The following is a 57,515-nucleotide window of genomic DNA, read 5'->3' as shown; positions in this document are numbered from 1 at the left end:
GGATGGTCGAGAGCGAGGTGCACTTCCTGCGCTTCCTCGCCGACACGGAACTGCGCTCCGGGCACTGCGGCCGGGCCCTGGACCTGGCCCGCGAGAGCCTGAGGCTGGCCCGGGACTCCGGGATCGGCGAAGGGGCCTCGGCCATGCTCGCCTCCCTCGCGGAGGCCTCCGCCGGGGACGTCGACCGGGCCCTGGCCCTCGCCCGGGAGGCGGCGGACCACGCCGAGGTCGACGGCGACCAGATGTACCTGTCCCGGGCCCTCGCGGCGCTGGGCTACGCCCAGTTGGTGGCCGGTGACCCGGCCGCCACCGTCCGCTCGCTGCGCCGGGTGCGGGAGCTGGAGCAGGGCCTCGGCATCAACGACCCCGGGCGCGGCCGCTGGCACGGCGACCTCGCCGAGGCACTGGTCCGCATCGGCGAACCGGGCGAGGCACAGGACGTCATCGACACGACCCGGGCGCACGCGCTGCGGCTCGGCCGGCAGAGCGTGCTGGCCGTTCTGGACCGGGCCGAGGCGCTGGTGCGGGCGGCACGCGGCGAACACGAGGCCGCCGTCGTCCGGTTGACGTCCGTGCAGGACCGGCTCGGCCGCCTCGGGTACGGCCTGGAGGAGGCGCGGGCCGCCTTCGCGCTGGCCCGCCTGCGCGCCCAGGCCGCCGCCTCCCCCCGCACCGGCGCGCGGCCCCTGCCGGGACCGGCGTCGTACGACGAGGCCGCCCGGCTGTTCCGGCGCTGCCGCGCGCTGCCCTGGCTGCGGCAGGTCGACGCCGCCGCAACGGCTGGTCCCACCGCGGCGGAACCGCCCGCTGCCGCGCCCGCTGTCGCCCTGGACGCGCTGGACGGCCTGGCCGCGATGGAGCGTCAGGTCGCCTCGCTGGTGATGGAGGGCGCGACCAACCGGGAGATCGCGGCCCGTCTGTTCATCAGCGTCAAGACCGTCGAGGCGACCCTCACCCGGGTCTACCGCAAGCTCGGGATCCGCTCCCGGGTGGACATCGTCCGGCTGGCCGCGGGCCGCCGGACAACCTGACCCCACCTGGGTTTACGGGGCCGGACCGAGGGTTATCCCTGCCCAACTCCCTTAGGGGGTTCCCTCATTGGGAGCCCCCTCGTCCGGGCTCTAGCTTTGGGGCGTGCCGCTCGCCGGGCACACGGAGATCCGAACAAAGGCGTCAGGGTCCCCGTGCACGACCACCCGCGCGACCCCCCACCGGCAACTCCCCAAGGAGACCCATGTTCGGGCTCAACGCTGCCAAGAAGGCCGCCGCCGTCGCCGCGGCGACCGCTGCCGCCGCCACGACCGCGCTGCTCGCCGCCCCCACGGCCGTCGCCGCGCCCCAGCCGATCGTCGGCGGTACGACGACCACGACGTCCGCGTATCCGTTCGTCATGCAGATCACGGACGCCTCGCAGAACCAGTTCTGCGGCGGCACGCTCGTCTCGCCCACGAAGGTCGTCACCGCCGCGCACTGCATGGTCGGCGAGACCACCGGCAGCGTGCGCGTCGTCGGTGGCCGCACCTACCTCAACGGCACCAACGGCACGGTCAGCAGAGTCAGCAGGATATGGATCCACCCGAGCTACACCGACACCGCCAACGGCGCCGACGTGGCCGTGCTGACGCTGTCGACGTCGATGCCGTACACCCCGGCGAAGTACGTCTCCTCCTCCCAGACCTCGGTGTACGCGGCCGGCACCACCGCCCGCATCCTCGGCTGGGGCGACACCTCCGAGAACGGCAGCGCCTCCAACCAGCTGCGCACCGCGACCGTACCGACCGTGTCCGACTCCAGTTGCGCGAGCTCCTACGGCTCCGACTTCGTGCAGAGCGACATGGTGTGCGCCGGAAAGACCTCCGGCGGCGTGGACACCTGCCAGGGCGACAGCGGCGGCCCCCTGATCATCGGGGGCGTCCTGGCAGGCATCACTTCCTGGGGCGAGGGCTGCGCCAAGGCCGGTTTCCCGGGCGTCTACACCCGGCTGACCACCTTCTCCAACCTGGTCACGACGCAGGTCAACTCGTGATCACGGGCTGACTCCTGAGCACCCCTCAGGTGAAAGACCAGGGGGCGTTGCGGGCCTCCACGAGCGGCCCGCAACGCCCCCTATCCATGTCGCGACGCGGCTCAGCCCCGTACGACGCCGAACCGGATGTCGTACGACGACCCCGGGTGCATGACGCGCAGCATCCGCTCCCCCTCGGCGGTGACGTCGCCCTTCTGGCCCCGGGTGAGACGGTCGAAGGGCTCGATCACGAGCGCGTCCTCCTCCAGCCGCCACAGCCCCGCGAGGAAGCCGTCGACGAGGAGCGTGCGGTGGGCCAGGTTCCCCTGCCACGAACGGCCCCGGTGCTCGGGCGGGACGACGCGGGTGCGGTCGGCGTGCGAGAGCAGCAGGTTGTCGAACTCGGGCAGGAAACGCGGCGGCGCGGGGGTCTCCGGGTCGGGGCGGGGGGCGTCCGGGAGGTCGAAGAGTTCGACGCCGGCCTCGTCCCGGAAGGTGACGAGCTGCGGGCGGAGGCGTTCGAAGGCGTCGCGCAGCCGGGTCATTCCGGCCCAGGCCTGCATGTCCTGCACCGAGGCCGGGCCGAAGGCGGCGAGATAGCGCAGGACGACCGCGTCGGGCGCGGGGGCCGGTTGCGCGGGCCGGCCGAGCCAGTGCTCGGCGGTGGTGAGACGGACCTGTCCGCTGCGCCCCCACAGCCCCCGGGGCGTCACCTGCACGAGCGGGAGGCGACAGCGGGCGGCGACGGCCAGGGCCTGCGGATCGGCCTCGGGCCACTCCCGGAGCAGGGCCTCGCGCAGCTGTGCCATGGTGCGCGGCTCGGTCTCGACGAGGTCGCGGGCGATCACGGCGAGCCGCTCCAGGTCGACACCGGCGAGTCCCTTGCGGAACGTGACGAGCTCCCGGTCCCGGGCGGGCTGCACCAGCGGTCGCAGGGTGAGGCAGTCGTCCGCGGTGTGGGTGTGGATCGTGGAGCGCATCGTGACGATCCGGACGGCCTCGCGGTCCGCCATCAGCCGGGACAACGCCTCGGGTGTGAACCCGTCGAGCCGGGCGGCGAGGGCGTAGTACGGCGGCTTGACGTTCTGCGCCTGGAGCCCGACCAGATGCTCCACGGCCGCCGCGACGGACAGCCGGGCGGGGCGCAGGAGCAGCTGGCGGTCGAGGGTCGCACGGTTCAGGGCACGCGGGCCGAGCAGGGGTGCCGTGCCGGTGACGCTCCGCTTGGTGTTCGTCATGTGAGGAACGGTAGCGGGGCTTGCGGACAGGTTCTGTCCGCAAGCGAAGGGCCGGCCGGGGCCTTGCTGGCGTACGCCGCGCATCCTGTACGTTTCCCGCTGCGTGATCACGCCTACGTACGCTCGGCGGAGAGGCGGCCGCGATGCCCGGTGCCCCGGGCCGGCTCTCCTCGGCGGGGCGCCGGCGGGCACGTCGCTTCCCCGACCTCCGTCACGTCGGCAGGCGACCCGTCCGCCGGAACGCGGCAGTCAGCCGGACCCGGAATTGCCGGAAGGGTCACTCGGCGTCAACTCACCGCTGTACGCTGCGGGAACAGCACGGGCATCACGCGGGGGACGACATGAAGGACTCATACAGGCTGTACCGCCGAGCCGTCGACGACGTGTGGAAGGGCTGGTGGGTCTCCTGGCCCCTGTCCGCGCGGGTCGAGCTGGGCCAGGTGCTGGAGAACGCGGACGGCAGGGTCCGTCCCGCCGGCGTTCTCTCCGACCGCGGCATCGCCTTCACCTCCCGCCCGGGCACCCCCCACAACGACTACACCTACGACACGCAGGGCTCCGCATCCGTCAGGTTCAAGGCGGCCGGCGTCGCCGCCGACGGATTCACCGCGCTCGCGGTCGCCGACTTCGGCGCACAGGTCACCTTCGAGAAGGACGATGCCGTCCTCGTCGTCTACCGCGGGCTGACCGAGAGCGGTGTCTCCGACGTACGGAGCCTGGCCGCCGCTCTGGTGCGCCGCGGCTGGGACGACTGGGACGGCACCCTGCTCGCGGTGACGGACGTGGTCTCCGCCGCTTCCGGAACCGTCCTCACGGCCGCGGAAGCGGGAGCCGTCGCCGAACTGCGCCTTCAGGCCGGCGCGGGCCAGGCACAGTTGGGCCTCGCCGACCTGGCGAGCCGGGCCAGCGTCGCCGGACGCCGCCGGCTCGGCCTGGAATGGCTCGGCACCGACAGCACTCCCTTCTTCCGGGTCGTTCGCCTCCGCAAGAACTGGTTCGGCAAAGTGACCAAGGACTACGGCCCCCGCCAGCCCGGCCGGGGCGCTGCCCCCGTGCCCGTGCCGCCGGTGCTGCTGGAAGAAGCGCAGGACGACCCGCAGGTCGTGCTCGAGACGGTGTCGGCGGACGAGCAGCCCGCCGAAGGGCTGACGGAGCCGGCATGACGGGCGGCATGGTGAACGCCCCCGCCGAGGTGGAGCTACGGCTCGTCGCCAGAGCCGAGGGCGAGCCAGGGCACACCGTACGGCTGTCGATGGACGGCGGCCCCGTGAAGACGGCTCCGCTGGGAGATCTGGGCCGGACCGAGGATCTCACGAAGGTCTTCGACCGGGGCGTGGGCGAGAACGACCGCGAACAGGCGGGCGAGCGGCTGTACCGCGCGCTCCTGGGCGGAGACCTCGGGGCCGAGTGGACAGAACTGCGCTCCCACGCGACACCCGACCGGCCCCTGCGCATCCGCATGGACATCGAGCCGCCTGAACTGCGCATCCTGCCATGGGAGCTGCTGCGTCAGCGAGGCCAATGGCTGTGGCGGAGACCGGAGTTACGCTGGAGACGCGGCGTCGCCGACGATTCTCCCAACCCCGGGATACGGGAACTCGGGCCCTTGCGGGTCCTCCTCGTCGTATGCAATCCGCCCCACGACGACCGCCTCCTGGCCGAGCACGAGCTCGCCACGATCTCCGGCGCCCTGGAGCAGCCGGGCCGCACCCATCTGGAGGTGCTCGACGCGCCCCGCGACGCGACCGAACTCGCCGAACACATCGACCGGTTGCGTCCGCACGTGGTGCACTTCATCGGCCACGGCATGCCACGCCCCGGGGCAGGCAGTCCGGTGCTCCTCTTCGTACCGGCGAACGAAGGGCCTGACTGGGAGCTGACCGCGGAGGCGATCGCCGACCTCACCCACTGGCATCCGATGCTGGTCGTCCTCAACGCCTGCCACTCGGGAAAGGCCGACCCCGCCGACTGGATCGGCGGCATGGCGCACGCCTTCCTGGACGCGGGCACCAAGGCCGTCGTCTCGATGCAGGACGACATGGACTCGGGCACGGCCGTGGCATTCTCCGCGAAGTTCTACGAGGAGCTGGGGCACGCGCGCCCGCTGGACGACGCCGTGGCCGCCGCCCGCTCCCACCTGGCCAGACATAAGGCGAACACCGGATCATGGTCTCTGCCGGTGCTCCTCACCCGGTGTGCCCCGGACCTGGTGCTGCCCATCGACTCCCTGCTGCCGCCCAACAGTTCGGTCGACGACATCCGCCGCTGCAAGCAGTACGTCGAACTCAGCCGGTTCGTAGGACGCTCCGAGGAACGGCGGCGGGCCTGGTGGGCTCTGGACGATCCCGCCCTCACGCCGAGCCGTGCGGATCGTCCCGTGCTGGTGATCGGCGGCCACTCGCAGACCAACAGCGCGAGAACCGGCAAGACCTGGCTCACCAACTGGTGCCTCGTCACCTGGTTCCTGCGTGGGCACCACGTCGTCTCGGTCAACCTCAAGACGCCTCTCCTCGCACCGGCGCACGCACCCACGGCCGGTACCCGCATCCGGCACAAGGACTGGCTCTCGGCACTCCGGCTGATCCGCCAGGAGGCGACATCCCCCGAGCAGCTGTGCCGTATGCCCGAGACGGCCTTCGGCACGTTCAACGCCGTACTCAACCACCTGGCAGGCGCCTCCTCCGTGCCGGGCGCCGAGCTGGAGCCCGCCGAAGACGCATGGCTGCCGTTCAACGACGAGATAGGCGACCCCTACGACAAACGCAAGACGCTGGTCGTGGACGCGTTTCTCGAAGCGCTGCGGACTGCCACCGCGGGGCAGCCCCTCGTCCTCGCGCTCGACCACGCCGAGAGCGTCATGCCGGGAGCTTTCACCGACATCCTGTACAAGCTGATGGTGCGACCGATCGCCTACGGCCACGCCGCCCCGCTGCGGCTCATCATCGTCGCCCCCGACACCTGGCTGAGCGACGTCCTGCCGGACGGCGACTCGCACATGCTGGGCAGGGTGAGCGTCGGTGACTTCGACAGCGCCCAGTTCATGCGACTCGCCCGAGCGTACGCGCGTCGCCTCGGCGTACCGCCCGACGAGCGGATGGATCAGGCGCTGGAGGGCTTCAGCCAGGTCATGGCCCCGCACTTCGGCGTCGAGACCTTCGAACACCTCACACAGCTCCTGCCGCAGTGGCGGATGGCCAGAGCGCGACAGGGGGCCCTGCGATGACGGACGCTCTGGCGGAGATCACTCGCCGCCTCGCCGCCGGTGAGAGCCTCGAGGCCATCGCCCGTTCCCAGCGGCCGTCCGACTGGGCGCCCGCGCTGCGTGTCTGTGCCGTGGCCCGTACCTTCGACGCCACCCTGTACGAGTCCGTGCTCGGCCCCACGGCAGCCGAACACGGGGACGTCGACGCACCAGACCTCCTCGAACTGCTCGATGAGCGTGCGATCCAGCCGACGGGCGATCTGCCCCAGACGTACTCACTCTCCGAGCAGGACCGCACCTCCTACTTCCTCGACTGGATCGGCACCGGAACCGGCACCCAGGCTGCGCCCGCTGAACTCCTCAGCCTCGAACGCAGGATCGCCGACCAGCGGCTCACCGAAGGCGACCACTCCGAAGCAGTACGTCACCTGCTGCTGCCCGCCGCCGAGGACGCGCTCGCCCTCTTCGACGAACAGTTCACGGCCGCCGACCGGCGACGCGACTTCGCCGCCTGCCAGGACCTCGTCGACGCGCTCGGCGACCCCGACCGCCTCCCCTTCCTCACTCCCGAGATCTCCGAACTCGCCCTGGACCGCGCCGGATACGTGCGCGCCCGCGACCACTGGGCCGCTGACTTCGCCCGCTCCGCGCAGTTCCTCAAGCCCGCCGAACTCCTGTCCGACGCGGAGCAGTTGCTGGCCGGAGAGAAGCGGGTCTGGCAGCTTCACGCCCCCGGAGGCGCGGGCAAGACCATGCAGTTGCGCTGGCTCGTATCCCGGTACTGCGTGCCGGCACCGCGCGACGTACCCTGCGCCCGGATCGACTTCGACGTGGTCAACCCGCACGCGGTCGGACGGCACCCCTGGCTCCTGCTGCTGGAGGTGGCCGATCAGTTCGGCCGCCGGCTGCCCGGCCGCCCCTTTGAGACCTTGACCACCGGCTACGGCGCCCACCGCGTCCTGCTCGACCGCATGCCCTCCGACCCGGGCCGCGAAGTCGCCGCGACCATCGACAGCCTCGACACCGACGCGATCGAGGCGGAACTCATCGCCGCCTTCGCGGACCGGCTGAACCTCGCCGTCGCCGGTCGTCCGGCCGTCCTGGTCATCGACACGCTCGAGGAACTCCTGCTCCACGGCCACGCAGAGGCGGAACGCCTGCTGCGCATGCTCGCCGCCCTCCTGGATCTCTGCCCCGGGCTCCGACTCATCCTCGCCGGCCGCTACAACCTGCGCACCCGGCTCCCCAAGGCGCTCAGGAGCTTCCGGAAGCACCAGGTCAAACACATCAGGGTCCGCCCCTTCACCGCGAGTCAGGCCCGCACCTACCTGACGGACGTACGCGGCATGAGGAACGCCCAGCTGGTCCGCACCGCCGTGCGCAAGGCGCGTGGTCTGCCCTTCGCGCTGGCCCTGCTCGCCGACCTCGTCGAACACGACCCGGACATCACCGCGGCGGAGCTCGCGGCCTGCGACGAGCCGCTCGTCCGCTACCTCATCGACCGGGTGGTCCGCCGGATCAACGATCCCGCGGTGCGCTGGCTCCTGCGCTACGGCGTGATCCCGCGCCGGCTGCGCAAGGAAGACGTGTTCACCGTCATGCGCCCCTGGCTGGCCAGAGGCATCACCGACACGTCCGAAGTCGACGACCCACGCCAGGACGACCACCACCTGCGGGGCAGCGACGACGTCTTCCCGTTCGCCGCGGCCGAACCCACCGACGACGACCTGGAACGTTCCTGGCAACGGCTTCTCGACTACGCGGGCAGCTCTTCCTGGGTGTCACGGCAGCCCGGTGACGACAGCACCGTCGTGTTCCACGCGAACGTGCTGGCACCGATGCGCCTGCTGATCTCCGGCCACCGGGTGTACGGCGAGCTGCACCACGCGTTCGTCGCGCACTTCGAGGAACTGGCCGAGGCGCGCCCCGGGCAATGGGTCGCCTGCACCAAGGAAGCGACGTATCACCGGTTCCAGGCGGGGGATCCCACGGCGGAAGACGTATGGAGCGAGGCTGTCCTCAAAGCGGGCATGACGGAGCCGCCGGACAAGGCGCGAGAACTCGCCGAGGAAGTCCTCGGCGAGGAATATCTGGAGGAGGGACAACCCCGGGTCCGCGCGGACGGAGAGCCGCTCATCAAACTGACCACAGTCATGGCCGCCCATCTGGCCGTGGCCGGGACGGTCGCGCACCGCTATCTCAACTCCCCCGTGGTCAACCCCTCGGACCCGGCCCTGAGCGAGGTCGAACGTCGCCTGGCGCTCGTGGACCAGTTGCAGCAGGTGTCTGCCCCGCCCAGAAAGCGCGAGGCGGCACTCCACCTGCGCGCCATCGCCCTGTTCGGCCGTGGCCGGCTCGATGAGGCCACCGAACTGGTCCGGTCGGCGCTGGAGAATGATCTCACCGACTGGACCCGGGAGAAGCTGCAGATCATTCTCTCGCGGGTGCAGGACCAGATGAGCGACCCGGAGGCCGAATCCACTTATCGCAGTGCCATGGAGACGGCACGCACACGGGGTGACGAGCGGAACGAGGCGCTCATCTCGCTGGAACTCGCCCAGAGTCTGGAGGACCGCGGCCGCATCGACGAGGCCATCACCCTCCGTACCCAGGTGCCGCCGACCGCCTCCGGGAACAGCGGCACACAGGCTCCGTCGGTCTACAACAGGGCCCTGCTGTCCCTGGCCGGAGCACATCTGCTGGCCTTTGAAGTCACCAAGAGCCTGGACACACTGCACAGACTCGACCGCAAAGGCCCGGAGGCGGCCTCGGCGCCGGAGCGCATCGAAACCCGCCAACGCGAGGCGCAGGCTTACGCGATGCTCGGCCGCTCCCGTTCCGCCCTCGTGGCGCTGGATCAGGCCGACCGGATCGCCCAATCGGACATCCACGACTCGACCAGGTACCGGTACCTGGCCGACGTGGCCATGCGGCGCGGACTACTCGCAGGTGAGGTGCTGTCCGTGGACAGCGCGGAGCGGTCGTTCGCCCGGGCCACCGCTCTGTGGAGCGATCTGGGCTACCAGGACGGCCATCCGGAGTGTCTGCTCCTGTACGCACGTTTCCTCACCTACCACCTCGGCGACCTGCGCCGGGCCGCGCAGACCCTCCAGCACCTGCGGGAGGTGGACACCGGAGGGGAACACTCCGTCGCCGCGGCGCTGTTGTGGCACGACCTCGCCTTTCGGACCTACGACGTCCCGGACCCCTCCTTGCTCAGCATTCCGTCGAGGTCGCGAAAGGACCTGCTCGACGGGGGCGTCGCCGCCGTGCTCGCCGACCCGGGCCGAGCCACCGCTCTGGCGGAGGCCTTGGCCGACGTACAACCGCCCGAGGCGCGCCTGGCAGCGCTCGACGGGCTGTCCCGGTGCGGCACTCCGGAAGGTGAGCCGCTGCCCGAACTCGATCTGCTCCGTCCACTGTTCTCATCCCTGGCCGACACGGCACCCGCCACGGTCGATGGGTATGTGCGGCTGACCCGGCTGGCCGAGTTCGAGCGGGTGTCGGGGCGGCACGAGGAGGCGACCCGCCTCATGACGCAGGCACACGCAGGTCTGTGCGAGGCGGCCGAGGACCCCGAACCGCTGGCCAAGTGGCGCTGGGCGCAGGCCCAGATCCGTTTCAACGGGGTCCCGGAACGCCGTCTCAGCCGGTCGCTCTGCACCGTCGCCGCATCGGAGTCGCCACTCATGAGGGCGACCACGCTGTGGCTGCTGGCTCTCACCGAGAAGGACACCGAACCCAGACGCGCGTTCCTGCACGACGCCTCGGAGCACCTGGGACTCGTTCAGCAGCCGTCTGTCTGGAGCCAGTTCATCCTGCGGTCGATCGCCCTGGTCGACGACGACGAGGCGACCCGTCAGATCGCGACACGCATGTCCGCCACTCTCGGTTACCGCCCGGAGGGATCGCCCCCGAGCGTCCCGTCCTCGTTCGGCGACGCGACATCGGAGCACGATGACGTGTACCGCGTGGACACCTCGTTCCGCGTGACGAGGGCCCCGCTCCCCACCGCTCATGCCCTGTCCGCCAACTGGCGCGATCTCACATCCGCCAACTCTGTGTCTCTGCGCCGCCGGCGCCGGGGAATCCCTCCGGTTCGGGCGATGCGGCTACAGGTCGATGACATCCTGTCGCATGCGTTCCCGTGGGAACTCGCGTTCGCCGAGCACCGTCTGCCGCTGTACCGCACCCTTCCCGAGGCCGCCGAGGCCGCTGACGTCCGGGCGGTTCAGGCGGCTTTGAATGCACACACGAACACGAAACTGGTCATCGACGGTCGATGGGGTCACCTCGCCCACATGGCTCTGACCGGATTCGCAGTCGGAGCGGTCGCCGCCCTGCCGGCCGCCATCCTGTCGGCCGGGGCGGCTTCGGCGGCGGCGATGGAGCTCGTACGAAGGTCGCGCGACCGGACCAAAGCCCGCTCCGGGCCACGGGCGCTCGTCCTTGCCTCCGACCCGACCTTCGACAACCGTTCCTATGCTGCCTCCGCATCGGCGTCGACGTCACGTTCGGTGCTCGGCGCGTATCATGCGCACGGCTTCGCCACGGAAGAGGCCCGCTCACTGCGCGTCCTGTCGAAGCTGCAGGCCCCACCGACCGTCATCCATATCAGCGCCCCGCTGCGCCTGACCGGCGGCACCAACCCCTGCTTCGACCTGTCGGCGGTCGAGCTGAGTCACGGCGAGCGGCTGAACCGGACCGCCATGGGAGGCGACCTCGAGCCGGAACAGCTCGTCGCGTGGCTCAAGCAGTTCGAACCCGGCACACAACCCCTGGTCGTTCTCGATCCGCCGCGGCCCGGTTCACCGGCCGACATCCCCCTCCAGCTGGTGCTGCGCAATCTGTTCGCAGCGACCCTGTTCTCCTCGGGACACGCCCCTGCCGTGCTGGGCGTCGGTCTGCTGCGCGGCACACGCAAACCCCAGACCGACCTGCTGGCACGGGCCCTGGGGGCGGACATCCCGCTACTGCGCCTCCTCGCGGATCTGCGCGGTCACCCCGGCCCCGCCGTCCTCGACGCCAACTGGGGCGAGGACAACCTCGAACAGCTCTGCGTCTCCTTGTTGGCCAGCCCCGCCGCGCTCCGTGTCTCCGAGCCGGACGCCACGAGCGCGTGACCGACGGACCCGACATCCAGCCGCCGGCCGTCGACGCGGGCTTTCACACCCGCCGCAAGGCCGAGGTGCGGCACCTCCTGACGGGACTCGAGCGAGAGCTCACGGACTGGCGGGAAGCCGCCAGGGCACGAGGTCCACTGGAGAAGCACCAGTCGCAGATCGAGAGCGCGGTGCGAGTCGTCACAACCGCGCTCGAACAGCTCAGGAGCCTGCCCGCAGCCGAGCAGCAGCACAGGGCGCCGGAGCTCGTCCTCGACCTGCACCACCTGTGGGACTTCTTCCGCACCAAGCTGACGGTCCGGCACATACCCCAGTACAAGGAGTTTCTGGACGCGGCAGACGAGTTGGCATGGGCGATCTACGACCCCGTACGGCAGGCCGCAACCAACCCCTCGCTGTCCCTCAGGGAACCTCCGCTCACCTTTCTCGGCCGTCACCCGGTACCTTTCGCCACCGCCCGCGGCAGCGACTTCGAGGACCTGCTGCCCTCGGGAGCACAACGCACCCTGGCCGGACGCAGAGCGAGCCGCCATCTGCCCTTCCCGCTCATCGGCATCCCCTGGTCCGCGAGCCATCATCTTCCCTCCTTGCTCGCCGCCGCCCACGAAACAGGCCATCACATCGAGGACGACCTGGATCTGACCGAACCGCTGCTGACCCGCCTGCGGGAGCGCACGGGCCTTCCGGCGGAACGTGTGACGGTGTGGGAGCCCTGGCTCGGTGAGGTCTTCGCCGACGTGTGCGCGACGCTCACCTGCGGAGAGGCGTACGTACGGACACTGGCCGACGCGCTCGCCACCACAGGGGACGTCGCCGGCGTCAGCGCCTATCCCCCGCCCCGTCTGCGGCTTCAGGTGTGCAGCGCCACGCTCGCGGAGCAGGCCACCGGCATGCCACCCGGGGAACACGGCAGCACCGAGCCGACGGCCGTGGTGCAGGCCCTGATCCACGACGGCTTCCCGGAGCTCGGCGGCGCCACCCTCGCCTCCCTGGTCGCACTGCGCCACCCCGACCAGCTCGAACAGGCGAGCCTCAGACTCCGGAACGGACTGCGATCCGGGCGGAGCGATGTGCCGGGTGTGCTGGCGGCAGCGGCCCTCGCCTTCCTCGACGCCCCGGACGCCTATGACGACCACGCAGTCGGCACCCGCGCCCTCCACGAGGTCCTGTCCCTCGTCCCCCAAGGGCCACGCGCCGCATCCGCCGCGGACAAGCTACTCGCTCTGCGCGACTCCGCCGCCGGACGTGATCTGTTCGACCTGCTCGGCGGAGACGCTGCGCCGGAGTGACTCCTCGCCGCACCCCATCTCCCGCAGCGCGTCCCGGTCGCGCACCTCGGTTGTTTACGCCCGCCGGGCACCCGGGTACTCAGCAGTGCGTTCCCTGAACCCGCACCACACGCTCCACTCGGGAGATCCGATGCTTCGACTTCCACCCCGACCAGAGTTCCCCGGATCCCATGAGTGACAGCACCGGACGGACGGTGGACGGCATGGAACGAGGCGCAGACCCGACGCGGTCGGCCATGATCGTGATCGACATGATCAACACCTACGACCACGAGGACGCCGAGCTCCTCGTGCCGTCCGTCGAACCGGTCGTGCCCGTCCTGACGGAGCTGCTCGGCCGTGCCCGCGAGGCGGACGCGCCCGTGATCTACGTGAACGACAACTTCGGCCGGTGGCGTTCGCACCACGGAGAGCTGCTGGACGCGGCCCTGTCCCGGCCGAACGCCCACCTGATCGAGCCCATCCGGCCCGACGACCGGTCGCTCTTCGTGATGAAGGCCCGCCACTCGGTCTTCTTCGAGACGCCCCTGTCCTACCTGCTGTGGAGCCTGGGCGTCGGGCACGTGGTACTGACCGGGCAGGTCACCGAGCAGTGCGTCCTGTACTCCGCCCTCGACGCGCACATCCGTCACCTGGAGGTGACGGTGCCGAAGGACGCCGTCGCCTCCATCCATCCCCACCTGGCCTCCGCGGCCCTGGAGATGATGGAGCGCAACATGGGCGCCCGGATCATCACGGCGAAGGAGACCGAGTTCCCGCACCGCGAGGCCTGAGGCGGCCTGAGGGGCGGCCTGAGGCTGCTTTACTTGGCCACCATTACCTGACTAGGGTCAGAGAATGAAGGCTGACCAGGTCGAGCAGGTACGGCGGTTCAACCGGACGGTCGCCGAGCGGGTGGGAGTGCTGCACGACCACTATCTGGCCGGTGCCCGCCCCTACGGCCAGGCCCGGCTGCTCTGGCAGATCGGGGACGGCGGCACCCACGACGTCCGCAGGGTGCGGGACCGGCTGGGTCTGGACTCCGGCTATATGAGCCGACTGCTGCGGGCACTGGAGCGTGACGGTCTCGTCGCCGTCGAACCCCACCCCGGCGACCGGCGGGTCCGCACCGTACGGCTGACCGAGGCCGGGCGACGCGAGCGCGCTCTGCTCGACGACCGCAGCGACGCCCTCGCCGCCTCCCTCCTCGCCCCCCTCGACGCCCGGCAGCGGGAGCGGCTGACCTCCGCCATGGCGGAGGTCCAGCGGCTGCTGACCGCCTCGACGGTCTCCTTGGACGTGCTGGACCCCGACCATCCGGACGCCGCGCACTGCCTGCGGTCCTACGCCGCCGAACTGCAAACGCTCTTCGACGGCGGCTTCGACCCGGCGAACAGCCTGCTGCCCGACCCGGGGGAACTGCGTGCGCCGCGCGGGCTGCTCGTCGTCGCCCGGCTGCACGGCGAACCGGTGGGCTGCGCCGGGCTGAAGCTGCCGACCGGAGCCCCCGCGGAGATCAAACGGCTGTGGGTCTCCCCCGAGGCCCGCGGACTGGGCCTGGCCCGGCGGCTGCTGTCCACCCTGGAGACGCGTGTTGCCGGGCACGGCTGCGACCGGGTGCGACTCGACACCAACAAGGCCCTGGAGGCGGCCATCGGCCTCTACCGCGACTGCGGGTACACCGAGGTCCCCGCCTTCAACGACGAGCCCTACGCGCACCACTGGTTCGAGAAGCGGCTCCGCCCCGGCGGTCGCATCGGACTCAGCCGCAGCGACGGCCGGAGTTGATACAGGCGACGGCGCGCTTCATGAGTCGCTGGGGCATCGCGTTGATGAAGTCACCGTGATCGGTGACGGGCTTGTGCAGCGACTCGGGGAAGCTGTCCACGGCGAAGGCGGTGCTGCCGGCCAGGCCGCTGTAGGTGAGGCGCTGTACGAGCTGCGGGATCGCCTTGAAGCCGGCCGGGCACCTCCCCCGGGCGTCGGCGAAGGCGACGTGGCTGCGGTGGTCGGCGCTGTCGGTGTTCCGGCTGTCCCAGCAGCTCTGGAACCGCTCGGTGCGGACCACCTCGCTGCCGGCCGGGCAGATCGGGTACTTGTCCTTGAGCTGGACACGGTCCTCGAAGCCGGTGCAGGACCATGCGGCGTTGGCGTTGGCTCCGCCGTTGGCGTTGGCCTTCGCGTCACCGGTGATGATGCGCAGGAAGCGCGGCATGGCGACCACCTTGGTGGTGGGGCTGCCGACGAAAGTGAGGCTCGCGGACGTGGGAGTGAGGATCTTGCCGACGTTGCCCTCGGCTCCACCGCCGGGTGAGCCCGCGTCCGCCTTCTCGACTCCGCGGCGGTCACGCAGCACAGGCCAGTAGTAGGTCGACCGGTCGCCGTTGGTGCAGGTGGTGCGGGCCGTGGCGAGGCTCTCGTCGGTGGTGAAGGCGTCGACGCCGATGGCGCCGACGTAGTCGTGGGTGTGGTGGGCCCCGTTGCCCACCCCCGGGGCGACGATCACGTTGTCGGAGTTGTGGCGGCCCTCCGCGTTGACGCCGCAGCGGGTCTTGAAGGCGCCCTTGGAGGCGTTGCGGTTGGCGCGGGGCGGGGCGGGCACGTTGCGGGCGACCTTGGTTATGTCCACGAAGTCCTCGGGCACGGGCCCGTTGCCGACAGGCGCTGAGGGTTTTGCAGCGGCGTAGGTGCCGGCACGCGGGGCGTCGCTCGCGTTGGCCTGCACATTGACCAAGGTGAGTCCGATACCGCCCGCGGCCAGCCCGGCAGCCAGGACGATTGCGTTGCGCCGTGTGCGGTTGCGCCTGTGTCCCTGGTTCATGGTGACCTTTCCGTTCCGGTGTCTGGTGTGACCACCGTGGCCGCTGAGACGGAGGGTGGCCCCCGGTTTCGAAGGCGCGTCACCATCGCGTAAGAACTGGCGCATCCGGGCCGGCCCCGAAGGTCAGCGGTGCTCGGGGTTGTCCGCGCCCGGGCGGCAGCCGGCGTCCCACTGTGAGCGCTGGTTGCCGTGAGCGGGGACCCCTCCTGCCCGCTTCAGCAGGGCCGCGATGTGCATCAGGTCCCAGGTCATGAAACTGGTGTTGCGATTGGTGAAGTCGTTCTCCGGGCCGCCCGAGTCCGGGTCCAGGTACGACGGTCCGGGCCCGGCCGCGCCGATCCAGCCGGCGTCCGCCTGGGGCGGGATCGCGTAGCCGAGGTGCTGGAGGCTGTGGAGGACGTTCATCGCGCAGTGCTTGATGCCGTCCTCGTTGCCGGTGATGAGACAGCCGCCGACACGGCCGTAGTAGGCGTACTGCCCTTCGGGGTTGAGCAGCGAGGAGCGACCAGCTCCGTGGCCACCCCGCGGCGTCCATGATCGACCGGATCTTGTCGATCAGGCGCACCCGCGCACGTCTTACGGAGTCATGACGTACGGCCGTGCTCCCGGAAGGCGGCGCCGGCGAGCGCCTAGCGTGCCCGTATGCGCGTACTGGTCACCGGCGGTGCCGGGTTCATCGGGTCCCATGTGGTCACCGCTCTGCGGGAGCGGGGGCACGAGGCGGTCGTGTTCGACGTACGGGAGGAGCCCGCAGCCGACGTGCGGGACCCGGCAGCGGTGCGCCGCGCCCTGGCCGGTGTGGACGCCGTGTGCCACCAGGCCGCGATGGTCGGGCTGGGTGACGGGGTCGCCGACGCGGCGGACTACGTCTCGCACAACGACCTGGGGACGGCCGTGCTGCTCGCGGCCATGGCGCGGGCGGGCGTAGCCACCCTCGTGCTCGCCGGGTCGATGGTCGTGTACGGCGAGGGGCGGTACGTGTGTGCGCGGCACGGGGGCGTGAGGCCCGGGCCGCGGGCCGTGGCCGAGCTCGACGCGGGCCGGTTCGAGCCCCCGTGCCCGGTGTGCGGCGAGGACCTCTCCCCCGGGCTGGTCCAGGAGGACACCCCGGCCGATCCGCGGAACGTGTACGCGACGACCAAGCTCGCCCAGGAGCATCTGGCCGCCGCCTGGGCCCGCTGCACCGGCGGGTCGGCGGTGTCGCTGCGCTACCACAACGTGTACGGGCCCGGCATGCCCCGGGACACCCCCTACGCCGGAGTCGCCTCGTTCTTCCGCTCGGCGCTCGCCCGGGGCGAGGCCCCGCGGGTGTTCGAGGACGGGCGGCAGCGCAGGGACTTCGTGCACGTCCGGGACGTGGCGGCGGCGAACGCCGTGGCACTGGAGGCGACGGCCGCCCCGGGCACGCTCACCGCGTTCAACACCGGCAGCGGTGACCCGCACACCGTCGGCGAGATGGCGCGCGCCCTGGCCGCCGCGCACGGCGGCCCCGAGCCGGTCGTCACCGGCGAGTACCGGCTCGGGGACGTACGGCACATCACCGCAGACTCGTCGCGGCTGCGGACGGAGCTGGGGTGGAAGCCGGCGGTCGGCTTCGCGGAGGGCATGACGGAGTTCGCGCGGGCGGGGATGCGGGGCGCGTGACCGTGGCCAGGGGCCCTTCGGGTCCCCGTCGGCGTCCGCGTGGGTGTCGGCTCGACGGGCCGGGCCGCCGTGGGCGAGCCGTGCCACGGGTACCGGCGCGGGGCCGAGGGCCCGCCGGGTCCTGGCCGCTTCAGGAAGCGGCCGCGGGCAGCACCACCTCGAAACGGCAGCCCCCGGGGATGTTGCGTACGCCGGCCCGGCCCTGGTGGGCCTCCACGATGCCGCGCACGATGGCGAGGCCGAGGCCCGCCCCGGCCGGGGGCGTCCGGGCGTGCGTACCGCGCCAGCCGGTGTCGAAGACGCGCGGCAGGTCCTCCTCGGGGATGCCTCCGCAGCCGTCCGTCACGGACAGGACGACACCCTCGGGGGAACGCTCGGCGGCGATCGCGACCGTGCCGTCGGCCGGAGTCCGGCGGATCGCGTTGACCAGCAGGTTGCCCAGCACCCGGCTCATCTCCTTGCCGTCCACCTCCACCGGCACCGGCTCGACCCGGCCGCCCACCAGCCGTACCCCGTGTGCGCGGGCGAGGGGGTCGACGCCGGCGAGGGCGTCACCGACCAGGTCGTACAGGGAGATACGGGTGGGGGTCAGGGCGAGGGTCCCGGCGTGGATGCGGGAGAGCTCGAAGAGGTCGCCGACCATGTCGTTGAGGCGTTCGACTTCGGTCCGTATCTGCCGGAGATAGCGGTCGGGGTCGGCGGCGACGCCGTCCTCCAGGGCCTCCGACATGGCGCGCAGACCGGCCAGCGGGGTCCGCAGGTCGTGCGAGATCCAGGCGACGAGTTCGCGCCGGGAGGCCTCCAGGGCACGCTCCCGCTCCCGGGACTCGGCGAGTCTGGCGCTGGTGGCCGCCAGCTCCCGGCTCACCGCGGCGAGTTCGGCGGTGGCGGGTCCACCGGGGGCCGCGAAGTCCCCGCCGTCGCCGAAGGAGCGCGCCGCCACGGCGAGTTCGCGGCTGCGGGCGACGACCCAGCGGCCCAGCAGCAGGGCGGTGGCCAGGGAGACGACGGCCGCCATGGCGACGACGGTCGTGACGACGGTCAGGTCGTGCGCCGACAGGAACATCGCCCAGGCGACGGCGAGTGTGCCCGCGAGCATCGCGACGACGCCGACCGCCGCCACCACCGCGAGCGAGACGGTCAGCGAGCGGCGGCGGATCAGTCGCAGGACAGCCGCTCCGGCCAGTCCCGTCGCGGCGGCACCGGCGAAGGCGTACAGGGCGATCAGGAGGTTGTCGCGCACGGTCAGTCGTCCCCTTCACCGGGTTCACCGGGTTCGAAGCGGTAGCCCACGCCCCAGACGGTCTGGATCAGGCGGGGCCGGGCGGGGTCGTCCTCGACCTTGCCGCGCAGGCGGCGGACGTGGACCGTGACGGTCGACAGGTCGCCGAAGTCCCAGCCCCAGACCTCCCGCATCAGGTCCTCGCGGCCGAAGGCCCGCCCCGGGTGCCGCAGGAAGAAGGAGAGCAGGTCGAACTCGCGGAGGGTGAGGGCGAGTTCGGTGCCGTTCTTGGTGGCGCGGCGGGCCGTCGGCTCGACGGTCAGACCGGCCGCTCCCAGCCGGTCCCCCGTGGCCGCGGGGCGGCTGCGCCGCAGCACCGACTCGACGCGCAGGACGAGTTCGCGGGGGCTGAAGGGCTTGGTGACGTAGTCGTCGGCGCCGACCTCCAGGCCCAGGATGCGGTCGTCCTCGTCGCCTCGGGCGGTGAGCATGATGACGGGCACGGGGCCGTGGCCGCGGATCCGCCGGCACACTTCCAGGCCGTCCATGCCGGGCAGCATCAGGTCGAGCACGACGAGGTCCGGCCGGCGCGCGGCGGCGCGGGTGAGGGCGCTGGGGCCGTCGTCGGCGCGGTCGACGGCGTAACCGGCGCGGTCCAGATATCCGGCGACGACCTCGGCGACGGTCGGATCGTCGTCGACGACCAGGATCCTGGGGGCCCCGCCCGCGATACCGGTGGGAGGCTCGTACGGCTGTTGCATGCCTCCAGCCTGGCACCAGGCCGCCCCCGGCGGGGCCCGGCCACCGCTCCGATCGCCCGACGTCCGCGTTTCGTAAGGAGCGATGGACCGTTATGCCCGATTCGCGTTCGTAGGGTGAAGCCGTGACGATGACATCTGCGGACGTCGACGTGGTGCTGCCCTGCCTGAACGAGGCCGAGGCCCTTCCCTGGGTGCTCGAACGGATTCCGCCGGGCTGGCGCGCGCTCGTCGTCGACAACGGTTCCACGGACGGCTCGGCCGGCATCGCCCGGGCGCGGGGCGCGAGCGTGGTGCACGAGCCGCGGCGGGGCTTCGGCGCGGCCTGCCACGCCGGACTGACGGCCGCCACCGCCGACGTGGTGTGCTTCTGCGACTGCGACGCCTCCCTCGATCCGGGACTCCTGGTCCCCTTCGTGTCCGAGGTGCGCGACGGCGGGGCCGACCTGGTGCTCGGGCGGCGGCGTCCGCAGGGGCGGGGCGCGTGGCCGCCGCATGCCCGCGCCGGCAATCTCGCGCTCGCACGGATGCTGCGCCGCCGCACCGGGCTGCGGCTGCACGATCTCGGCCCCCTGCGCGCCGCCCGGCGGGAGGCGCTGCTCTCCCTCGGCCTCAGCGACCGGCGCAGCGGCTATCCGCTCCAGATGGTCGTCCGCGCGGCCGACGCGGGCTGGCGGATCACCGAGCACGACGTGCCGTACCTGCCGCGCGCGGGGGCCTCGAAGGTGACGGGCACCTGGCGCGGCACGTGGCAGGCGGTACGGGACATGAGCCGCGTGCTGGCGGAAACGCCCGCGCACGAGAGCGACACGATGGCGCGCGAAGGGGGAACCGTCCGGTGACCACGCTCCTCGTCATCGCCAAGGAGCCGCGACCGGGCCGGGTGAAGACGCGGCTCACGCCGCCCTTCACGCCCGGGGAGGCGGCCGAACTGGCCGAAGCGGCCCTCGCGGACACGCTGCACGCCGTGGCCGCCACGCCCGCCACCCGGCGCGTCCTGGTGCTCGACGGCGCCCCCGGCCCCTGGCTGCCGCCCGGTTTCGACGTCGTGGCGCAGTGCGCGGGCGGTCTCGACGAACGGCTGGCACAGGCCTTCGCGGGCTGCGCCGGCCCCGCCCTGCTCGTCGGTATGGACACCCCGCAGGTGACCCCGGAGCTGCTCACCGTGGACTTCGCCGGCTGCGACGCCTGGTTCGGCCCGGCGGAGGACGGCGGGTTCTGGGCCCTCGGTCTGGCGTGCCCGGACCCCGCTCTGCTGCGGGGCGTGCCCATGTCGACGGCGGTGACGGGTGCCGTGCAGCGGGAGCGGCTGGCCGCCGCGGGACTGCGGGTGTGCGACCTGCCGGCCCTGCGTGACGTCGACACCGCTGCCGACGCCCACGCCGTCGCCGCACTCGCCCCGCGGGGGCGCTTCGCGGCGCGGCTTGCCCGGTGCCCGGCGGCCGGGGCACCGGCCACCGGGCCGGGTCCGCGCCCGGCCGGTCCCCGATGAGCGCCCCGTCCGCGACCGCCCTGGCATGGGCCGCCGCCGACCCCTACGACGCCGCTCTGCGCGCCGGCCGCGGCCCGTTGTTCCTGCGGCGCACGGACGGCTGGCTGCTGCCGCTGGAGGTGGAGCGCTGGTGCGCCGGGGCCGACCCGGTCGACCGGGACGTGCTGGACCGGTGCGAGGGGACCGTCTTGGACGTGGGGTGCGGGCCCGGACGGCTCGTGGCCGAACTGGCCGCCCGGGGGCGGGCCGCCCTCGGGATCGACGTCAGCGAGGCCGCGGTGGAGCACACCGCCCGGCTCGGGGGCCAGGCGCTGCGGCGGTCGGTGTTCGAGCAGCTGCCCGGCGAGGGCCGCTGGGACACCGTGCTGCTCATGGACGGCAACATCGGCATCGGCGGCGATCCGCGTGCCCTGCTGGAGCGGGTCGCCGGACTGCTGCGTCCCGGAGGCCTGCTGATCGCCGAGACGGTCCCCGCGGACGTCGACGAACGCGTGCGCGTGCACATCACCGACGCCCGTGCCACCACCGGTGACCCCTTCCCCTGGGCGCGGCTGGGCACCCGGGCGCTGCTGGGGTACGCGCGGGGCTGGGAGCGGGCGGGTCAGTGGACGGCCGGCGGACGGCACTTCGCCGCCTTGCGCAGCCGCAGCAGCCGCACCGCCAGCAACAGGGCCGAGCCGCCGAAGAGGACGGCGGTGATCAGCAGCCAGCGCGCGAGGAACACGTCGGCGGGCAGACCGGTGGCGGACCGGTAGCGCCGCTCCACCGCGCCGCTGATCAGCGGGAACCAGACGAGGAGCAGCAGCCCGGACAGGGCAGCCGGTACGCGCACGTACAGCGCCCACTCCCGGCGGCGGACCGCGCCCAGCCCGGACACCACCGCCCGGTCCGCCGCCGCGTACAGCGGCAGCAGCACGAGGTCGTGCAGCAGCGCCGCGCCCACGACCCACAGCGCCACGCCGAACCAGTCGCCGGCGAGCAGGCGCACCCCCGCGTAGGCCGCGAGGGCGAACGAACAGGACAGCAGCAGGAGGTGCAGGGGGCTGCCGAGCGGGAGCCGCGGTGCGCGCATCACAGGTCTCCGAACGTCATGCGGGCCACCCACTTGGTGTTCAGCACACCGGGCGCCGCGGGCACGATGATCCGTGCCGGGTAGCCGTGGTCGGGGGACAGCTCCTCGCCGTTGACGTACAGGGCGAGCAGGGAGCGCGGGTCGGCCACCTGGCCGGCGCTCAGGGCGGCCTTGCGGAAGGCTCCGTGCCGCTGGAGGGACTCGACGAACACGTCCGGCGGGTCGTCCTCGTGGCCGACGAGGGCCGCGAGGTCGCGCAGCCGTACCCCGCGCCACCACTGGTCCGGCGTGGACCAGCCCTCCACACAGGCGATGGGCAGCGCCGAGCTGTGCAGGGCAAGCCCGGCGAGCCGGGCGCGGCTGAGGCGGACCGTTCCCGTACGCCCCGTCACCACGAGCCGCCACGCGTCCCCGGCCGTTTCCGCCGTGTCGATCCCGGCGTACGCGGCGGTCTTGTTGATCTGGAAGCCGTTGGGGCCGCTGCCGGGTTCGGCGCCGCCGTGCGGGGCGAGGAGGGCGGTGCGCCTGAGCGGGCCGCCGAAGTTCTGCCCCACGGTCGTGGCGAACAGCAGCAGTGAGCCGCCCCCGACGAACCACAGGGCGCCCCGCCGGGAGACGGTCGGTTCGGCGGGGCGTGGGGACACCAGGTCGCTCCTCTCCTCCCGCAGCCGCCGCAGGTTGCGCAGTGCGGTGGGCGCCTTCAACAGGACGTGGGCCACGAAGGCGGCGAAGAACACCCAGGCGCCGTAGAAGTGCAGGGGGTAGAACGAGCCCGGGAAGACGTAGTCGACCTGGACGTTGAGGACACCGGTCACGAACTCGAACAGGCCGCCGCCGACCAGCAGGAGCAGCGAGATCCGCTCCAGGGCGTGAGCGAGCGAGCGGGCCGGGGGCAGGGCGAACAGCCTCGGCACGACGGACCACAGCTTGGCGAGCAGGACGGGGATCAGGGTGATGCCGAGGGTGACGTGGACGCCCTGGTTCAGCCGGTACAGCCAGTGCGGGTTCGTCGGCCAGGAGAAGAGGTAGAAGCCGAGGATCCCCTTGTCCGGGGTCTTGTCGTTGACCGGCGACAGGTTGGGGTTGTAGGCGGCGTACGAGAGGAGTCCCGTCACGAACAGCACCGTGATGCCGGCGAGCAGGACCAGGCCCAGCACCGAGGTGAACCGGGGGCCGCGCAGGGGGCTGCGCCAGAAGCCGGGGGACGTGGGGAGCCGGGGATCGCGTGGATCGTCTCGCATGAGCCGACGGTAGGCCGTGAGGACCCCGCGGGAGGGGGTGCGACCCATGACGAAACGCTGACGTCGGGCCCGGTCGGCGGTCCGCGGCCGGCTGTGCGGCCTAGCGTGCCGGTGTGATCCGCACCCCGCCCTCCGCCCCGCCGTCCCTCGACCTGCGCCGTGATCTGTACGCCGCCGCGGCGGCCGTGCTGCTCGTGACGGTGTCCGTGGCGGCCGGCCGCCACATCGAGGACACCCGCCGGACGCTGTTCGTCGACTGGCCACCGCTGCTGGCCTCCTGGGCGCCGCACCTGGGCCCCGGCACGCCGGCCGCCGTCCTGGTGGCGATCGCCACCGTCGCCCAGGGTCCCGCGCTGGCGGCCCGCCTCCCCTGGCGCGCCCTGCTCCCGGCAGCCTGGGGAACGGCCACGGCGTGGATCTTCTCCCTCGCCCTGGTCGACGGCTGGGACCGGGGCATCGCGCGCCGGCTCACCACCCGGCACGAATACCTCCAGGTCGTCGACCGCTTCCATGACATCCCGGCGGCGCTGCGGGGCTTCACCGGGCACATCCTGCTGGACTCCCCCGACAACTGGCCCGCCCACGTCGCCGGGCATCCGCCCGCCGCCACCCTCACGTTCGTGCTGCTCGACCGGACCGGGCTGCGGGGCGGGGGGTGGGCGGGGGTGTGGTGCATCGCCGTCGGGGCGACCGCCTGCGTGGCCGTGCTGGTCACGATCCGCGCGCTGGCCGACGAGACGCTCGCCCGGCGGGCGGCCCCCTTCCTGGTCCTGGCACCGGCGGCCGTGTGGATGGGCACTTCGGCCGACGCGTACTTCGCCGCGGTGGCGGCGTGGGCGGTGGCGCTGGCGGCCCTGGCCGTGACCCGGAGGTCCCCGGGGTGGGCGGGCGCGTCCGGGGTGCTGTTCGGCCTGACCTGCTACCTGTCGTACGGCCTGACGCTCGTCGCGCTGATCGCCGCGGCGGTCCTGGTGCTCGGCCGCCACGGGATCCGGGAGCACCCGGCCCTGCCGGTGGCGTGGCTCGCCGGACTGGCCGTGGTCCCCGCGGTGTTCACGCTCGCGGGCTTCGACTGGTGGGAGGCCTACCGCCTGCTGGTCACGCGCTACGGCGAGGGCGCGGGCGGTATCCGCCCCTACGGCTACTGGGTATGGGCCAACCTGGCCTGCACGGTGCTCGTCACGGGACTGGCGACGGCGGCGGGGGTGCGACGGACGGCGGCCGTACTGGTCCGGCGTCGCACCGGGACCCGGGCCGGCGTCCGCCTGGCGTTCCTGGTCTCCGCCGCGCTCCTCGCCCTGCTGGTCGCCGACCTGTCCGGCATGAGCAAGGCGGAGACGGAACGCATCTGGCTCCCCTTCGCCCTGTGGCTGCTCCCGGCCTGCGCGTTCCTCACCCGGCCCCGCGCCTGGCTCACCGCCCAGGCGCTGCTCGCGCTGCTGCTCAACCATCTGCTGATCACCGGGTGGTGACCCCTGCCGACGGCAGGTCTCTCGGCGGGGGCTGCCAGGCGGCCGGGCCGGTGTCGGTGAGCGTGACGGTGCCGGCGTCGGGGGCGAGGTCCGGTGCCGGGCGCAGGCAGGCGGTGATCTGCTTGCCGGTGCCGAAGGGCGCGACGGCGACTTCCGCACTGACCGCGTGCACCACGTGCATGCCGTGGCCGCCGAAGCGCTGCCCGTCGCGCTTGCGGACCACCGGCTGCTCGGCGGAGGTGTCCCACACGCTGATGGCCAGTCCTTCGTCGGAGAGCCGCAGGAGCATCCCGCAGGGGCCGGGGGCGTGCCGGATCGCGTTGGTGACGAGTTCGCTGACGACCAGTTGGGCGTCGATCGCCAGCGGGGCCGGCACGGGCGTGCGGCCGGTACACGGTACGTGCGCCAGGAACGCCTGCAACGCGCGGCGCGCCTCGACGGCGCACGCGGCGCCGTCGGCCCAGACAGCGGCGCAGTGCAGGGCGGCCTGCTCGTCCGTGCCCGGCTCATCTGCCGCCTGCTTCATAAGCGGGATGACCATGTAGGGCTCTTTCATTGTGATGCGTGTTGCTCAGTGGCCTTTCGGACGTCGCTTACCCCGCCACGGAGCACGCATACTGCCGACCGTCCGCCGTTGTGGTGTGCTCTGCGCCGCATGTCCTGCGGCCGAGGGACGGAACGACGGGGGCCGGCTCCACACGTTCGTCAGACTCGGTTGATCCGGGCGGCGATTCCGTGACCGATCAGCAAATAGATGACCGCCGGAAGTCCATGATTGAGGACTACGCGCAACCCTTCTGTGTTCATCGTGAAAATGTCCTGCGCCCAACCGGAAAGCCAGTCCGCCGTTCCGTGCACGAACTCGACAAAAGGATTCCCCTGATTGGCGTCGAGGAGATAAAGCACGATCCACAGGCCCAGCAGACCGGCCGCGATATCGGCGATCGTGCAGATCGTGAGGGCCGCCCGACGTGCGGTGGCCTGGTTGCGGGCGGTGCGGTCGGGCGGCCTGGGCTGGTCGTACGACTGGTACGCGGAGGCCGGGTCGGTGCCGTTCACGAGAGATCCCATCGATGGTCGGATGCGTCGGCCGGCCGCCCGGGCGAAATGACACCGGGAGCGATATTCGGTTTCGGCCGGCTTTTCTGCCCTCTACAGCGTCGTTCGATTGCCGCCGCGTTACACCTCGCGCCACGGAAACAAGAACACTGTGGCCCCACGGCGGATACTGAGGGCCGGCCGATGCCCAGGACGAGCCCCGCGGCCAGGGCGACGCAGGCACCGACGACGCTGCGCGGCAGGCCGGCGCCGGGTTCTGTCGCGCGACGGATACGGCCCAGGACCCTTGCTCCGTCCGCCCGGACGCGGATCGCACCGGCCCCTTCGAAAGACGCCCCGGGAGAGCCGACGTCCGAGCGCCGGCACCTGACCACCGAGCCTGCTCCTCTAGTACCTGACCTGCCCTGATTCAAGAGCGGCAGGCGGAGATCAGGACCACATTCTCGGCGAGGGAAACGTCACAGCCGCGCCCACTCCTGCTCCTTCGTTAACGTGGCCTAACATCCGAGCATGACGGTCCTGCCTGACGACGGGCTCGAACTGGCCGGCGAATTCCCTGACGTGCCCCACGAGCAGTGGCAGCGCCTTGTGGCGGGTGTCCTGCGCAAGTCGGGCAAGGACGTGGAGGGCGCCGAGGCCGAGGAAGCCCTGTCCACCGCCCTGGAGGACGGGTTGCGCACCCGCCCCCTCTACACCGCCCGTGACTCCGCGCCGGAGCCGGGCCTGCCCGGGTTCGCGCCTTTCGTGCGCGGCGGCCGGGCCGAGGGCAACACCCTCGGCGGCTGGGACGTACGGCAGCGGCACACGGTCGCCGACAACGGCCCGGTGCTGACGGACCTGGAGAACGGCGTCACCTCCCTCTGGCTGGGTGTGGGCGGCTCCGGTATTCCGGTGCCGGAGCTCGGGCGGGTGCTCGACGGGGTCCATCTCGACCTCGCCCCCGTCGTCCTGGACGCCGGGGGCGACACCGAGCCCGCCGCGCGGGAGTTGCTGCGGCTGTACGAGGAGCGCGGTGTCGCCCCCGACCGGGCGCGCGGCAACCTGGGCGCGGATCCGCTGGGCCAGGAGGCACGCAGCGGACAGCAGGGCGACTTCGCGCCGGCGGCCGGACTCGCGCGGCTGTGCGCCGAGGGGTACCCGGGGCTGCGGGCGCTGACCGTGGACGCGCTGCCGTACCACGAGGCCGGGGGCTCGGCCGCCCAGGAGCTGGGCTGCTCGCTGGCCACCGCGGTGGCGTACCTGCGGGCGCTGACCGGCGCCGGGCTCGGTGTCGAACAGGCCTGCGCGCAACTGGAGTTCCGGTACGCGGCGACCGCCGACCAGTTCCTGACGATCGCCAAGCTGCGGGCCGCGCGCCGGCTGTGGGCCCGGGTGGCCGAGGCCTGCGGGGCGCCGCGCGCGGGGGCGCAGCTCCAGCACGTCGTGACGTCACCGGTGATGATGACGCGCCGCGACCCGTGGGTGAACATGCTGCGCTCGACGATCGCCACGCTGGCCGCGGGGGCGGGCGGGGCCGACGCGGTCACCGTGCTGCCCTTCGACCACGCCCTCGGCCTGCCGGACGCGTTCGCGCGCCGGATCGCCCGCAACACCTCCACGATCCTCATCGAGGAGTCGCACCTGGCCCGGGTGATCGACCCGGCGGGCGGCTCCTGGTACGTGGAGCGGCTCACCGACGAACTCGCCCACGCGGGCTGGGAGTTCTTCCGGCGCATCGAGCGGCTCGGCGGCCAGGCGGCGGCCCTGCGCTCCGGGGACCTCGCGCGGGACCTGGCCGAGACCTGGGAGGCGCGCACCGGCAGGCTGGCCAAGCGCCGCGAACCCATCACCGGTGTCAGCGAGTTCCCGTTCCTCGCGGAGAAGCCGGTGGTGCGGGAGAGCGCGCCCGAGCAGCCGTCCGGCGGGCTGCCGCGGGTGCGCCGTGACGAGGCGTACGAGGCGCTGCGCGCCCGCTCCGACGCCCACCTCGCCGCGACCGGCTCCCGGCCCCGGATCTTCCTGGCCGCGCTCGGCCCGGCCGCCGCCCACACCGCGCGCCTCACCTTCGCCTCGAACCTGTTCCAGGCGGGCGGCATCGAGCCGGTCACGCAGGGCACCTTCGAGGAGAGCGGCGCCACCGAGGCATGCCTGTGCTCCAGCGACGCCCTGTACGAGGAGCAGGCTGAGGCGGTGGCCGGGCAGCTGAAGGCCGCCGGCGCCGCGCACGTGTTCCTCGCCGGTCGGCCTGGGGAGCATCCCGGTGTCGACGGTTACGTCTTCGCGGGCTGTGATGCCGTCGCCGTGCTGTCCGCCACCCTCGACCGCATGGGAGTGTCCTGATGGGAATCCCCGACTTCTCCGGGATCGAACTGGGGATGCCGGCCCCCGACGGCGGCGCCGACGAGTGGCGCACGGCGGTCAAGAACGCCTCCGGCGGGGACGACCTGCTGTGGGAGACCCCCGAGGGCATCGCGGTCAAGCCGCTGTACACGGGCCGTGACCTGGAGGGATTGGACTTCCTGGAGACGTACCCGGGCGCCGCGCCGTATCTGCGCGGCCCGTACCCGACGATGTACGTCAACCAGCCCTGGACGATCCGCCAGTACGCCGGCTTCTCGACGGCCGAGGAGTCCAACGCCTTCTACCGGCGCAACCTCGCGGCCGGCCAGAAGGGCCTGTCGGTCGCCTTCGACCTGCCCACGCACCGCGGCTACGACAGCGACCATCCCCGGGTGACCGGTGACGTCGGCATGGCGGGCGTGGCCATCGACTCGATCTACGACATGCGGCAGCTGTTCGACGGCATCCCGCTGGACAGGATGACCGTGTCGATGACGATGAACGGCGCCGTGCTGCCGGTGCTGGCGCTGTACATCGTGGCGGCGGAGGAGCAGGGCGTACCGCCGGAGAAGCTGGCCGGGACCATTCAGAACGACATTCTGAAGGAGTTCATGGTCCGCAACACCTACATCTATCCGCCGAAGCCGTCGATGCGGATCATCTCCGACATCTTCGCGTACACCTCGCAGCGGATGCCGCGCTACAACTCCATCTCCATCTCCGGTTACCACATCCAGGAGGCGGGTGCGACGGCCGACCTGGAGCTGGCCTACACGCTCGCGGACGGCGTGGAGTACATCCGGGCGGGCCGTGAAGCGGGCCTGGACGTGGACGCGTTCGCGCCCCGGCTGTCGTTCTTCTGGGCGATCGGCATGAACTTCTTCATGGAGGTCGCCAAGCTGCGCGCGGCGCGCCTGCTGTGGGCGAAGCTCGTGAAGCAGTTCGACCCGCAGAACGCCAAGTCGCTGTCCCTGCGCACCCATTCGCAGACCTCGGGCTGGTCGCTGACCGCGCAGGACGTCTTCAACAACGTCACGCGTACCTGCGTCGAGGCGATGGCGGCGACCCAGGGGCACACGCAGTCGCTGCACACCAACGCCCTCGACGAGGCGCTCGCGCTGCCCACCGACTTCTCGGCGCGCATCGCCCGCAACACGCAGCTGCTGCTCCAGCAGGAGTCCGGCACGACCCGGGTGATCGACCCGTGGGGCGGCAGCGCGTACGTGGAGAAGCTGACGTACGACCTGGCCCGGCGGGCCTGGCAGCACATCGAGGAGGTCGAGGCCGCGGGCGGCATGGCCAAGGCCATCGACGCGGGCATCCCCAAGCTGCGCATCGAGGAGGCCGCGGCCCGCACCCAGGCCCGGATCGACTCGGGCCGCCAGCCGGTCATCGGCGTCAACAAGTACCGGGTGGAGACCGACGAGCAGATCGAGGTCCTGAAGGTCGACAACTCCTCCGTGCGGGCGCAGCAGATCGAGAAGCTGCGGAGGCTGCGCGCGGAGCGGGACGAGCGGGCCTGCCAGGACGCGCTGGACGCGCTGACCCGGGCCGCCGGCGGCGAGGGCAACCTGCTGGAGCTGGCCGTGCACGCGGCCCGCGCGAAGGCGACCGTCGGGGAGATCTCCGACGCCCTGGAGAAGGTGTACGGCCGGCACGCGAGCCAGATCCGTACGATCTCCGGCGTGTACCGCAACGAAACCGGAGAGTCCCCGAGCGTGGAGCGCACCCGCACCCTGGTGTCCGCCTTCGAGGAGGCGGAGGGCCGCCGCCCGCGCATCCTGGTCGCCAAGATGGGCCAGGACGGCCACGACCGCGGACAGAAGGTGATCGCCACCGCCTTCGCCGACCTCGGCTTCGACGTGGACGTCGGCCCGCTGTTCCAGACGCCGGCCGAGGTGGCCCGGCAGGCCGTCGAGGCGGACGTGCACATCGTCGGCGTCTCGTCGCTGGCGGCCGGTCACCTCACGCTCGTCCCGGCGCTGCGCGAGGCGCTGGCCGAGGAGGGGCGCGAGGACATCATGGTCGTGGTCGGCGGGGTGATCCCGCCGCAGGACGTGCCGACGCTGCTGGAGATGGGAGCGGCGGCCGTCTTCCCGCCCGGGACGGTGATCCCGGACGCGGCCCACGACCTGGTGCGGCGGCTGTCGGACGGTCTCGGGCACGAGCTGTGATCGATGTCGACGCGTATGTGAAGGGCGTGCTCGACGGGAAGCGGGCGATCATCGCCCGTGCCATCACGCTCGTCGAGTCGACGCGGCCCCAGCACCGGGCGCTGGCACAGGAGCTGCTGACCGCGCTGCTGCCGCACAGCGGCCGGGCCCGGCGGATCGGCGTCAGCGGGGTGCCGGGCGTGGGCAAGTCGACGTTCATCGACGCCTTCGGCACGCTGCTGACCTCGCTCGGGCACCGGGTGGCGGTCCTGGCCGTGGATCCCTCCTCCAGCCGTACGGGCGGCTCCATCCTGGGTGACAAGACCCGGATGGAGCGCCTGGCCGTGGACCCGGCGGCGTTCGTGCGCCCCTCCCCCACGGCCGGCACGCTGGGCGGGGTCGCCAAGGCCACCCGCGAGTCGATCGTGGTGATGGAGGCGGCCGGCTACGACGTGATCCTGGTGGAGACGGTCGGCGTCGGCCAGTCCGAGACCGCCGTCGCGAACATGGTCGACACCTTCCTGCTGCTCACCCTCGCCCGCACCGGCGACCAGCTCCAGGGCATCAAGAAGGGCGTGCTGGAGCTGGCCGACGTGATCGCCGTCAACAAGGCGGACGGGCCGCACGAGCGGGACGCCCGGGCCGCCGCACGCGAACTGGCGGGCGCGCTCCGGCTGATGCACGGCAAGGACGCGTTCTGGACGCCGCCGGTGCTGCACTGCAGCGCCCGCGAGTCGACCGGCCTGGACACCCTGTGGGAGCGGCTGGAGCAGCACCGCACGCTGCTGGACTCCACGGGCCGCCTCACCGCCAAACGCCGCGACCAGCAGGTCGACTGGACCTGGAGCATGGTCCGCGACGAACTCCTCGGCCGCCTCCGGGCCGACCCGGCGGTACGGGCCCTGGCGCCCGTGCTGGAGCAGCGGGTCCGGGAGGGCGAGCTCACCCCGACGCTGGCCGCCGAGCGGATCCTCGGCGCGCTCGGCGGCGGTTCCGAGGCGGCGGGTTCCTGAACCGGAAGCAACCGGAACGGCGATTTCGCATACCCGGCTTGCATGACTATGCAAAGTGATACATACTCTTTCTATGTCCAAGGTCCTCACCTCCCTGCCCGCCGGCGAACGCGTCGGCATCGCCTTCTCGGGCGGTCTCGACACCTCCGTCGCGGTCGCGTGGATGCGCGACAAGGGCGCCGTCCCGTGCACCTACACCGCCGACATCGGCCAGTACGACGAGCCCGACATCGCCTCGGTGCCCGGCCGTGCCAAGACCTACGGGGCCGAGATCGCGCGTCTGGTCGACTGCCGTGCCGCGCTGGTCGAGGAGGGCCTGGCGGCGCTGACCTGCGGCGCGTTCCACATCCGCTCGGGCGGGCGGGCGTACTTCAACACCACCCCGCTCGGCCGCGCCGTCACCGGCACGCTGCTGGTGCGGGCGATGCTGGAGGACGACGTCCAGATCTGGGGCGACGGCTCGACGTTCAAGGGCAACGACATCGAGCGGTTCTACCGCTACGGCCTGCTCGCCAACCCGCACCTCAGGATCTACAAGCCCTGGCTGGACGCGGCCTTCGTGACCGAGCTCGGCGGCCGCAGGGAAATGTCGGAGTGGCTGCTGGCCCACGGCCTGCCCTACCGGGACAGCACCGAGAAGGCGTACTCCACGGACGCCAACATCTGGGGCGCCACCCACGAGGCCAAGACGCTGGAGCACCTGGACACCGGCGTCGAGACGGTCGAGCCGATCATGGGCGTCCGGTTCTGGGACCCGTCGGTCGAGATCGCCGCCGAGGACGTGACGATCGGCTTCGCCGAGGGCCGCCCGGTGTCGATCAACGGCAAGGAGTTCGCCTCCCCCGTCGACCTGGTGATGGAGGCCAACGCCATCGGCGGCCGGCACGGCCTCGGCATGTCGGACCAGATCGAGAACCGGATCATCGAGGCCAAGAGCCGCGGCATCTACGAGGCCCCGGGCATGGCCCTGCTGCACGCCGCCTACGAGCGGCTGGTCAACGCGATCCACAACGAGGACACCCTCGCCCAGTACCACGCCGAGGGCCGGCGCCTCGGCCGGCTGATGTACGAGGGCCGCTGGCTGGACCCGCAGGCGCTGATGATCCGCGAGTCGCTCCAGCGCTGGGTCGGCGCCGCCGTCACCGGCGAGGTGACGCTGCGGCTGCGGCGCGGCGAGGACTACTCGATCCTCGACACCACGGGCCCGGCGTTCAGCTACCACCCGGACAAGCTGTCCATGGAGCGCACCGAGGACTCCGCGTTCGGTCCGGTGGACCGGATCGGCCAGCTCACCATGCGCAACCTCGACATCGCGGACTCACGCGCCAAGCTGGAGCAGTACGCCGGCATCGGTCTGATCGGCACCGGCAGCCCCACCATCGGCGCCTCCCAGGCCGCCGCGACCGGTCTGATCGGCACCATGCCGGAACTGCCGCAGGGCGGCGCCCAGGCCATCGCCTCCCGGGGCGAGGTCTCGGAGGAGGACGCCTGGCTGGACCGGGCGGCGATGGAGTCCGGGACGGACTGACCCCACGGCACAGCGGGAGGCCGGCCCGACGGGATGTCGGGCCGGCCTCCCGGCGTGCTACCGGCCGGGAGCCGCCGCGCCTTCGGCGAACGCCTCGTCCGGCAGGCATCCCTCGACTCCCAGCTCCTGCCCCATGGTGAAGGCGTCGACCCGCTCGGACGCGCTCCCGTGGTCCCCTTCCTTCGTCCAGGGGGTCTTGTCGGCGTCGCGGACGAGAGCCGTATGGATCTCGTCGACGTCCCCCTCCTCGAAGACGACCGTTCCGTCCTGCGCGGCACCCTCCAGTTCCGCACCGGCCAGGCAGTCCGCCTGCAATTCACCGTCGACCGTCCGGAGTTCGGCGTCGAGGCGGTTCTGTATGGCATGACCCCACTCGTGCGCGACGACCAAGTACACGAACGCGTCTCCGTACGCGTAGCCGAAGCGCATGAGGTCGGTGTCCCAGGCGACGTAGTCCTCGTCCGTGCTGCAGTAGACGGCGTTGTCGTCGTCCAGCGGTTGCCCGTCACAGGTGGGGGCGTCGGAAGAAGCGCCGTCGTACTCGCCCAGGACCGTGGGCGGGACGTAGGTCTGTGTGAAGAACTCGGACCAGTGGGCGTCCCAGTACGCGTCGACGCCCTGCACGGCCGTCTCGATGTCCTGGGTCATCTCGTCGTCCGGCGCGGCGAAGGCGTGACCACCCGAAACGGTCAGCAGGGCGGCGGCCAGTCCCGCGCACACGCGCATCCGATGCCGATGGGCCATGGTTGACTCCGCAACATGACGATGTCGCAACGGGGCCGCGCCAGTTGGCGAGGGCCGGGCGTTGCCCTTGGTGCCTCCCCATCAGTCAACGCCGATACGTCGTCGGCCGCATCCCCGCACCTCGTGCCCCGCCGGCCCGTACCGGCGGGGCACCGCGCTCAGCGCGAGCCGGCCATCTCCGGAACCGGTGCGTCCAGGGCGTCGAGGCCGCGCAGGATGTCCTCGACGCGCTGCTTGGCGTCACCGAAGAGCATCTGGGTGTTCTCGCGGAAGAAGAGCGGGTTCTGCACGCCCGCGTACCCGGCGGCCATGGACCGCTTGAAGACGATCACGTTGGCCGATTCCCACACGTGCAGCACCGGCATCCCCGCGATGGGGCTGGAGGGGTTGTCGGTGGCGGCCGGGTTGACCGTGTCGTTGGCACCGATGACCAGCACGACCGAGGTCGCGGCGAAGTCGTCGTTGATCTCGTCCATCTCCAGGACGATGTCGTACGGGACGTTCGCCTCGGCCAGCAGCACGTTCATGTGCCCGGGCAGCCGCCCGGCGACGGGGTGGATGCCGAAGCGCACCTCCACGCCCCGCTCGCGCAGCTTGCGCGCCAGTTCGGCCACCGGGTACTGCGCCTGCGCCACCGCCATGCCGTAGCCCGGCGTGATGATCACCGAGGTGGCGTTGCCGAGGAGATCCGCGGTCTCCTCGGCGTTGATCTCCCGGTGCTCGCCCTGCTCGCCTTCCTCGGCCGCTGCCGCCGGCGTCCCGAAACCACCGGCGATGACGGAGATGAAGGACCGGTTCATCGCCTTGCACATGATGTACGACAGGTAGGCGCCGGAGGAGCCGACCAGCGCGCCGGTGACGATGAGCAGGTTGTTGGCCAGCAGGAACCCCGACGCCGCGGCGGCCCAGCCGGAGTAGCTGTTCAGCATGGAGACGACGACCGGCATGTCACCGCCGCCGATCGAGGCGACCAGGTGCGCGCCGAGGGCGAGTGCGATCACGGTGACCGCGATGAGCAGGCCCATGCCGGGGCGTACGACGAACGCCGCCGTGAGCCCCACGAAGGCCACGAGTGCGCCGATGTTGAGGACGTGCTTGCCGGGCAGCGTGAGCGGACGGGAGTTGATGCGCGCCGAGAGCTTCAGGTACGCGACGACGGAACCCGTGAAGGTGACGGCGCCGATGAACACCCCGATGAACACCTCGGCGTGGTGGATGGCCAGCAGCGAGCCGGACAGTTCGGCGTCGACGTCGAGGTAGCCGTTCCAACCGACGAACGCGGCCGCCAGACCGACGAGGCTGTGCATGATGGCGATCAGCTCGGGCATGCCGGTCATCTCCACCACCCGGGCCCGCCACAGGCCGATGCCCGCGCCCAGTGCGGTGGCGAGGGCGATCAGCACCAGCCCGGTGGTGGTGATGCTGCGCGAGGCGAGCCCGACCGTGGCGGCCAGGGCCACGACCATGCCCGCGATGCCCCAGACGACTCCCGAACGGGACGTCTTGTGCTGGGAGAGGCCGGCGAGGCTGAGGATGAACAGCAGCGCCGCGACGACGTAGGCGGCCTGAGCGGCCGTGTCTGTGGTCATCCCTGATCAGCCCTTCGAGAACATGCCGAGCATGCGGCGGGTCACGGCGAATCCGCCGAAGATGTTGATACTCGCCAGCAGGATCGCGGCGAACGACAGCACGGTCACGGCGGTGTCGCCCTGCCCGATCTGTAGCAGCGCGCCGACCACGACGATGCCGGAGATGGCGTTGGTCACCGACATCAGCGGGGTGTGCAGCGCATGGTGCACATTGCCGATGACGTAGAAGCCGATGACGATCGCCAGCACGAACACCGTGAAGTGGCCCAGCAGTTCACTCGGAGAGAAGGCAGTCACCAGGAACAGCGCGAGCGCTCCGGCGCCGACCAGGGCGTAGGAGGCCCAGGCCGGGCGGGCGGTCTTGGCCGGTGCCTCGGCAGGGGCCGGCTCCGGCTCCTTCGCCGGGCCCGGGGCGGGTGCGGCGGAGACCTGGACCGGGGGCGGCGGCCAGGTCTTCTCGCCCTCGCGGACCACGGTCATCGACCGCTGCACCACGTCGTCGAAGTCGAGGACGAGCCGGCCGTCCTTGCCCGGGGTGAGCAGCTTCATCAGGTTGACGATGTTCGTGCCGTACAGCTGCGAGGCCTGCGCGGGGAGCCGGCCCGGCAGATCGGTGTAGCCGATGATCGTCACGTCGTTGTCGGTGACGACGGCCTTCCCGGCGACCGTGCCCTCGACGTTGCCGCCCTGCGCGGCAGCCATGTCGACGATCACGCTGCCTGGCTTCATGCGCGCGACGTCCTCGGCGGTGATCAGCCGCGGGGCCGGACGGCCCGGGATGAGCGCCGTGGTGATGATGATGTCCACGTCGGCGGCCTGCTCGGCGTAGAGCTGCGCGGCGAGCCGGTTGTAGTCCTCCGACGTGGCCTTGGCGTAACCGTCGGTGCTGACCTCCTGTTCGGCGGTCACCGTCAGGAACTCCCCGCCCAGCGAGCGCACCTGCTCGGCGACCTCCGGCCGGGGGTCCGTCGCGCGGACCACAGCACCCAGACTGCGGGCCGCACCGATCGCCGCCAGCCCGGCCACGCCGGCGCCGGCCACCAGCACCTTCGCGGGCGGCACCTTGCCCGCGGCTGTCACCTGGCCGGTGAAGAACCGGCCGAAGGCATGCGCGGCCTCAACCACGGCCCGGTACCCGGCGATGTTCGCCATCGAGCTGAGGACGTCCAGGGACTGGGCGCGCGAGATGCGCGGTACGGCGTCCATGGCGAGCACGGTGATCGGCCGCCGCGCCAGTTCCTCGACCAGCTCCGGGTTGAGGGCGGGGCTGATGAGGGCGATCAGTGTCGCCCCTTCGCGCAGCCGGCCGGTCTCCTCGCTGGAGGGGGCGTTGACCTTGAGCACGATCTCGGCCTGCCACGGGTCGCCGAGTTCGGCGCCCGCCTCCTCGTAGGCCGCGTCGGAGAAGCGGGACGAGGCTCCCGCTCCCGGTTCGACCACCACGTCGTACCCGAGCGCGACAAGTCTCCCCACGGTGGCCGGCGTGGCCGCCACCCTGGTCTCGCCCGCAGTGGATTCGGCCGGTATGCCGATCCGCTGGGGTTGCGGTTCCGCTGGGACCATCGTGTGCCTCTCCCGTCGTTCGACTGCCTGTCCTCCTTGGTGCCCGCATCCTGCACGTTCGACGCGGCATCCGTGGCGGGCCGTGGTCACATGGCCGAGGAGGCCGTCCTCACACCGCCGAGGGGTTGCCGAGAGAGCGTTTCGGCGCTATCAGTGTGACTCCCGGGACGGAAGAGTCCTGTGATGCACCAGGCCATCGCCGGGCGCAGACTGATGTCGTGAGCAGCACGCGCCCGGGGCGCGGCGAGTCCGCGGCCCCCTCTCGATCCGGACCGCAGCAGACCGTCGCGCTGGCGGCGATGATGTTCGCGGTCGCGATGACCTTCATCGACCAGACCATCGTGTCGATCGCGGCCCCGGACATCGTCCGCGAACTGGGGCTGTCGTCCTCCGGTATGCAGTGGGTGGTCAACGCCTATCTGCTGTCCCTCGCGGCGTTCTTCGCGCTCGGCGGGCGCCTCGCCGACCTCTACGGGCCGCGCCGGGTCGTCGTCATCGGCACGCTGGTGTTCGTCGTGTCATCGGTGCTGTGCGGCTGTGTGCCCGAGGGGGGCGCCGCCCAGGCCTGGCTGATCATCTTCCGCGCCACCCAGGGGCTGGGGGCGGCACTGCTGTTCCCCGCGGCCCTGGCCGTGGTGGTGGCGGTGTTCCCGGTCGAACGGCGCGGGCGTGCTCTCGCGCTGTTCTTCGGGGTCACCGGGGCGCTGACCGCCATCGGTCCGCTGCTGGGCGGCTGGCTCACGAACTGGACCTGGCGGGCGGTGTTCTGGGTCAACGTGCCCGTGGCGATCGTGGCGCTGGTCCTGACGGCCATGGCGCACATCCCCGACCGGCGGCGCTCCGGCACCCTGGACGTCCCGGGCGCTGCCCTGATCGCGGCCGGCATGGGTCTGAGCGTGCTCGGTTTCCAGCAGGCCTTCTCCTGGGGCTGGGACAGCTGGGCGACCTGGGTGTGCATCGGGGGCGGCCTCGCGATCCTCGCCGGATTCCTCCGTTTCGAGCGGAAGGTCGAGCATCCGCTGATCGACCTGCGGGTCTTCCGGGACAGGGCGTTCACCATGGACGCGGCGGTGCTGTTCTTCTCGATGCTCGCCTTCGTGCCGCTGTTCTTCTTCACCTCCGTCTACGCCCAGGTGTCCCTGAGCGCCTCGCCGAACCAGGCGGCGCTGTTCCTGCTGTACTTCTTCGTCGGTTTCGCCATCGCCTCGCAGTGGGGCGGCCGGATCCTCGACAAGAAGGGCGCCCGCCCGGCCCTGAAGCTGGGCACGGCCGTGGGCTGCGTCGGCTTCGCCCTGTGGGCGAACAAGCTGACCGACCTGTCCATGCACGACCAGTGGCCCTACGCGGCTCTGGCCGGGGCCGGTATCGGCTTCGTCCTGGCACCTGCCTCCACGGACGCCGTCAACCGGGCCATCGGCGCCTCGTACGGCGAGGTCACCGGCATCACCCAGACCGTGCGCAACTACGCGGCGAGCGTCGGCCTGGCCGTCTACGGAACGGTCCTGACCCATGTGACGACGGACAAGGTGGTGGGCACCCTGACGGGCAAGGGCATGTCGGCGGCGGACGCGGACACGGTGGCCCGCGACGTCACCGAGTCGATCACCGGCAGCGGCGACTCCCGGCCGCCCCCCGGCACCGGCCCCGCCGCCGAGGCGACCCGGGAGTCGATGTCCGCGATCCGCATGGACTTCGCCGAGGCCAACCAGTGGGTGTTCTACGGCATGGCCATCGCCCTGGGCATCGGCTACCTGTGCGCGCTGCGCCACCCGGGCGGAAGGGTGGACGCGAACGCCACGGTGGAGGAACCGGCCGGGCAGGCCCGCTGACGCCGCGCGTCAGGTGGACAACTCGTCCGTCCGCGCCTGGATCTGCTCGGGCGTCAGGTCCTCGATCGTCCGGGAGATCATCCAGAGATGGCCGAACGGGTCGGCGAGACCGCCCCCGCGCTGCCCGTAGTGCTGGTCGGCGACGGGGTACACCACGGTGGCCCCGCCCCGCAGCATGGCCTCGGCCACGGCGTCGGCGTCGGACACGTCGAGGGCCATGATCACCGGGCTGCCGCCGAGGGACGCCGGTGCCGGGTCGGCCTCGTCGGCGTCCTTCACCGCGATCACCGACCCGCCGAGCCGCAGCAGGGCGTGCACGATCCTCCCGTCGGGGCCGGTGTACCGCTCGGTCTCCTCGGCGCCGAGCGCGGTCCGGTAGAAGTCGATCGCCCGGGCCGCGTCGGGGACGACGAGCCGGGCGTAGAGCCGGGTGACGGTCTGCTGTGCGGATGTGTGTGTCATGCCCTCACGATCGCCGGGTGCGGGGATCGTGGATTGTAGAAATCGGCCGGCCCGGGGCCGTTCACCCGGCCAGCGGGACGTGATTGCGTTCGAGCGGCGAGCGCGGCGCGTACGCGGTCGGGGTGATGCCGGCCAGCGCGCGGAACTCGTGGATCAGGTGCGCCTGGTCGTGGTAGCCGCAGTCGGCGGCGAGTACCGCCCAGTCCAGCGGCCGCGACCCGGCGTTGACGCGGCCGAGGAGCCGCTGGAAACGGCGCAGGCGGGCGTACCGCTTGGGCGCGAGTCCCAGCTGGTCGGTGCAGCGGCGGGCCAGCCGCCGGGCGGTCCAGCCCAGCCGGTCGGCGACCTCGGCGACGGGCGTTCCGCGGTCGAGCAGCACGGAGGCGAGGCGGACCGCCGGGTCGGGTTCCAGGGGGCGTCGCGCCCGGGCCAGCAGGGCCGCCTCCAGCTCCCTCAGCCCGGCCCGTGGCCCCCCGGCTGCCATGGCCTCCAGCAGCCGCTCGCGCAGCACCGCGCCGTCCCTGCCCCACAGCTCGTCGAGGCCGACCAGGTCGTCGCGGACCGCGGAGACCGGGGCGGTGAGGAAGGGGTGGGCGCCGGCGGGCCGGAACGCCACCCAGACGACGGCCCGCTGCTGCGCCGGGTCGATCAGGGCCGGCTGCGTGTACGGACCGTGCAGGGCAGCGCCCCCGGTTCGCCGGTCCGGGCCCCGCAGCGGGGAGGAGGACAGGGCGTCCCCGTCGAGGTTGACCAGCAGCTGGGCCCCGCCCGTCGGCAGGGCCAGCTCGGCGGTGTGCGCGAACCGCACCTCGGCGTAGCCCATCGCGCCGATCAGCGGCGCCAGGGCCGCTGCCGACGGCCGGACGGTGAGCGGGGCCGGCGCCTGCTCCGCCGCGGGAGCCGGACGGGCCGGACGGGTCATGGGTCCAGCGTACGGCCGGACGACGCCGGTGCGGGAGCCGCATCGGCGGCCACACCGCCCGGTCCGGCTCCAGCACCCCGCCCTCGACGGGCTTGCCGACCGGCGGGAGCGTGGTGTGCGCGGGGCGCCCTGCACGGCACGCGGCATCTGTTGAACCTCGGCCACCGCCGGATCGCCCGCGTGCGGAGCGGCGTGTGCCTGCGGGTTCTCCTTCAACTCGACGACGACCCGGTGGTCCCACTGCGGCGGGCGACAAGCGGGGTGCGGCCGAGGCGGCCGGCCGGCTGCTCGGGCTGCGGGAGCCGCCCATCGCGGTCTTGTGACCACGGTGGCCCGGTCGCCGTCGCGGAACAACGGCCGCCCGGCTGAGGGAACCACCGACACCGCGGACACCTTGGCGGCCTTGCGCCGGGCCTCGTCGGCCGCGTGCCCGGGCCCCCGGCGGCGGTTCGGCACTCCGCTGCCCGGGTCGGGGCCTTAGGAGCCCTCGTGCGTCACGCCTGCGCGAACCGTTGACGTCGGTGAGAGGCGCCCTTATCTTCTGACCACTTCTTGGCCGAATTGACGAACCATGTTCGAAATCACGGACAGACGCGGCTCGTTCCCACCCCGATCACCCGCTGGAGAACCTCCTTGAGACGCATAGCCGTTCGGCTGCTCCTGGCCGCCCTCATGGCCTTCGCCACCTGCCTCGCGTCAGCGCCCGCCCGGGCCGCCGTGCCCGACTCCCCCGCCGTCACCTACACGAACCCGATCGCGGAGAGGCGGGCCGACCCGCACATCGTCAGACACACCGACGGCTACTACTACTTCACCGCGACCGTCCCCGAGTACGACCGCATCGTGCTGCGCCGGGCGACACCACCATCCAGGGCCTGAAGACGGCGCCCGAGACGACCATCTGGACGAAGCACGCGAGCGGCGTGATGGGCGCCCACATCTGGGCGCCGGAGATCCACTTCATCGACGGCAAGTGGTACGTGTACTTCGCAGCGGGCGCCACCAACGACGTGTGGGCGATCCGGATGTACGTCCTGGAGGGCTCCGGCGCCAACCCGCTCACCGCCACCTGGACCGAGAAGGGTCAGATCAGGACCCAGTGGGAGAGCTTCTCCCTGGACGCCACCACCTTCGTCGTGAACGGCGTGCGCTACCTGGCGTGGGCGCAGCGGGACCCGTCGGTGAACAACAACACCGACATCTACCTCGCGAAGATGGCCAACCCCTGGACGATCACCGGCACCCCGGTGATGCTGTCGCGGCCCACCTACTCCTGGGAGACCGTCGGTTACAAGGTCAACGAGGGCCCGGCCGTGATCCAGCGGGGCGGCAAGGTGTTCATGACGTACTCCGCGAGCGCCACCGACGCCAACTACTGCCTGGGCATGCTCACCGCCTCCGCCGGGGCGGATCTGCTCAGCCGGGCGTCCTGGGCCAAGAGCCCCACCCCGGTGTTCGCCAGCAGCGCCGCGACCAGCCAGTACGGCCCGGGCCACAACTCCTTCACCGTCTCCGAGGACGGGAAGAGCGACATCCTCGTCTACCACGACCGCAGCTACAAGGACATCAGCGGCGACCCGCTCAACGACCCCAACCGCCGCACCCGTGTGCAGAAGGTCTACTGGAACGCCGACGGCACCCCGAACTTCGGCATCCCGGTGGCCGACGGCGTCACCCCGCAGCGCTTCTCCTCGTACAACTTCCCGGACCGGTTCGTCCGGCACTACGACTACCGGGCCCGGATCGAGGCGAACGTCACCAAGCTCGCCGACTCGCAGTTCCGCGTCGTGCCGGGCCTCGCGGGCAGCGGCACGGTCTCACTGGAGTCGGCCAACTTCCCCGGCTACTACCTGCGGCACGAGAACTCGGAAGTGTGGCTGCGCAAGAACGACGGCAGTGCGCAGTTCGCGTCCGACGCGACCTTCCGGCAGCGCGCGGGACTCGCGGACCCGGCGGGCATGTCGTACGAGTCGTACAACTACCCGGGGCGATACGTCCGCCACTGGGAGTACCTGCTGAACGTGCAGGCGGTGAGCACCGCCACCGACCGGGCGGACGCCACCTTCTACACCCAGTGACGACACGGTAAATGCGCGTAATGCCCTGAATGTCTTGCCGAGAGGCGGGCACTCAGGGCCTGTGCAGACACAACAGGGCAAGCGACCGCGCAGGGTGCTGCTCACCGGCTGGTTCAGCTTCCGGGACAGGGAGGCGACCGCCGGGGACGTGCTGGCCCTGCGCCGGGTGGAGGACGTGCTCCGGGGGACGGGCATCCCCTACGACGTCGCCTGGAGTCCCCGTTTCCGTCCGGAGGCACTGCATCTGGACCGGCTGTGGCCCGAGGACTACACCCACCTCGTGTTCGTGTGCGGCCCGCTGCACGGACCGCAGGTGGAGGAGCTGCACCGGCGCTTCGCGCACTGCGTGCGGATCGCCGTGGGAACCTCGGTGATCGACCCCGGCAGCGCGGCCGTGACCGGCTTCCACCGGGTGCTGCCCCGGGACGGGCCGGACAGCGAGCCGGTGGAGGACCTCGCGGCCCGCGCCCCGGACGTGCCGGCGCGGCCCGTCGTCGGGGTGATCCTCGCGCACGGGCAGCACGAGTACGGGCAGCTGCGGCGGCACGGGCAGGTCGCCGAGGAGGTGACGCGCTGGCTGGCCACCAAGGACTGCGGACGCCTGGAGCTGGAGACCCGGCTGGACACGCACGACTGGCACCTGAGCGCGACGCCCGCACAACTGCAGTCCGTACTCGCCCGGCTGGACCTCGTCGTCACCGACCGGCTGCACGGGCTGGTGATCGCGCTGCGGGTGGGCACGCCGGTGCTGGCCGTCGACCCGGTCGCGGGCGGCGCCAAGCTGACCGCGCAGGCCCGGGCCTGCGGCTGGCCCGCGCTGGTGCCCGCCGAGCAGCTGGACGTGCGGCAGTTGGACCGCTGGTGGGACTGGTGCCTGACCGGCGGCCGGGTGACCGCGCGGCAGATCCGCGACGGGTTCCGCGAGGGCTCCGTGCCGGACAGCGCGGACCGGCTCGTCGAGGCGCTGGCACGGCCGGTGCCCGGTTAGCCGGAGGCCACCACGGGGCACCCGCTTGTACGTCCCCCGCTGTACTTCCCCCGCCGCACGTCCCCCCGGGTGGAGAGACGGTCCGGCCGCCCGGAAGGAGAGAGCGTGTCCATCGGCCGACTTCCCGAGAACGAGCAGCGCATCCTCGACGAGATGGAACGCGCTCTGCGCCGCGACCGTCGCCTCGACCGCAAGCTGCGCACCCACCGAGTGAGCCGCCGTCCCGACCCCGCCCGCGTCCTGGCCCGACTGGCCGCCTACCGCCCCCGCGTCTGGACCGTCGTGGTCCTGCTCGCGGTCTCGGTCGGGCTCATGGTGACCGGCATCGTCACGTCCGAGCCGGGTGTGATCTGGGCGTTCGCAGCGATATGGCCCCTGACGATGTTCGCCGCCTTCCGGCTGATGTGCCGGTGCTGCGACGGCTGAGCACGGCCCTACGGCCGCGGGGCAACAGGTAGTTCACCGACCGCTCGGAGGACGTCCTCGACGGTGACGCGCAGGAGGGCCGGGTCGGGCCGGCGGCCGTGCGGGTCGCCCTCCGGGCCGTACCACAGGGCGCGGTGACGCGGGTCGGGCGGAGGGCCCCAGCGGCTGGGCGCGACCGGGCCGAAGAGGGTGACCGAGCGTGTGCCGTGGGCGACCGCGAGGTGGGCGATGCCGGTGTCGCCGCTGATCACGGCGTGGGCGTCGGCCACGAGAGCGGACAGTCGTCCGAAGGGCAGGCCGCCGTCGAACACGTCCGTGTCCGGCAGGCCGGTCTGCTTGGCGAGCCTGGCCACCAGGTCGCCCTCGGCCGGGCCGCCGGTGACCACGACCCGCAGGCCCCGGCCGCGCAGTTCGGCCGCGACGGCGGCGTACCGCTCGACGGGCCAGCAGCGCGCGGGCGCCCCGGCACCGGGGTGCAGGACGACCGCGCCGGGGGCCGGGGACGCGGTCCGCGGGCGGGGCAGCAGCAGATCACCCGGGTCGGCGTCGATGCCGTACGCCCGCAGCAGCCGGCACCAGCGGTCACGTTCGTGCTCCTCCGGGTACCAGGGCGGGCCGTCGACGCCGGGCAGGTCCGGGTGGGCGAAGGCCAGCAGTGTGAGCGGCCGCAGGCCCAGCAGCAGCCGGTGGCTGGGCGGGCCGTTGCCGTGCAGGTCGACGGCGATGTCCGGGGGCGGGCCGGTCCAGTCCAGGGTGCGCGGGACGGCCCGGCCCGGCGCCGAGGCGGGCAGCAGCCGGTCCACGGCCCCCGTCGCCTCCGCGACCGGCGCGAGTTGGGCGGGGGCGGCCAGCACGAGTTCGTGCCCCGGGTGGGCCCGCCGCAGGGCGCGCAGCGCGGGGACGCCGGCGAGGAGGTCCCCGAGCCCGAGGGCGCGCAGGACGAGGAGGCGGGGTCGTACGGGATGCGCTGTTTGGTCCGGGGTCGTCATGCCAGCAGCCTGCCGCGCACCTGCGGCATCCGCCGCCGCAGACCCGCCCATCGGGTGCACGGGCCCTGGCTGCCGCCGGGCCGGAGGAACCGGCCTCGTGCGCACCGGCTGCCGCGGCTGGGCCGGGGAAACAACACCGTGCGGTACCGGCCATGTACCGGCCATCACCCCGCGCGCCGGACAATCCGGGCGGCGCCTCTGTGGCCGGGCAGTGAGGGTGACGCAGCCGCCGGGCGTGGCTACGCGGGCACCCGCCCGGTCCGCACCGCGGCGGGCGGACCGGGGACCGCCCAGTACGCCTGCGCCCGGGCGATGCCGACCACGGCCCGCATCGCACCGCACGGCCGCCCGCCCGCCCGATCCGCGACTGCGGCCCGGAAGGCGGGAGTCACTGAGCACCCCCTGCACCGGTCCCGTACCGACTCCCGCCCGCCCCGCCCGCCCCACGGCCGCGGGCACCTGAAGCGACGTCAGCAACGGACGCCGTCCGTGCAGTGGTGTCCCACCGGGTCACCGCGGCCGGCAGCCCCCTGCGTCAGCAGCCGTCACCGATGCCCGTCCGGCTCCGGGCCGGAGGTGAACGCCTCCTGGATGGGGCGTTCGTCGGCGAGGACGCGGCCCCGGGGCGGTTCGTCCAGAACCGCGCGTACGGCGGTGAGCAGGTCCGGGGCGATGTGGTCCGCCCGTGCGGTCTCCTCGGGGCGCGTGCGGCCGTTCGGGACGAGGATGCCGTGGGCGCCCGCGCGGCGCGCGGCTTCCGCGTCGGCGGCGGTGGAGCCGATGACGACGAGTTCGGCGGGCCCGGTGCAGATCCGTCCGCCCGCCCACAGCAGCATGCCGGGCTGTGGCCTGCGGCAGTGGCAGCCGTCGTCAGGGCCGTGCGGGCAGACGGCGAACACGTCGAAGGGACCGAGGAGTTCGTCGACGCGGTGGTTGACGCGTCGGACGTCGGCGTCACTGAGCAGCCCCCGGGCGACGCCGGGCTGGTCGGTGACGACGCCGGTGCGGATGCCGTGCTCGCGCAGCAGGGCGAGCGCCTCGCGGGCGCCGTCGACCGGGCGTACGCGGTCGGGATCGGCGGTGTCCGGGAGGTCGTCGACGAGTGTGCCGTCGCGGTCGAACAGCACGGCCTTCACCGGGCTCACGGGGTGGCCTCCTCCTGCCAGGCGGGGGTGTGACGGTGGCGCCAGGCACCTGCCAGCCGGTGCCAGGTCGCGGTGGGCGGAATGAGCACGCTGGTGGCGAGCATCGTCGTCACCTCGTGGCGGGTGCGCGGCCCGGGGACGATACGGGCCCGGGCGAACTCCGCCGTGCCGGCCGCCCAGCCGAGCGCGCAGGCCGTCGCGGCCCGGCCGTGCCCGGCGGCGGCGAGGGCGCAGGCCGCGACCCCGGCGGTCGTGATGGCCGCGTGGGTGCGGATCCGGCCGCGCGGTGCGACGGCCTTGTCCCACCAGTTGGGGCCGTGCAGATGCCGCATCAGGGCGTCGTCGGCGTTGCCGCGTTGCCGGCGCACGGACGCCCAGCGGGACGCTGAGCCCACGGGGTGACGGGTGGTGCGGCGGCCCTGCCGGATGCGCCGGCCCGAGTCGAGGACGCGCAGCGCCAGGTCGGCGTCCTCGCGGAAGGCGCGCCGGAAGCGTTCGTCGAAGCCGCCGACCTGCCGCAGGACCTCCGTGCGGTAGGCCATGTCGGCGGTGACCCAGTGGGCCCGGACGAGTTCCGCGGTGCCGCGTTCCCAGTCGGTGGGACGGCGTCCGCCGGGCAGCGGCACGGCGAGGACGCCTTGGACGCCCGCGGTGTCCTGGGAGGCCTCGGCGAGGTCCTCGGCCAGCTGCTCGCACCAGCGGGCCCCGACCTGGACGTCGTCGTCGAGGAACACGGTCCAGGGTGTGTGCACGGCGCGCAGTCCGGTGTTGCGGGCGGCGGCGGGCCCACGACCGCCGCCGCCCAGCACGACGGTCCGCTCCCGCAGGTCGCCGAGGACGGTCAACGGGTGCTCCAGCGGGCCGGGTTCGGGGTCGGTCCGGTCGTCGACGAGGACGATCTCCTCGGGGCGCGGTCCGGTCGCCGCGGCGAGCGCGGCGAGACAGTCGGAGAGGGTGTCCGGAACGAGGGTGGGGATCACGACGGCGTACGGGGTCATGCGTGCGGCCCTCCCTCCTGCGGCGTGCGCGGACTACCGTGCTGGCGAGTGCCGCGGTACGGCTCCCTCAAACACCAGGTCAGGGCCTTCCGGGCACGCCTCGGCGACTATATATCGCGTGTATACACGCGATATATAGTCCCGGCATGCCTTCTCTGACCAAGAAGATGACGAAAACGGGGACCGCGTTCCGAACGGCCGGAACGCTCGCGGTGACCGCCGCCCTCACCCTCGCCCTGACCGGCTGCACGGGAACCGACACCACGGCTCCCAGCGCCGTCCGGGCCCGCCCTGCCACGGACATGCAGCCGGCCCGCTTCGGCGCCGTCGACTGCCGTGAGGTCAAGTGCATCGCACTCACCTTCGACGCCGGACCGAGCGAGCACTCCGCGCGGCTGCTGGACATCCTGAAGGAGAAGCAGGTCCCGGCGACCTTCTTCCTCCTCGGGAAGCGGCACATCGAGAAGTACCCGGAGCTGGTGCGGCGCATGGCCGACGAGGGGCACGAGGTGGCCAGCCACACCTGGGACCACAAGATCCTGACCGAGCTGAGACCCGAGGAGATACGTGAGGAACTGGAACGGTCCAACGAGGAGATAGAACGCCTCACCGGCCGGCGCCCGACCCTGATGCGCCCGCCGCAGGGCCGCACCGACGACACCGTGCACGCCATCTGCCGCGAACTCGGCCTCGCCGAGGTGCTGTGGAGCGTGACGGCGAAGGACTACAAGACGACCGACTCCGACCTGATCACCCGCCGTGTCCTCGCCCAGTCCTCCCGGGACGGCATCATCCTCCTCCACGACCTCTACGACGGCACGGTGCCGGCGGTACCGGGCATCATCGACGCGCTCAAGGAACGCGGCTTCGTCTTCGTGACGGTGCCTCAGCTCCTCGCGCCGGGTAAGGCGGAGCCGGGCGAGGTGTACCGGTGACGCCCCGCGGGTTCCCTACGATCGGGGAGTGGCGAACTTCCTGATCGAACGCACCGTTCCGCTCCCCCTCGACGAGGCGTGGCGGCGGATCACCCGGTGGCAGCGGCACGGTGACGCGGTGCCGCTGACGGTGGTCGGGGTCGTGCCGCCCGGGCCGACACGCGAGGGCACGCTCGTCGTGGCCCGCTCGGGCGTCGGGGTGCTGGCCTTCGACGACCCGATGGAGGTGACGGTGTGGCAGCCGCCTGCGGACGGGGGCACCGGGTTGTGCCGGCTGGAGAAGCGGGGGCGGGTCGTCCTCGGATGGGCTGAGCTGGAGGTGCGGCCGGGGCCGGGAGGGCGTTCCCACGTGGTGTGGCGGGAGGAGATCCGGGTCCGGTTCGTGCCGTCGGCCTTCGACGCGGTGGTGCGGCGCTCGTCGCAGTATGTGTTCGGGCGGGCCCTGAACCGTCTGCTCCGGCAGGCCTGAGGCACCCGCGGGCCCAGAGGTTCCCGGCCGGGGCTCAGGCGACCGACCCGATCCGGCCCATGGCCGCCGACCCCGGCTCGTGGTGGATCGGCGTGTGCGCCCCGGTCAGGGAGACCCCGCTGCCGCCCCGCCGCGCGGCCACGATCTCCGCCGCGATGGACAGGGCCGTCTCCTCCGGCGTACGGGCACCGAGGTCCAGGCCGATCGGTGAGTGCAGGCGGCTCAACTCCAGCTCCGTGACACCGACTTCCCGCAGGCGGGTGTTGCGGTCCAGGTGGGTGCGCCGCGAGCCCATGGCACCGACGTACGCCACCGGAAGGCGCAGCGCCAGCTTCAGCAGGGGCACGTCGAACTTGGCGTCGTGGGTCAGCACGCACAGGACCGTGCGGGCGTCGACCTCCGTGCGCTCCAGGTAGCGATGGGGCCACTCGACGACGATCTCGTCGGCCTCCGGGAAGCGCGTCCGGGTCGCGAAGACGGGACGGGCGTCGCACACGGTGACGTGGTGGCCCAGGAACTTGCCGACGCGGACCAGGGCGGCGGCGAAGTCGATCGCGCCGAACACGATCATGCGGGGTGCGGGGACCGAGGACTCGACCAGGACCGTGAGGGGTGCTCCGCAGCGCGAGCCCCGCTCGCCGATCTCCAGGGTGCCGGTGCGGCCCGCGTCCAGGAAGGCGCCGGCCTCGGCGGCGACCGTGCGGTCCAGTTCCGGATGGGCGCCGAAGCCGCCGTCGTGGGAACCGTCGGGGCGGACCAGCAGGGCCCGGCCCGTCAGTTCGGGCGGGCCCGACACGATCCGTGCCACCGCCGCCGGCTCCCCTCGGGCGGCGGCGGTGAGCGCGGACGCGACCACCGGGCGGACCGGATCGGCGGCCCGTACCGGGGTGACCAGGATGTCGATGACGCCGCCGCAGGTCAGGCCCACGGCGAAGGCGTCGTCGTCGCTGTATCCGAAGCGCTCCAGGACGGTCTCGCCGTCCCGCAGCGCCTGCTCGCACAGGTCGTAGACCGCTCCCTCCACGCAGCCGCCGGAGACCGAGCCGATCGCCGTGCCGTCGGCGTCCACCGCGAGCGCGGCGCCGGGTTGCCGGGGCGCGCTGCCGCCGACGGCCACCACGGTGGCCACGGCGAAGTCACGGCCCTGCTCGACCCACCGGTTCAGCTCCTCGGCGATGTCCAGCATCTGTCTCGGTCTCCTTGCGTCGCGGGGAGGCGGGCGTCAGTGGACGCCCAGCCAGCTCTCGATGGGGTTGAGGGCGAAGTAGACGACGAACACCGCCGTGAGGATCCACATGAAGGCGCCGATCTCGCGCCACTTGCCCTGGGCGGTCTTGATGGCCGTGTAGGAGATGACACCCGCGGCGACACCGGTGGTGATGGTGTACGTGAACGGCATCAGCACGACCGTGAGGAACACCGGGACGGCGGTGGCCCGGTCGGCCCAGTCCACGTGCCGGGCGTTCATCAGCATCATGGCGCCGATGACGACGAGGGCGGCGGACGCGACCTCCTGCGGCACGATCGCGGTGAGCGGGGTGAAGAACAGGCAGGCCGCGAAGAACAGGCCGGTGACCACGGAGGCCAGGCCCGTGCGGGCGCCCTCTCCGACACCCGTCGCCGACTCGATGAACACCGTCTGGCCGGAACCGCCGGACACGCCTCCGACCGCGCCGCCGGCCCCGTCGATGAACAGAGCCTTGGACAGGCCCGGCATGCGGCCCTTGTCGTCGGCGAGCCCGGCCTCGGTGCCGACGCCGATGATGGTGGCCATCGCGTCGAAGAACCCGGCGAGCACCAGGGTGAAGACGATCATGCCGACGGTCATCGCGCCGACCTCGCCCCAGCCGCCGAACTTCACGTCCCCGAAGAGCGAGAAGTCGGGCATGGAGACGGCGCTGCCGTGCAGTTCGGGTGCGCCGCCCGCCCACTGCTTGGGATCGATGACGCCGGCCGCGTTCAGGATCGCCGCGACGACCGTGCCGCCGACGATGCCGATGAGGATGGCGCCCGGGGTGTTCCGGGCCTGGAGCATGAAGATCAGCAGCAGGGTGCCGGCGAAGAGCAGGACGGGCCAGCCGGCCAGTTCACCCGCCGGGCCCAGCGCGAGGGGGGTGGCCTCGCCCTGGTGCACGAAGCCGGACTTGTAGAAGCCGATGAGGGCGATGAACAGGCCGATGCCCATGGTGATGCCGTGCTTGAGCGCGAGCGGGATCGCGTTCATGATCATCTCGCGCAGGCCGGTGACCACGAGCAGCATGATGACCACGCCGTACATCACGCACATGCCCATCGCCTGCGGCCAGGTCATCTCCGGCGCGACCTGGGAGGCGAGGACCCCGGAGACGGACAGGCCGGCGGCGAGGGCCAGGGGCACCTTGCCGACGAAGCCCATCAGCAGGGTGGTGAAGGCCGCCGCGAACGCGGTCGCGGTGATCAGGGCCGGCTGGGCGAGCGTGTCCCCGGCGGCGTCCTTGCCGGACAGGATCAGGGGGTTGAGCAGCAGGATGTACGCCATCGCCATGAAGGTCGTGATGCCGCCGCGCACTTCACGGGCGACCGTCGACCCTCTGTGGGATATGTGGAAGTACCGGTCGAGCCAGGACCGTCCGGCCGGGACGCGGGTGCCTTCACCCGCGTCCTCGGCTGTGGCCCTCGGCTCCAGTGATTGCTGGGTCATGGGTGCCGTCTCCCAAGTTTCAAAGGGGGTTGGGATGTTCACGACCCGGGGGACGGCCCGAGACGAACAAGGGACCTGGGGGGGCGAACCCCCAGGGGGATCGTGACTGCTCAGCCCTCGAAGAGCTGGGTACCCGTCAGGTGCTCGGGCCTCACCGGAGTCCGGTTCAGTTCGAGCCCGGTCGCGTTCCGGATCGCCGCGAGGACGGCCGGGGTCGACGACAGGGTGGGTGCCTCGCCGATGCCGCGCAGCCCGTACGGGGCGTGCTCGTCGGCGAGTTCGAGCACGTCGACCGGGATGGTCGGCGTGTCGAGGATGGTCGGGATCAGGTAGTCGGTGAAGGACGGGTTCTTGACCTTCGCCGTCTTCGGGTCGACGACGATCTCCTCCATGACCGCCACGCCCAGGCCCTGGGTGGTGCCGCCCTGGATCTGGCCGAGCACCGACAGCGGGTTCAGCGCCTTGCCGACGTCCTGGGCACAGGCCAGTTCGATGACCTTGACCAGGCCGAGCTCGGTGTCGACCTCGACGACGGCCCGGTGGGCGGCGAAGGAGTACTGCACATGCCCGTTGCCCTGGCCGGTGCGCAGGTCGAAGGGCTCGGTCGGCCGGTGCCGCCACTCCGCCTCGACCTCGACGGTCTCGTCCTCCAGGACGTCGACCAGGTCGGAGAGGACCTCGCCGCCGTCGGTGACGACCTTGCCGCCCTCCAGGAGCAGTTCGGCCGTCGCCCAGGCCGGGTGGTAGGAGCCGAACTTGCGGCGGCCGATCTCCAGGACCTTCTCGCGGACCAGCTCGCAGGAGTTCTTCACCGCGCCGCCGGTGACGTACGTCTGCCGCGAGGCCGATGTCGAACCGGCGCTGCCCACCTGGGTGTCGGCCGGGTGGATGGTCACCTGAGTGACGCCCAGCTCGGTGCGGGCGATCTGGGCGTGGACGGTGACGCCGCCCTGGCCGACCTCCGCCATCGCCGTGTGCACGGTGGCGACCGGCTCGCCGGCGACGACCTCCATGCGCACCTTGGCGGTGGAGTAGTCGTCGAAGCCCTCGGAGAAGCCGACGTTCTTGATGCCGACCGCGTAGCCGACCCCGCGGACGACGCCCTCGCCGTGCGTGGTGTTGGACAGGCCGCCCGGCAGCTGCCGTACGTCGGCGCCCTCGCTGGATTCCCACTGGCGCTCCGGCGGCATCGGCATCGCCTTGACGCGGCGCAGCAGTTCGGCGACGGGGGCCGGGGAGTCGACCGGCTGACCGGTGGGCAGGAGCGTGCCCTGCTCCATGGCGTTGAGCCGGCGGAACTCCACCGGGTCCATGCCGAGCTTCGCGGCGAGCTTGTCCATCTGCGCCTCGTAGGCGAAGCACGCCTGGACCGCGCCGAAGCCGCGCATCGCGCCGCAGGGCGGGTTGTTGGTGTAGAGGGCGATGGCCTCGATGTCGACGTCCTCGACCACGTACGGGCCGACGGACAGGGAGGAGGCGTTGCCGACGACGGCCGGGGAGGCGGAGGCGTAGGCGCCGCCGTCCAGGACGATCCGGCACTTCAGGTGGGTGAGCTTGCCGTCCTTGGTGGCTCCGTGCTCGTAGTGGAGCTTGGCGGGGTGGCGGTGGACGTGCCCGAAGAAGGACTCGAAACGGTTGTAGACGATCTTGACGGGCTTGCCGGTGCGCAGGGCGAGCAGGCAGGCGTGGATCTGCATCGACAGGTCCTCGCGGCCGCCGAACGCGCCGCCGACGCCGGACAGCGTCATGCGCACCTTGTCCTCGGGCAGGCCGAGCACGGGCGCGATCTGGCGCAGGTCGCTGTGCAGCCACTGGGTGGCGATGTAGAGGTGGACGCCGCCGTCCTCCTCCGGCACGGCGAGGCCGGATTCGGGGCCGAGGAAGGCCTGGTCCTGCATGCCGAAGGTGTACTCGCCCGTGACGATCACGTCGGCCCGCTCGCGCGCCGCCGCCACATCGCCGCGGACGATCGGCTGGCGGTGGACGATGTTGGGGTGCGGGACGTGGCCGGCGTGGTGGTCGTCGCGGTTCTCGTGGACGAGGAGCGCGTCCGGGGCGGTCGCGGAGGCCTCGTCGGTGATGACGGGCAGCTCGCGGTAGTCGACCTTGATCTTCGCGGCGGCCCGGCGGGCCGTCTCCGGGTGGTCGGCGGCGACGAGCGCGACCGGCTCGCCGTGGTGGCGGACCTTGCCGTGGGCGAGGACCGGGGTGTCCTGGATCTCCAGGCCGTAGTTCTTCACGTCGGTGGGCAGGTCGTCGTACGTCAGTACGGCGTAGACGCCCGGCATGGCCAGGGCCTCGCTCGTGTCGAGGGACACGATCTCGGCGTGTGCGACGGTCGAGCGGAGGATCTGCCCCCACAGCATGTCCTCGTGCCACATGTCGGACGAGTACGCGAACTCGCCGGTGACCTTGAGGGTGCCGTCGGGGCGGAGCGTGGACTCACCGATGCCGCCCTTGGTCTGGGAGCCCTGGGTGATCTTCGTGGGGGTTCCGCTGGGGGAAGCCATGATCAGACCGCCTCTGACTGCCGGGCGGCCGCGAGGCGGACCGCGTCCATGATCTTCTCGTAGCCGGTGCAGCGGCACAGGTTGCCCGACAGCGCCTCGCGGATGTCCGCGTCGGTCGGGGTCGGGTTGCGCTCCAGCATCTCGTCGGCGGCGACCAGCAGACCGGGGGTGCAGAAGCCGCACTGCACGGCGCCGGCGTCGATGAACGCCTGCTGGATCGGGGAGAGCTCGGTGCCCTCGCCGGTCTGCGAGTCGGTGCCCCCGGCTTCCCATTCCTGGGCGCTCTGCAACGGCGTACCGCAGGCGCCGGAGGCGCAGCCGCCCTCGGCGCGCTGCTTGGCGTAGTCGGCGAGCCCCTCGACGGTGACGACCTCCCGGCCCTCCACCTGTCCGGCGGCGACCAGGCACGAGCACACCGGCACCCCGTCCAGACGGACCGTGCACGAGCCGCACTCGCCCTGCTCGCAGGCGTTCTTCGACCCCGGCAGCCCGAGCCGCTCCCGCAGGACGTACAGCAGGGACTCGCCCTCCCACACGTCGTCGGCTTCCTGCTGACGGCCGTTGACCGTGAAGTTGACGCGCATCAGGCAGCTCCCTCGGTGGTGCGGCGGGCGCCGCGGTAGGACTCCCAGGTCCAGGTCAGCGTGCGGCGGGCCATGACGCCGACCGCGTGGCGGCGGTAGCTCGCGGTGCCGCGGACGTCGTCGATCGGGTTGCAGGCGGCGGAGCACAGGTCCGCGAACTGCTTGGCGACCGACGGGGTGATGATCCGGCCGTTGTCCCAGAAGCCGCCCTCCTCCAGCGCGGCGTTCAGGAACTCCTCGGCGGCCTTGGCCCGGACGGGAGTCGGGGCGGCCGAGCCGATCCCGGTCCGCACGGTCCGCGTCCCGGGGTGCAGCGCGAGCCCGAAGGCGCACACGGCGATGACCATCGCGTTCCTGGTGCCCACCTTGGAGAACTGCTGCGGCCCGTCGGCCTTCTTCACGTGCACGGCACGGATCAGCTCGTCGGCGGCCAGCGCGTTGCGCTTCACGCCCGTGTAGAACGCGTCGATCGGGATGCGGCGCGAGCCGCGCACCGACTCGACCTCCACCTCGGCGCCCGCCGCGAGCAGCGCGGGATGGGCGTCGCCGGCCGGGGAGGCGGTGCCGAGGTTGCCGCCGACGCCGCCGCGGTTGCGGATCTGCGGGGAGGCGACCGTGTGCGAGGCGAGGGCGAGACCCGGCAGCTCGGAGCGCAGGTTCTCCATGATCTTGGTGTACGGCACGGAGGCACCCAGCCGCACGCTCTCCTCGCCGACCTCCCACTCGCCGAGGTCGCCGATGCGGTTCAGGTCCAGGAGGTACTCGGGCCGGCGGTGGTCGAAGTTGATCTCGACCATCACGTCGGTGCCACCCGCAATCGGCACAGCTGTGGGGTGCTCGGCTTTCGCGGCGAGCGCCTCCTCCCAGCTGGCGGGGCGAAGGAAGTCCATGACCGGCTCTCTTCTTCGTCTTCTCGTGGGGCGTTCGGTTTGAGCCAATCCGTGTGCGGCGGTCCCGGCTCGTTCATGTGCTGTTGACGCGTCGTGGCCTCAGTACACAGGGGGGTGCTCCGACTGAGTCAGTCACGGAAACCATGAAGGAGTTGGCTGGCCAGGACAGGCATCTTGTAGATTCGTATGAACAGAGGCCCTCAGAAACCTCCTCGTTCTCCTGTGGAAACGCGCGACACAACCGCGTGACCTGGAACACAGCCGGGGCAGGGTTTGATTTCGAGACAAAGATCGGCGGCGACGAGAATGCGGCTGCGCGCACTGCTGGACACCGACGCGCTGGGCCTCAAGCTGCTCGGCGGCGAGGACGAGCTGGACCGCACCGTGCGGGGTGTGATGACCACCGACCTCCGCGACCCCAGCCGCTACCTCGCGGGCGGCGAACTGGTGCTCACGGGCCTGGCCTGGCGCCGGGACGAGAACGACTCGGAGCCGTTCGTCCGGATCCTGGTGCAGGCGGGCGTGACGGCCCTCGCCGCGGGCGAGGCCGAGCTCGGGGACGTCCCCGAGGACCTGGTCGTGGCCTGCGCCCGGCACCGCCTTCCGCTCTTCGCGGTGCACGAGTCGGTGGCGTTCGCGACCATCACCGAGCACGTCGTACGGCAGGTGTCCGGTGAACGCGCCGGGGACCTCGCGGCGGTCGTCGACCGCCACCGCCGGATGATGACCTCGGGCCCGGCCGGCGGCGGCCCCGACGTGGTCCTGGACCTGCTGGGCACGGACCTGGACCTGCGGGCCTGGGTCCTCTCCCCCACCGGCCGCCTGATCGCCGGCTCGAAGTCGGCGGGCCCCGCCCTGCCGGCCGAGACGTGCGCCCGGCTCGCCGGAGAACACCTGGCCGCCACCCGCACGGGCCGCCGCGGCCCCCACCGCGTCGTGCTGGGGGCCACGACGTACTCCCTGTTCCCCGTCCGCTCGACGGGCCGCTCCCCGCAGCCCGCCCGGGACGTCCGCGAGACCGTCCTGTCGGACTGGCTGCTGGCCGTCGAGGCGGACGCCGGGGACTGGCCCGAGGAGCGCCTGGACCTGCTCTACGGCGTCACCCAGCTGATCGCGGTCGAGCGGGACCGCCGCGACGCGGCCCGCACGGTCCGCCGCCGCCTGGCCCAGGAGGTCCTGGAACTGGTCCAGACGGGCGCGGCCCCCGCCGAGATCGCCGCCCGGCTGCGGGTGGCCGCCCCGGTGCTGCTGCCCGGCCTGGGCGCCGCGCCGCACTGGCAGGTGGTCGTGGCCCGGGTGGACTGGGAGGGCGGGGAGATCGAGGGCGGCCCGGTCGCCCAGGCCCTGCTCGAAGAGGTCCTCGTCGACCCCGCGGTCGCCGGCCCTGAGCACTCCGACCGCATCGCCGTGGCCCACACCGGCAGCGAGGCCATCGCCCTCGTGCCCCTCCCGGCCGTCTCCACGGAGCACGACGGCACGGAGGCGGGCGTCCTCGCGGACACCCTCCTGGGATCGGTACGGGACCCCCTCACGGCGGGCCTCGACGACGACGGCCGGCTCACTCTCGGTGTCAGCGCGGCCGTCCACTCGGCGGAAGGCCTGCGCGGCGCGCTGGAGGAGGCCCGCCACGCCCGGCGCGTCGCCGCGGCCCGCCCGGGCCGGGTCTGCGCGGCCGGCCACCAGGAACTGGCCTCCCACGTCCTGCTGCTGCCCTTCGTCCCGGACGACGTCCGCCGGGCCTTCACCGCCCGCCTCCTGGACCCGCTGCGCGACTACGACCGCCGCCACCGCGCCGAGCTGATCCCGACCCTGGAGGCCTTCCTCGACTGTGACGGCTCCTGGACCCGCTGCGCCGCCCGTCTGCACCTGCACGTCAACACACTGCGCTACCGGGTCGGCCGGATCGAGCAGTTGACGAGCCGTGATCTGTCGCGGCTGGAGGACAAGCTGGATTTCTTCCTGGCCCTGCGCATGAGCTGAAACACGGGGCGTCCCGGCCCAAACCCGGGACGCCCCCGAGTCCCACGACTTTGTGAAATCCTTCACCCACCCTCTTGGCCCGGCCCGCCGATTCGTGCTGAGATGCCGCCACCACTCAACAGCTCGATGGCGTGCTCGGGGAGGGCAACGTGGCGCATACCGCCATGTCTGGTTACGGAACGACCGCCGGTGACGATCCCCTCCAGACCGCGGTATGGCGGCTGCGCTCCCGCGGATGCTGGGCCGACGCGGCCGCCCTGCTGCCGCCGACCACACCGGCGGCGGCGCTGCAACGCGCGTCGTTGCTGGTGGAACGGTGTCTGTACACCGAGCAGGGCTGGGAGGAGGCCGAGGACGCGCTGCGCACGGCCGAGGCGATGGCCCACAGCGACGACGAACGCGGCGCGGCCGCTTGTGAACGCGGTTACTTGGCCTACGCGGCGACGCTGCTCGCGGTGCGGGACCGGGCCGACGAGGCGAGGGCCGCGCTCGGGCGGGCGGCGGCGCTGGTCCCTCCGGGGGCTCCGGCGCGGGCTCTGCTGGACTTCCGGCGCGGGCTCCTGGCGGAGAACCTGACGAGCGCGCCCCAGGCCGCCCGCGCGGCGTACCGCCGCGCCCATGCGGGCGCGACGGCGCACTCCGACCCGCTGCTGCTGTCGTTCACTTGGCGCCATATGGCCGGACTCGCCCTGCGGGAAGGGGAGTTGGCGGAGGCGCGGCACGGTTTCGCGGAGTCGCTGCGGATCCGGGAGGAGCTGGGCTATCTCGTCGGCACCGCTCCGGCGCTGGTGTCCCTCGCCGACACCGAGACGGAGCCGGAGGCATCCCGGCTGCGGGAGGAGGCCCGGCGGTTGTTCCGGCTGCTCGGGGGCGTACCGACGTGGCTGTCCCGCCAGTTGGCTCCGCCGGTGCCGCCGGCTGCGACGGCTTGAGGGGGTGCGGGGTACTCGGCGCTGCCGCTGGGGCCGGGGCGTTCCGCAACCCGGCGGAGCGGGGTGCCGCTGCGCCCACCCGTGCACGCATGCCCGCAGCTGGGGCGGCGCGCATGCCCGCGGCGGGGGCAGAGCGCGCCCGCACCCGCGTACGGCGAGAAGGGGCCGTGTC

The 57,515-nt window shown here is 72.3% G+C and carries 43 protein-coding genes and 3 pseudogenes (1 of these 46 running past the window's edge); 25 read left to right on the top strand and 21 right to left on the bottom strand.

Annotation, left to right across the window (positions count from 1 at the left end; genetic code table 11):
* The coding region annotated (locus tag GTY56_RS02395; protein ID WP_161361963.1) for a helix-turn-helix domain-containing protein crosses the window boundary (this coding region is incomplete at its 5' end): on the top strand, nucleotides 1-1,031 show 1,031 of its 1,828 nt. Its footprint begins 797 nt before the window's first position.
* Nucleotides 1,032-1,234: 203 nt separating this feature from the next.
* Complete coding sequence (locus tag GTY56_RS02390; protein WP_161361961.1) at nucleotides 1,235-2,026, top strand: S1 family peptidase; 792 nt, start codon at nucleotides 1,235-1,237, stop codon at nucleotides 2,024-2,026.
* Between the two features lie 101 nt (nucleotides 2,027-2,127).
* Here the strand turns inward: GTY56_RS02390 and GTY56_RS02385 are convergent, their stop codons facing one another.
* The gene (locus tag GTY56_RS02385) at nucleotides 2,128-3,243 is read right to left on the bottom strand and encodes a winged helix DNA-binding domain-containing protein (RefSeq protein WP_161361959.1); all 1,116 of its coding nucleotides are present in this window, start codon (nucleotides 3,241-3,243) and stop codon (nucleotides 2,128-2,130) included.
* A 341-nt stretch (nucleotides 3,244-3,584) separates the two neighbouring features.
* Here GTY56_RS02385 and GTY56_RS02380 point away from each other — a divergent pair, with 341 nt between their 5' ends.
* The 6 genes from GTY56_RS02380 to GTY56_RS02355 all read left to right on the top strand — a co-directional run bounded on the left by GTY56_RS02380 (nucleotide 3,585) and on the right by GTY56_RS02355 (nucleotide 14,624).
* Nucleotides 3,585-4,406: a hypothetical protein gene (locus tag GTY56_RS02380; protein WP_161361957.1), complete on the top strand. Its 822-nt coding sequence runs from the start codon at nucleotides 3,585-3,587 to the stop codon at nucleotides 4,404-4,406.
* Nucleotides 4,403-6,466 (top strand): CHAT domain-containing protein, encoded by a 2,064-nt coding sequence (locus GTY56_RS02375; protein ID WP_161361955.1) that lies wholly within the window; start codon nucleotides 4,403-4,405, stop codon nucleotides 6,464-6,466. Before GTY56_RS02380 ends, GTY56_RS02375 begins: the two co-directional genes overlap by 4 nt.
* Nucleotides 6,463-11,568, top strand: coding sequence for a tetratricopeptide repeat protein (locus GTY56_RS02370; RefSeq protein ID WP_161361954.1), 5,106 nt, complete (start codon nucleotides 6,463-6,465; stop codon nucleotides 11,566-11,568). Before GTY56_RS02375 ends, GTY56_RS02370 begins: the two co-directional genes overlap by 4 nt.
* Nucleotides 11,565-12,857 carry a hypothetical protein gene (locus GTY56_RS02365; protein ID WP_161361952.1) on the top strand — a complete coding sequence of 431 codons (1,293 nt, stop codon included), beginning with the start codon at nucleotides 11,565-11,567 and terminating at the stop codon, nucleotides 12,855-12,857. Before GTY56_RS02370 ends, GTY56_RS02365 begins: the two co-directional genes overlap by 4 nt.
* A gap of 203 nt (nucleotides 12,858-13,060) precedes the next feature.
* On the top strand, nucleotides 13,061-13,630 hold the full coding sequence (locus GTY56_RS02360) for a cysteine hydrolase family protein (RefSeq protein WP_161361973.1): 570 nt from the start codon (nucleotides 13,061-13,063) through the stop codon (nucleotides 13,628-13,630).
* A 64-nt stretch (nucleotides 13,631-13,694) separates the two neighbouring features.
* Nucleotides 13,695-14,624 carry a bifunctional helix-turn-helix transcriptional regulator/GNAT family N-acetyltransferase gene (locus GTY56_RS02355; protein ID WP_161361950.1) on the top strand — a complete coding sequence of 310 codons (930 nt, stop codon included), beginning with the start codon at nucleotides 13,695-13,697 and terminating at the stop codon, nucleotides 14,622-14,624.
* Here the strand turns inward: GTY56_RS02355 and GTY56_RS02350 are convergent.
* Nucleotides 14,599-15,492, bottom strand: a pseudogene (locus GTY56_RS02350) (DUF1996 domain-containing protein); the annotation flags it as partial. The gene GTY56_RS02355 and the pseudogene GTY56_RS02350 overlap by 26 nt on opposite strands.
* Before the next feature lie 288 nt (nucleotides 15,493-15,780).
* A pseudogene (locus GTY56_RS02345) lies at nucleotides 15,781-16,158 on the bottom strand (flavodoxin family protein); the annotation flags it as partial.
* Nucleotides 16,159-16,299: 141 nt separating this feature from the next.
* Here GTY56_RS02345 and GTY56_RS02340 point away from each other — a divergent pair.
* Nucleotides 16,300-17,301 (top strand): NAD-dependent epimerase/dehydratase family protein, encoded by a 1,002-nt coding sequence (locus GTY56_RS02340; RefSeq protein ID WP_161361946.1) that lies wholly within the window; start codon nucleotides 16,300-16,302, stop codon nucleotides 17,299-17,301.
* Between the two features lie 130 nt (nucleotides 17,302-17,431).
* On the opposite strand, the gene GTY56_RS02335 is transcribed toward GTY56_RS02340, so the two are convergent.
* Together GTY56_RS02335 and GTY56_RS02330 are read right to left on the bottom strand one after the other, a co-directional pair.
* Nucleotides 17,432-18,544, bottom strand: a complete 1,113-nt coding sequence (locus tag GTY56_RS02335) for an ATP-binding protein (protein ID WP_161361944.1) — start codon at nucleotides 18,542-18,544, stop codon at nucleotides 17,432-17,434.
* Nucleotides 18,545-18,546: 2 nt separating this feature from the next.
* Nucleotides 18,547-19,284, bottom strand: coding sequence for a response regulator transcription factor (locus tag GTY56_RS02330; RefSeq protein WP_161361942.1), 738 nt, complete (start codon nucleotides 19,282-19,284; stop codon nucleotides 18,547-18,549).
* A gap of 128 nt (nucleotides 19,285-19,412) precedes the next feature.
* Between GTY56_RS02330 and GTY56_RS02325 the strand changes: the two genes are divergently transcribed.
* The 3 genes from GTY56_RS02325 to GTY56_RS02315 are packed head-to-tail and all read left to right on the top strand — an operon-like array spanning nucleotide 19,413 to nucleotide 21,528.
* Nucleotides 19,413-20,123: a glycosyltransferase family 2 protein gene (locus GTY56_RS02325; protein ID WP_161361970.1), complete on the top strand. Its 711-nt coding sequence runs from the start codon at nucleotides 19,413-19,415 to the stop codon at nucleotides 20,121-20,123.
* Nucleotides 20,120-20,773: a DUF2064 domain-containing protein gene (locus tag GTY56_RS02320; protein WP_161361940.1), complete on the top strand. Its 654-nt coding sequence runs from the start codon at nucleotides 20,120-20,122 to the stop codon at nucleotides 20,771-20,773. The genes GTY56_RS02325 and GTY56_RS02320 overlap by 4 nt, the downstream gene beginning before the upstream one ends.
* Nucleotides 20,770-21,528 carry a class I SAM-dependent methyltransferase gene (locus GTY56_RS02315; RefSeq protein WP_161361938.1) on the top strand — a complete coding sequence of 253 codons (759 nt, stop codon included), beginning with the start codon at nucleotides 20,770-20,772 and terminating at the stop codon, nucleotides 21,526-21,528. The genes GTY56_RS02320 and GTY56_RS02315 overlap by 4 nt, the downstream gene beginning before the upstream one ends.
* Nucleotides 21,529-21,844: 316 nt before the next feature.
* Here the strand turns inward: GTY56_RS02315 and GTY56_RS02310 are convergent, their stop codons facing one another.
* Entirely contained in the window at nucleotides 21,845-23,086 is a 1,242-nt protein-coding gene (locus GTY56_RS02310) for a molybdopterin-dependent oxidoreductase (RefSeq protein WP_161361936.1), read from the bottom strand.
* A 113-nt stretch (nucleotides 23,087-23,199) separates the two neighbouring features.
* Between GTY56_RS02310 and GTY56_RS02305 the strand changes: the two genes are divergently transcribed.
* Nucleotides 23,200-24,558: a hypothetical protein gene (locus GTY56_RS02305; protein WP_524540066.1), complete on the top strand. Its 1,359-nt coding sequence runs from the start codon at nucleotides 23,200-23,202 to the stop codon at nucleotides 24,556-24,558.
* Here GTY56_RS02305 and GTY56_RS02300 read toward each other — a convergent pair.
* Together GTY56_RS02300 and GTY56_RS02295 are read right to left on the bottom strand one after the other, a co-directional pair.
* On the bottom strand, nucleotides 24,545-25,099 hold the full coding sequence (locus tag GTY56_RS02300; RefSeq protein ID WP_161361934.1) for an ATP-binding protein: 555 nt from the start codon (nucleotides 25,097-25,099) through the stop codon (nucleotides 24,545-24,547). The two genes, GTY56_RS02305 and GTY56_RS02300, sit on opposite strands and share 14 nt — an antisense overlap.
* Nucleotides 25,100-25,263: 164 nt before the next feature.
* Nucleotides 25,264-25,617 (bottom strand): hypothetical protein, encoded by a 354-nt coding sequence (locus tag GTY56_RS02295; RefSeq protein WP_161361933.1) that lies wholly within the window; start codon nucleotides 25,615-25,617, stop codon nucleotides 25,264-25,266.
* Between the two features lie 510 nt (nucleotides 25,618-26,127).
* On the opposite strand from GTY56_RS02295, the gene GTY56_RS02290 reads away from it, so the two are divergent.
* The 4 genes from GTY56_RS02290 (at nucleotide 26,128) to argG (ending at nucleotide 32,630) form a co-directional block, all read left to right on the top strand.
* Nucleotides 26,128-27,936: a methylmalonyl-CoA mutase family protein gene (locus GTY56_RS02290; protein WP_161361931.1), complete on the top strand. Its 1,809-nt coding sequence runs from the start codon at nucleotides 26,128-26,130 to the stop codon at nucleotides 27,934-27,936.
* Nucleotides 27,936-30,110, top strand: a complete 2,175-nt coding sequence (gene scpA / locus GTY56_RS02285) for a methylmalonyl-CoA mutase (protein ID WP_161361929.1) — start codon at nucleotides 27,936-27,938, stop codon at nucleotides 30,108-30,110. The genes GTY56_RS02290 and scpA overlap by 1 nt, the downstream gene beginning before the upstream one ends.
* Nucleotides 30,107-31,102, top strand: a complete 996-nt coding sequence (gene meaB / locus GTY56_RS02280) for a methylmalonyl Co-A mutase-associated GTPase MeaB (protein WP_161361928.1) — start codon at nucleotides 30,107-30,109, stop codon at nucleotides 31,100-31,102. Before scpA ends, meaB begins: the two co-directional genes overlap by 4 nt.
* 73 nt (nucleotides 31,103-31,175) lie before the next feature.
* Complete coding sequence (gene argG / locus GTY56_RS02275) at nucleotides 31,176-32,630, top strand: argininosuccinate synthase (RefSeq protein WP_161361926.1); 1,455 nt, start codon at nucleotides 31,176-31,178, stop codon at nucleotides 32,628-32,630.
* Nucleotides 32,631-32,687: 57 nt separating this feature from the next.
* Here argG and GTY56_RS02270 read toward each other — a convergent pair whose 3' ends face one another.
* From GTY56_RS02270 to GTY56_RS02260, 3 genes are all read right to left on the bottom strand, one after another.
* Nucleotides 32,688-33,374, bottom strand: coding sequence for a neutral zinc metallopeptidase (locus GTY56_RS02270; RefSeq protein WP_161361924.1), 687 nt, complete (start codon nucleotides 33,372-33,374; stop codon nucleotides 32,688-32,690).
* A gap of 158 nt (nucleotides 33,375-33,532) precedes the next feature.
* On the bottom strand, nucleotides 33,533-34,963 hold the full coding sequence (gene pntB, locus GTY56_RS02265; protein ID WP_161361922.1) for a Re/Si-specific NAD(P)(+) transhydrogenase subunit beta: 1,431 nt from the start codon (nucleotides 34,961-34,963) through the stop codon (nucleotides 33,533-33,535).
* Between the two features lie 6 nt (nucleotides 34,964-34,969).
* A complete protein-coding gene (locus tag GTY56_RS02260; protein ID WP_161361920.1) occupies nucleotides 34,970-36,526 on the bottom strand; it encodes a Re/Si-specific NAD(P)(+) transhydrogenase subunit alpha in 1,557 nt (518 codons plus the stop codon).
* A 299-nt stretch (nucleotides 36,527-36,825) separates the two neighbouring features.
* On the opposite strand from GTY56_RS02260, the gene GTY56_RS02255 reads away from it, so the two are divergent.
* Nucleotides 36,826-38,355, top strand: coding sequence for an MFS transporter (locus GTY56_RS02255; protein ID WP_161361967.1), 1,530 nt, complete (start codon nucleotides 36,826-36,828; stop codon nucleotides 38,353-38,355).
* A gap of 9 nt (nucleotides 38,356-38,364) precedes the next feature.
* Here the strand turns inward: GTY56_RS02255 and GTY56_RS02250 are convergent, their stop codons facing one another.
* Both GTY56_RS02250 and GTY56_RS02245 read right to left on the bottom strand, forming a co-directional pair.
* Nucleotides 38,365-38,817: a VOC family protein gene (locus GTY56_RS02250; RefSeq protein ID WP_161361918.1), complete on the bottom strand. Its 453-nt coding sequence runs from the start codon at nucleotides 38,815-38,817 to the stop codon at nucleotides 38,365-38,367.
* A 61-nt stretch (nucleotides 38,818-38,878) separates the two neighbouring features.
* Nucleotides 38,879-39,739, bottom strand: a complete 861-nt coding sequence (locus GTY56_RS02245) for a helix-turn-helix domain-containing protein (RefSeq protein ID WP_161361915.1) — start codon at nucleotides 39,737-39,739, stop codon at nucleotides 38,879-38,881.
* 672 nt (nucleotides 39,740-40,411) lie between these two features.
* Here GTY56_RS02245 and GTY56_RS02240 point away from each other — a divergent pair.
* The 3 genes and pseudogenes from GTY56_RS02240 to GTY56_RS02230 all read left to right on the top strand — a co-directional run bounded on the left by GTY56_RS02240 (nucleotide 40,412) and on the right by GTY56_RS02230 (nucleotide 43,231).
* Nucleotides 40,412-41,817, top strand: a pseudogene (locus GTY56_RS02240) (family 43 glycosylhydrolase).
* Between the two features lie 61 nt (nucleotides 41,818-41,878).
* Nucleotides 41,879-42,805 (top strand): polysaccharide pyruvyl transferase family protein, encoded by a 927-nt coding sequence (locus GTY56_RS02235; protein WP_161361914.1) that lies wholly within the window; start codon nucleotides 41,879-41,881, stop codon nucleotides 42,803-42,805.
* Between the two features lie 105 nt (nucleotides 42,806-42,910).
* Nucleotides 42,911-43,231 carry a DUF3040 domain-containing protein gene (locus GTY56_RS02230; protein ID WP_161361911.1) on the top strand — a complete coding sequence of 107 codons (321 nt, stop codon included), beginning with the start codon at nucleotides 42,911-42,913 and terminating at the stop codon, nucleotides 43,229-43,231.
* Between the two features lie 8 nt (nucleotides 43,232-43,239).
* Here GTY56_RS02230 and GTY56_RS02225 read toward each other — a convergent pair whose 3' ends face one another.
* The 3 genes from GTY56_RS02225 to GTY56_RS02215 all read right to left on the bottom strand — a co-directional run bounded on the left by GTY56_RS02225 (nucleotide 43,240) and on the right by GTY56_RS02215 (nucleotide 46,363).
* Entirely contained in the window at nucleotides 43,240-44,220 is a 981-nt protein-coding gene (locus tag GTY56_RS02225) for a glycosyltransferase family 9 protein (RefSeq protein ID WP_161361909.1), read from the bottom strand.
* 545 nt (nucleotides 44,221-44,765) lie between these two features.
* Entirely contained in the window at nucleotides 44,766-45,365 is a 600-nt protein-coding gene (locus tag GTY56_RS02220) for an HAD-IIIA family hydrolase (protein ID WP_161361907.1), read from the bottom strand.
* A complete protein-coding gene (locus tag GTY56_RS02215; protein WP_161361905.1) occupies nucleotides 45,362-46,363 on the bottom strand; it encodes a glycosyltransferase family 2 protein in 1,002 nt (333 codons plus the stop codon). Before GTY56_RS02215 ends, GTY56_RS02220 begins: the two co-directional genes overlap by 4 nt.
* A gap of 146 nt (nucleotides 46,364-46,509) precedes the next feature.
* Here GTY56_RS02215 and GTY56_RS02210 point away from each other — a divergent pair, with 146 nt between their 5' ends.
* Both GTY56_RS02210 and GTY56_RS02205 read left to right on the top strand, forming a co-directional pair.
* Entirely contained in the window at nucleotides 46,510-47,298 is a 789-nt protein-coding gene (locus tag GTY56_RS02210; RefSeq protein WP_524540065.1) for a polysaccharide deacetylase family protein, read from the top strand.
* A gap of 28 nt (nucleotides 47,299-47,326) precedes the next feature.
* Nucleotides 47,327-47,767, top strand: a complete 441-nt coding sequence (locus GTY56_RS02205; RefSeq protein WP_161361904.1) for an SRPBCC family protein — start codon at nucleotides 47,327-47,329, stop codon at nucleotides 47,765-47,767.
* Nucleotides 47,768-47,801: 34 nt separating this feature from the next.
* On the opposite strand, the gene GTY56_RS02200 is transcribed toward GTY56_RS02205, so the two are convergent.
* From GTY56_RS02200 to GTY56_RS02180, 5 genes are all read right to left on the bottom strand, one after another.
* Complete coding sequence (locus GTY56_RS02200) at nucleotides 47,802-48,953, bottom strand: XdhC family protein (RefSeq protein ID WP_161361902.1); 1,152 nt, start codon at nucleotides 48,951-48,953, stop codon at nucleotides 47,802-47,804.
* 36 nt (nucleotides 48,954-48,989) lie between these two features.
* Nucleotides 48,990-50,447, bottom strand: a complete 1,458-nt coding sequence (locus tag GTY56_RS02195) for an NCS2 family permease (protein ID WP_161361900.1) — start codon at nucleotides 50,445-50,447, stop codon at nucleotides 48,990-48,992.
* Nucleotides 50,448-50,557: 110 nt separating this feature from the next.
* Entirely contained in the window at nucleotides 50,558-52,957 is a 2,400-nt protein-coding gene (locus tag GTY56_RS02190; protein ID WP_161361898.1) for a xanthine dehydrogenase family protein molybdopterin-binding subunit, read from the bottom strand.
* A gap of 2 nt (nucleotides 52,958-52,959) precedes the next feature.
* Complete coding sequence (locus GTY56_RS02185) at nucleotides 52,960-53,541, bottom strand: (2Fe-2S)-binding protein (RefSeq protein ID WP_161361896.1); 582 nt, start codon at nucleotides 53,539-53,541, stop codon at nucleotides 52,960-52,962.
* On the bottom strand, nucleotides 53,541-54,431 hold the full coding sequence (locus GTY56_RS02180; protein WP_161361894.1) for an FAD binding domain-containing protein: 891 nt from the start codon (nucleotides 54,429-54,431) through the stop codon (nucleotides 53,541-53,543). The genes GTY56_RS02185 and GTY56_RS02180 overlap by 1 nt, the downstream gene beginning before the upstream one ends.
* 306 nt (nucleotides 54,432-54,737) lie before the next feature.
* Here GTY56_RS02180 and GTY56_RS02175 point away from each other — a divergent pair, with 306 nt between their 5' ends.
* Complete coding sequence (locus GTY56_RS02175; RefSeq protein ID WP_161361892.1) at nucleotides 54,738-56,411, top strand: PucR family transcriptional regulator; 1,674 nt, start codon at nucleotides 54,738-54,740, stop codon at nucleotides 56,409-56,411.
* A gap of 164 nt (nucleotides 56,412-56,575) precedes the next feature.
* A complete protein-coding gene (locus GTY56_RS02170; RefSeq protein ID WP_202509626.1) occupies nucleotides 56,576-57,343 on the top strand; it encodes a hypothetical protein in 768 nt (255 codons plus the stop codon).
* Nucleotides 57,344-57,515 lie beyond the last annotated feature (172 nt).

Origin of the sequence: Streptomyces sp. SID5643 (assembly GCF_009872555.1) — a bacterium.
In the GTDB taxonomy this organism is placed as follows: Bacteria; Actinomycetota; Actinomycetes; order Streptomycetales; family Streptomycetaceae; genus Streptomyces; species Streptomyces iakyrus.
Note: the sequence above shows the minus strand (reverse complement) of the source record. Positions and strands in the feature narration are given on the sequence as shown.

What these genes read in the sequence shown, in the direction of transcription:
- GTY56_RS02300 (WP_161361934.1), bottom strand. Translation starts at nt 25,099, where the DNA reads ATGGTCATCCCGCTTATGAAGCAGGCGGCAGATGAGCCGGGCACGGAC.
- GTY56_RS02175 (WP_161361892.1), top strand. Translation starts at nt 54,738, where the DNA reads ATGCGGCTGCGCGCACTGCTGGACACCGACGCGCTGGGCCTCAAGCTG.
- GTY56_RS02195 (WP_161361900.1), bottom strand. Translation starts at nt 50,447, where the DNA reads ATGACCCAGCAATCACTGGAGCCGAGGGCCACAGCCGAGGACGCGGGT.
- GTY56_RS02370 (WP_161361954.1), top strand. Translation starts at nt 6,463, where the DNA reads ATGACGGACGCTCTGGCGGAGATCACTCGCCGCCTCGCCGCCGGTGAG.
- GTY56_RS02315 (WP_161361938.1), top strand. Translation starts at nt 20,770, where the DNA reads ATGAGCGCCCCGTCCGCGACCGCCCTGGCATGGGCCGCCGCCGACCCC.
- GTY56_RS02325 (WP_161361970.1), top strand. Translation starts at nt 19,413, where the DNA reads ATGACATCTGCGGACGTCGACGTGGTGCTGCCCTGCCTGAACGAGGCC.
- GTY56_RS02180 (WP_161361894.1), bottom strand. Translation starts at nt 54,431, where the DNA reads ATGGACTTCCTTCGCCCCGCCAGCTGGGAGGAGGCGCTCGCCGCGAAA.
- GTY56_RS02210 (WP_524540065.1), top strand. Translation starts at nt 46,510, where the DNA reads ATGCCTTCTCTGACCAAGAAGATGACGAAAACGGGGACCGCGTTCCGA.
- argG (WP_161361926.1), top strand. Translation starts at nt 31,176, where the DNA reads ATGTCCAAGGTCCTCACCTCCCTGCCCGCCGGCGAACGCGTCGGCATC.
- GTY56_RS02380 (WP_161361957.1), top strand. Translation starts at nt 3,585, where the DNA reads ATGAAGGACTCATACAGGCTGTACCGCCGAGCCGTCGACGACGTGTGG.
- GTY56_RS02390 (WP_161361961.1), top strand. Translation starts at nt 1,235, where the DNA reads ATGTTCGGGCTCAACGCTGCCAAGAAGGCCGCCGCCGTCGCCGCGGCG.
- pntB (WP_161361922.1), bottom strand. Translation starts at nt 34,963, where the DNA reads ATGACCACAGACACGGCCGCTCAGGCCGCCTACGTCGTCGCGGCGCTG.
- GTY56_RS02260 (WP_161361920.1), bottom strand. Translation starts at nt 36,526, where the DNA reads ATGGTCCCAGCGGAACCGCAACCCCAGCGGATCGGCATACCGGCCGAA.
- GTY56_RS02245 (WP_161361915.1), bottom strand. Translation starts at nt 39,739, where the DNA reads ATGACCCGTCCGGCCCGTCCGGCTCCCGCGGCGGAGCAGGCGCCGGCC.
- GTY56_RS02375 (WP_161361955.1), top strand. Translation starts at nt 4,403, where the DNA reads ATGACGGGCGGCATGGTGAACGCCCCCGCCGAGGTGGAGCTACGGCTC.
- GTY56_RS02225 (WP_161361909.1), bottom strand. Translation starts at nt 44,220, where the DNA reads ATGACGACCCCGGACCAAACAGCGCATCCCGTACGACCCCGCCTCCTC.
- GTY56_RS02200 (WP_161361902.1), bottom strand. Translation starts at nt 48,953, where the DNA reads ATGCTGGACATCGCCGAGGAGCTGAACCGGTGGGTCGAGCAGGGCCGT.
- GTY56_RS02340 (WP_161361946.1), top strand. Translation starts at nt 16,300, where the DNA reads ATGCGCGTACTGGTCACCGGCGGTGCCGGGTTCATCGGGTCCCATGTG.
- GTY56_RS02360 (WP_161361973.1), top strand. Translation starts at nt 13,061, where the DNA reads ATGGAACGAGGCGCAGACCCGACGCGGTCGGCCATGATCGTGATCGAC.
- GTY56_RS02170 (WP_202509626.1), top strand. Translation starts at nt 56,576, where the DNA reads ATGTCTGGTTACGGAACGACCGCCGGTGACGATCCCCTCCAGACCGCG.
- GTY56_RS02250 (WP_161361918.1), bottom strand. Translation starts at nt 38,817, where the DNA reads ATGACACACACATCCGCACAGCAGACCGTCACCCGGCTCTACGCCCGG.
- scpA (WP_161361929.1), top strand. Translation starts at nt 27,936, where the DNA reads ATGGGAATCCCCGACTTCTCCGGGATCGAACTGGGGATGCCGGCCCCC.
- GTY56_RS02290 (WP_161361931.1), top strand. Translation starts at nt 26,128, where the DNA reads ATGACGGTCCTGCCTGACGACGGGCTCGAACTGGCCGGCGAATTCCCT.
- GTY56_RS02185 (WP_161361896.1), bottom strand. Translation starts at nt 53,541, where the DNA reads ATGCGCGTCAACTTCACGGTCAACGGCCGTCAGCAGGAAGCCGACGAC.
- GTY56_RS02310 (WP_161361936.1), bottom strand. Translation starts at nt 23,086, where the DNA reads ATGCGAGACGATCCACGCGATCCCCGGCTCCCCACGTCCCCCGGCTTC.
- GTY56_RS02330 (WP_161361942.1), bottom strand. Translation starts at nt 19,284, where the DNA reads ATGCAACAGCCGTACGAGCCTCCCACCGGTATCGCGGGCGGGGCCCCC.
- GTY56_RS02355 (WP_161361950.1), top strand. Translation starts at nt 13,695, where the DNA reads ATGAAGGCTGACCAGGTCGAGCAGGTACGGCGGTTCAACCGGACGGTC.
- GTY56_RS02215 (WP_161361905.1), bottom strand. Translation starts at nt 46,363, where the DNA reads ATGACCCCGTACGCCGTCGTGATCCCCACCCTCGTTCCGGACACCCTC.
- GTY56_RS02255 (WP_161361967.1), top strand. Translation starts at nt 36,826, where the DNA reads ATGATGTTCGCGGTCGCGATGACCTTCATCGACCAGACCATCGTGTCG.
- GTY56_RS02190 (WP_161361898.1), bottom strand. Translation starts at nt 52,957, where the DNA reads ATGGCTTCCCCCAGCGGAACCCCCACGAAGATCACCCAGGGCTCCCAG.
- GTY56_RS02270 (WP_161361924.1), bottom strand. Translation starts at nt 33,374, where the DNA reads ATGGCCCATCGGCATCGGATGCGCGTGTGCGCGGGACTGGCCGCCGCC.
- GTY56_RS02385 (WP_161361959.1), bottom strand. Translation starts at nt 3,243, where the DNA reads ATGACGAACACCAAGCGGAGCGTCACCGGCACGGCACCCCTGCTCGGC.